Below are 54,630 nucleotides of genomic sequence, written 5' to 3'. Positions count from 1 at the left end.
ACGCTCTGGTTGTTGATGTGCACCGCCTGCACGGCAATATCCAGCAACAACACACCCACGATCAGTGCCGCCAGCGACACCGGCGCGAACGCCAGCAACAACCACGACAGCAACATCATCAGCAGGCCGCCAAGCGCCACCGCGCGGCCATGACCGCGATCGGTCAGTCTGCCGGCACTGCTGGCAGCCAATGCGCCGGCCGCGCCAATCAAACCAAACAAGCCGATCGTGGCAATCGAGTAGCCGTAAGCCGGACCAGACAACAGGAAGGCCAGCGGCGTCCAGAACACGCTGAAACCAGCAAACAACAAGCCGCCCAGCACGGAGCGCTGACGCAGTAGAGCCTCATCGCGCAGCAGGGCCAGCACCGAGCCGATAAGCCGCGGATAGGAGAGCGTTGCGCTGGGCTGATGCGCCGGCAGCAAGCGTGCCAGCACCACCGCAAGCACCAGCAAGGCAACGCAGGCCACCCAGTAGATCGTATGCCAGGAACCCAGCCCGGCCAGCACGCCGGAGGCGGTACGCGCCAACAGGATGCCCAGCAGCAGGCCGGCCATGATGGTGCCGACCACCCGCCCGCGATGTTCGGGCTCGGCCAGCCCTGCCGCATGCGCCACGATCACCTGCGCCGCCACCGCACTGAGGCCGGACAGCGCCGTGCCCGCCAGCAGCTGCACGAAGTGGGTGGCGGTGGCGCTGATCGCCAGACCTACCGCTGCCAGTACGAACAGGGCGACGATCAGGCGGCGGCGCTCCACGCGGTCGCCCAGCGGCACGATCAGCAGCAGGCCGGCGGCATAGGCCAGCTGCGCCACCGTCACCACCCAGCCCGCCTCATCGGCGCCGATCCGGAATGCCTCGGCCAGAATCTGCAGCAATGGCTGTGCGTAATAGTTGCCAGCCACGATCAGGCCAGTGGCCGTGGCCAGCAACAGGACCTGGGCCTGGCTCAAGGGGCGGTGGGATGGGGAAGCGGGGGTATTCATGGGGGAGACCACGGCGGGAACAGGGACAAGTCTGAGCCGCTGTCATCAATGACGCCAATGTATTGTTTTCATCCCATCCATCTGTTTCAGTGATGGCATGTTCACTCTGCGCCAGCTCGAATTTGCCGTCGCCGTGGCCGAGGAAGGCGGCTTCACCGCCGCGGCCACCCGCTGCCACACCGTGCAATCGGCGCTGAGTCACCAGATCGCGCGGCTGGAGGACGCTTTCGGCACGCGCTTGTTCGAGCGCAGCCACCGCCGGGTACGCCCCACCGCTGCTGGCGAGGTGTTCCTCCACAACGCCCGGCTGACCCTGCAGGCGGCAGCACGTCTGCAGGAGGAAATGGCGTTGACCCTGGGCACGGTGCGTGGCCGCATCAATATCGGCCAGATCACCTCGCTCAATGTGGTCGATGTGCCAGCACTGCTGTCGGCGTTCCGGGCCGCGCACCCTGCCGTCGAGGTACACCTGAAGGCCGGCATGAGCGATGTGCTGTTGGCCGAACTGGAGCAAGGCAGCCTGGACGTGGCGCTGGTCGGCGTAGGCCCGCAGATCAGTCTGCCGCCGCAGCACCGCCTGTTGCATGAGGAAGGTCTGTCGCTGGTGATGCCCATCGATCACCCGCTGGCCAACCACGCGGCTATCCCGCTGCAGGCGTTGCAAGGCCTGCCCTTGGCGGCGCTGGTCCCCGGCGCCGGGGTGCGGCGCATGCTCGATGACGCCCTGCGCGAACGCGGCATCCAGGCGCAGCTGCAATACGAGGTCACCCACAGCGAACTGCAGCAGCAGTTGGTGGCCGCTGGCCTGGCGGTGGCGGTGGTGCCTGACAGCATGGCCGCGCGCATGCAGCGCACGCTGGTGCGGCCACTGGCAGAGCTGTTCCGTTTCCGCACCTGCGCGGTCTGGCGTGCCGATCCGACCCCAGCGGCCCGTGCGCTGCTGGGCCTGTTACCCGCCAGCAACGCTTGAGAGGCGTCTGCAAGGCGCCCCCAGCTTGACCAATACGATCATGCGGTTCTGCTAATGTGCCGCGCAGCACCGAGGAGTCACGATGTCCGGCCACAACCAGTTCGCCCTGCTCACGCAGCGCCGCTTCCTCCCGTTCTTCATCGTCCAGGCGCTGGGCGCCTTCAACGACAACATCTACCGCCAGGCGATCATCGGCCTGCTGTTCTACCTGGGCGTCAGCAGCGAAGAACGCACGCTGTACACCAACCTGGCGCCGGCACTGTTCATCCTGCCCTATTTCCTGTTCTCGGCACTTGCCGGGCAGATCGCCGAGAAGCTGGAAAAGCAGAAGCTCATCGTCATCACCACCACCATGGAGATCGTGGTGATGTCACTGGCGGCGGTCGGCTTCCTTACCCAGAACATGCCGGTGCTGCTGGTTGCGCTGTTCTGCACCGGCCTGCAGTCCACCCTGTTCGGCCCGGTCAAATATTCGGTACTGCCCTCCATCCTCAAGCCTGAAGAACTGACCGGCGGCAACGGTCTGGTGGAAATGGGCACCTCCATTTCCATCCTCACCGGCATGATTGCCGGCGGCATGATCTTCGCGCTGGCCGGCGCCCATGGTCCGATCGTTGCTGCCGTGGCCATCATCGCACTGGCGATGATCGGCAACTTCACCGCACGCATGATTCCGCGGGTGGATGCCGGTGCGCCGGAGCTGAAGATCAACTGGAACCCGATCAGCGAATCGCTGGTGGTGCTGCGCCTGGCCAAGAAGCAGAAGGCGGTACGCAACGCCATCCTCGGCGTGTCCTGGTTCTGGTTCTTCGGCACCGTGCTTACCTCGCAATTGCCGACCTACGCGGTGGTGAACCTTGGCGGCGACGAGGTCCTGTACATCTTCGCGCTGGCGCTGTTCTCGTTGGGTACCGGCGTCGGCTCGCTGCTGTGCGAGAAGCTGTCCGGGCGCATCGTCGAAATCGGCCTGGTGCCGCTGGGCGCCTTCGGCATGAGCGCGTTCCTGCTGGATCTGTATTTCGCCCGCACCGGTGCGGTCGCCGTCGCCGTCGCCGGGCTGGACGTTGCCGGCTTCGTCCAGCAGCCGGGCAGCTGGCGCATCATCATCGACCTGCTCGGCATCGGCCTGTTCACCGGCTTCTTCGTGGTGCCGCTGTTCGCGCTGATCCAGAGCCGCACACCAAAGTCGGAAATGTCGCGTGTGTTCGCCGCGCTCAACATCCAGAACTCCGGCTTCATCGTGCTGGCCGCGGTGCTGGGCCTGCTCACCCAGAGCGCGCTCAAGTGGAGCATCCCGCAGCTGTTCCTGGCACTGGCCATCGCCAACATCGTGGTCGCGGTCTACATCTTCAGCATCGTGCCCGAGTTCCTGATGCGCTTCCTCAGCTGGCTGATGGTGCGCACCCTGTACCGGTTGCGGGTCAAAGGCGTTGAAGACAATGTGCCAGACGAAGGTGCCGCGCTGATCGTCTGCAACCACGTCAGTTACATGGACGCACTGATCCTGTCGGCGGTGATCCCGCGCCCGGCACGCTTCGTCATGTACTACCGGATCTTCAACGTGCCGGTGATGCGCTGGATCTTCAAGACCGCCAAGGCCATCCCGATCGCCAGCCCCAAGGAAGACGCCGCGCTGATGCAGCGCGCCTTCGACGAGGTGGATGCGGCGCTGGCCGAAGGCGAACTGGTCTGCATCTTCCCCGAGGGTGCCTTGACCAAGGACGGCGAGATTGCCGCCTTCAAGTCCGGGGTGGAGAAGATCCTGGCCCGGCGCGCGGTGCCGGTGGTGCCGATGGCGCTGAAGGGGATGTGGTCCAGCATGTGGAGCCGCCGCGATACCCGGCTGGGGCAGATGCGGGTGCCACGCCGCTTCCGCGCACACATCGAGGTTGTCGCCGGACCACCGGTGGATGGGGCCCATACCGATGCCCCACAGCTCGAAACCCTGGTCCGCAAGTTGCGCGGTGACGAAGCGTAGGTAGGGGAAACCACTTTCCAGAAATAGGACAAGTGGCTAGGCTACCCCCTATGTGTTTGCCGGGAACCGCAGCACAGCCAAGGAGCAAGGGGATAAATGGACAACGCCACGCCATCACTGCCAGCCGTACCACCTGCGCCGCCAAGCGCGCCGCAGCAGGTACACCACTACTACCATCCGCAGAAATCCGGCGGGATAGCAGCGTTGCTGGAGGTGTTGCCGGGGTTTTTCCAGGTTTTCGGTATTGGTCATCTGTACGCGGGCAACGTCGCCACCGGCCTGATCATCATGTTCGGCTACTGGGCGGTGTCCTTCGTCAACTTCCTGCTGTGCTTTGTTTTCATCGGTTTCATCACGTGGCCCCTATGCTGGATTGCCACAATGATCATCTCGCCGTTGACTGCGGCGAATGCCTGCAAGTCACGCTGATTTTTCAAAAAGGAGTTTTACGTGAATACAAGCAGTCCCGCCGTATCCAACAACCTCGTCTGGGCAATCCTGTCCACCCTGTTCTGCTGCCTGCCGCTGGGCATCGTCTCCATCGTCCACGCTGCCAAGGTCAATGGCCTGCTGGCTGCTGGCGACATCGCTGGCGCCCGTGACGCCGCCGACAAGGCCAAGAAGTGGGCCATCTGGTCGGTGCTGGGCTGGGTTGTGCTGGTGATCCTGTACGTGATCGTTTTCGTGGTGCTCGGTGTGGGCGGCGCGATGAGCGGCGCTTCCGGCTACTGATGAACCCGACAGGCCGGTCGGATCCGGCCGGCCTGTTGTCCTGACATGCAGTTCCCGCAACACCTGCTGCGCTATATGCCCCTGGCCGCGATTGCCAGCATTGGCGTGGGCGCGGCAGCGGTATTGAGCCGGATCGACCCGAATATTCCGGGCAATCCACTGCCATCCTGCCCGTTCTATGCCCTTACCGGCCTGTGGTGCCCGGGCTGTGGCAGCACCCGCTGCCTGCACGCACTGGTCCATCTGGACCTGCCACAGGCAATGGCGATGAATCCGCTATTGATCGTGTCCATCGTGCCGGTGCTGGTGATGGCATTGCATGGCGCCGGATTATGGCCGGCACGGCTGCAATGGCTGGTGCGACTGTTCGCACGGCCAATTCCATGGCTGGTGGTGATCGTCTCGTACTGGCTGCTGCGCAACCTGCCCTGGTACCCGTTCAACCTGTTGGCACCGGGCTGAAGGCCGTGCTCAAAAGCCACGCAATCACGTAGGCGCGGGCGAACACCGCGCACCCGGGACATTTGGCGGGCCGCCTGAAACATCAACAGATTCCTGCTTCCCGGCGACGCAGTGCTTACCCGGGCTACGGCCGCTCTTTGCTCAGCCCACCCAGCCAGCAATGACCAGCAGCGCCAGCAAGGCCATCCACAGCAGCAACATGCGCCAGACCAGGCTCATCGCATCGCGCAGTTCCGGGTAGCGTTCGTCTGCCGGCACCTGCCCGGCCAACCGCGCTTCTTCAGCCTCCTCAACCAGCTCGGCGCCAACGCTGGCGCGTGCGGCCTCGGCCAGAAAACCAAGCTGCAGCGTCCAGCGATTTCCAGCAGCGCGGCGCCACGCCGAAAACACCGTGTCGAAATTGCCGACCAAGGCCATCGACAGCGTCATCAGCTGCGCCACCGGCCATTCCAGCACCGCCAGCAACACATCACCGGCATGCCGCTCTTCGCTGGAAAGAGTTGTTGATTGCAGACCCTGCGAGGATTGCGCCAGCAGCCGGTACAGGACCGCGCCCAATGGCCCCAGCAACAGGAACCAGAACAGCGGTGCAAACCAGCGCCGCAGTGCATTGATCGCGGTCGCCTCGACCAGCCCCGGCGCGTCCTCACGCATGCTGCCGCCTGCGGCCTGCAGCCGGGATGCCGCCAGCGCTGCCGCGGCCTCGTCTTCGGCATCGATCACCGCCTCGACATCGCGATCCAGATCGCGCGGGCCCCAGCACAAGGCCAGTACCGCAATACCGAACAGCAACGCGGGCAGACCGAACAGACGCTCGGCCAAGGCCCATTGCAGCAAGCCGATCAACAACACGCAGGGCGCAATCAAAAGCAGCACGCTGTAGGGCGCGGCCGATTCGCCCAGCTGTGCACGCAGCCAGCCCAGGCAACGCCCGAACCAGCGCCAATCGCGCAACGTGGCCAGCAACGTGGGGGCCAGGTGGCCGAGCACCAGTGCGGCGATTACCGCTACCAAGGTTGTGAACATGCGATCCCTCCGGCCTTTGATTGTAGGCCCTGCCAGCGCCAAACAAGCCGGTGAACCGCTTGGCAGCTCACACTCACTGGCACTGACTCTGGTACCACTGCTCGATCAGGGTGCGCGCGATCGACAGCCGCGGCGGCAGCAGGATGCCCTGCCCGTCGTCATTGTTCTCACGCTGCAGCGCCGCGCCGACCTCCTCGACACTGAACCAGCGCGCGTCTTCCAGCTCGCCATCCACGGTCGGCACGTCATCGTGCGCGCTGGCACGGAACCCCACCATCAAGGCGCCCGGGAACGGCCACGGCTGGGTACCCTGGTACTGCGCGTGGATCACCCGCACCCGCGCCTCCTCGAATACTTCGCGGGCCACGGTCTGCTCGAAGGTTTCACCGGGCTCGACAAACCCGGCCAGCACTGAATAGCGCCGCGCGACCCAGCTGCTCTGCCTGCCCAGCAACAGGCGGCCATTGTTTTCGACCGCGACGATCACCGCCGGGTCCACGCGTGGGTAGTGCTCGGTGCGGCATTGGTCGCAATGGCCAATGAAACCGAAGCGACCAAATCGCACCGGCGAGCCACAAACGCCACAGAATCGATTGCGCGAATGCCAGTACGACATCCCGCGTGCATAACAGAACACGTCGGCCACCTCGGCCGGCCAGGTCACTGCGGCCTGGCGCAGGTCCATGCGCTGCGGTGCCTGCACGCTCAGCGTTGCCGCCTCGGCCACAAACCAGGCGCGGCCTTCACGCAGCCCAAGGAAGATCGCCGTGCCCGGGCCACCGCCCAGATCGGTGCCACTGAACAAGGCGGGCTGCCGGTCATCATCTGCAAACGCGGTGCCATCAACGTCCAGCACCAATACCTGCGCCGTCGGCCATAAGGCGGCCAATGCATCGGCATCAGCGCGCAGCGCATCGGCGCGGTCCAGGGGCGCGCCAACAAAGGCGTGCCCGACAAAACGGGATTCAGAATTCAGCATCCGTCAGAGCCTGACGACAAAGCGCCGCCATCGCAAGCGCAGCCAGCGGCAATGCGGCCGGATCTGTCTTAAACCGAGAAGCTGCTACCGCAGCCGCAGGTGGTGCGGGCGTTGGGGTTGCGGATCACGAACTGGGCACCGGTCAGGCTTTCGCTGTAATCCACCTCGGCGCCCATCAGATACTGCAGGCTCAGCGGATCGACCAGCAGGGTCACGCCTTCGGTGACCACCGCCAGATCGTCTTCGGCACGGTTTTCATCGAACTCGAAACCGTACTGGAAGCCGGAGCAGCCACCGCCCTGGATATAGACACGCAGGGCGAGCGCAGCGTTGCCCTCGTCCTGGATCAGCTCGCGCACCTTGGAGGCAGCCGCTGGCGTGAAGTTCAGCGGGCGGTCCAAGGACTGGTAATCAGGCGCCGGCTGCACGCCGGGCAAGGAAACTAAGGTGCTCATGGCGCTCAGGATGGGGGCGGCAAGCCCCTGTTTCAAGCCGCGGTTGCTTCAGCTTTCTTGGACTTCTCGGCGGTTTTGGCTTCAGGCGCCGGCAGCGCAGCCATCGCCGCGGTGTGCAGCAGGCGGCCGTTGAGCTGGGCACCGGCGCTCATTTCCACCACCGTGTAATGCACATTGCCGGTGACACGTGCGCTGGGGGTCAATTCGATGCGCTCGCTGGCATGCACATCGCCTTCCATGCTCCCGCTGAGCACCACCACGGCGGCGCGCACTTCACCCTCGATGCGGCCGTGCTCGGCCAGGGTCAGCATCGCCTTGGCGCCTTCCTCGGCAATCACCTTGCCGATGATGCGGCCCTCGACGTACAGGCTGCCGCTGAATACCACGTCGCCGCGGATTTCCACCTGGGAGCCGATCAAGGCGTCTACGGCCAGGTCGGTGTCGTGCTTGGACTTGCTTTTGAACATGTTTATTCCCCTCTGCCGTTGCCGGCGAGTTTCCAATCGAATGTCTGGTTGGAGCCCCCCCCGGATCCGGACAGGGAGACTCGCACACGTTGCGGTGTGAAATCCCGGGGCAGCATCACGCTACCGTCCAGTTGTTGGAAATAACGGAAGGAATAATCCTGCCCCGGCGCGCCTTTGCGCTGATGTAGGTCATCCCAGCTGACGGTCGTCAGCTTTCCGTCCTTCACACCCTCAACCGAGAACCGCATCTGGCCCTGGCTGATCGCACCGCGATTGAGATTCTGGGTCAACACCACGCTGTAATGCCAGGTGCCAGCCGCTTCCGGGGTGAACTCCACCGAATGGGTGTTCAGCCCCTTGCGCTGGCTGGTGGAACCGACCAGGCGTTCATAGAAGGCAACATCGGCACGCAGGCCGGCAATCTCTTCATCGCGCTCACCCAACGAGGTCTGCACTTCACTGTTGGCAGCTCGGCTGATCTTGTCCGATGCCTCCAGCGTGGCTTGGCGCTGGCGCAGTTCGTCCAGCTGGCCGCGCTGCTGGCCTACCAGGGCCTCGCTCTGGCGCAGCTTTTCGCGCATGCCGCCGGCATCAGGCGAGGCGTAGCGTGCCGCCAACCAGCCAACCAGCAGCAGCGACAGCAGCCAAGCGGCCGCCAGGACAGCGATCGGCACCCAGCCTGGACGCGGGGCCGCGCCACCACGGGGAGTGATCTGGAAACGTGAGGAAGGTCGGTTGGTCATGGCAGGTTCCAATGCTCCCGGAAGGGCGGCACCCGTGCTCGGTCTGAAACGACGGACCAGTGTAAACGACACGTATGTACATGCGCTTATGCGCTGGCGGCTGGCAATCACCGCAGGCATGCTCGATAGTTGCGATCCTGCTCACAGTATCCGGCCGAACCACTTCCCATGACAGAAGCCCACGTATTCGTCATCGGCATCCTGCTGGCCTGGCTGGCGGGCATACGCGTCTACCTGACCGTGTTCGGCGTTGGCATGGCCGGGCTGATGGGCTGGGTGGACCTGCCCCCCGCATTGCAGGCCACCGAATCCTGGTGGGTGCTGGGCACCTCCGGCGCCTTGGCCGTGGCCGAGTTCTTTGCCGACAAGATCCCCGGCGTGGATTCGATCTGGGATCTGCTGCAGACGCTGGCGCGGGTCCCGGCCGGCGCGTTCCTTGCCGCTGCCACGCTGTCATCCAATGGCGAACTGAGTACCGGCGTATTGGCCGCAGGCGCCGGCATCGCGCTCACCAGCCACGGCCTGAAAGCCGGCACCCGTGCCCTGCTCAATACTTCGCCGGAACCGGCCAGCAACTGGGTGGCCTCGTTTGCCGAAGACAGCGTGGTGATCGGCACCTTGGCGCTGGCATTGGCGCACCCGTGGCTGGCACTGATCTTCGTACTCAGCGCCAGCATCATTGGCGCGCTGACGGTATGGCTGGTGTGGCGCATGCTATGGCGCGGGCTCAAACGCATGTTCGCGAGCACCGACACGCCAGCTTCGGCACTATCCAAGCCAGGTGACCACTCACTGCCTCCCGCCCCGTGAGCACATACTCTCCATCGATGGCCAGCAACGACACTCTTACCACCGTTAACCGCCCGCTACGCGCGGAAACCCCACCAGCCGACTACTGGCAGCGCTGGAGCGTGCGCAATGCGCCGCCCACCGAAGCCGTACAAGCACAGCTCAAACCCAGCGCCGACGCAGCTACGAGCGCCATGGCCAGCGATGTCGGCGATGACACGCCCTACCGCGTGCTGATCGTCGAAGACAACCGCTCGCAGGCCCTGTTTGCACAAAGCGTGCTGCACGGCGCCGGCATGCAGGCCTTCGTGCAGATGGAAGTGGAAGGTGTGCAGCAGGCCATCAGTGAACATCGCCCGGACCTGATCCTGATGGATCTGCACATGCCCGGGCTCGACGGCATGCGTCTGACTGCGATGATCCGCCAGCAGCCACACCAGCAGCTGCTGCCGATTGTATTCCTGACCGGCGAAGCCGACCCTGACCGCCAGTTCGAAGTACTCGACTGCGGCGCCGACGATGTGCTGGTCAAACCGATCCGGCCGCGCCACTTGGTCGCCGCCGTCGCCAACCGCATCCGCCGCAACCGCATGCAGGCACCAGGCAAGGCCGACGCCGGCCCGCTGATGAACAACCCCGAGACCGGCCTGCCGACCCGCCACAATGTGATGCAGCAGCTGCAAACCGCCATCGCCGAGCAGCAAACGGCTGGCCTGATGTTCATCGAGATCGCCAGCGCGCTGGGCCTGCGCGAGCGCTATGGCTATGCCAGCTACGAGCGCTTGATGGTGCAGGCCGGGCAACGTCTGGCCGAGAACCTGCGCCCGCATCAACTGGCGCGTCTCAATGACAACAGCTTCCTGCTGCTTACCCGCGGCATCGAGGAAGCGGCTGTACCGGCGTTGGCGCAACAGGTCCGCGATGGGCTGTCCGCGCAGCCCTTTGCACCACGCGAGGACGAATCGGTGTTCCTGCGCTGCGTGGTCGGCCACGCCAACCTGTCGCAGGATCTGCACGATGCCGACGCCGCGCTCGAAGCGGTCGAGCGCACTGCCCTGCAGGCGCGCCTGAGCAGCACCGGCATTGCTGCCTACGAGAGCAACGACGTCACCATCAACAACGAACACCTGGCCCTGCTGGATGGCCAGATCGAACTGGCGTATCAGCCGATCGTCGCAGTCGCTGGCGGCGACACCGCGCAGTACCAGTTGCTGCTGCGCCTACGCCAAAGCAATGGCACCCTGCTGTCCGCCGGCCAGGTGATTCCCGCGGCCGAAGCCGCCGGGCGCATCGCCGACCTTGACCAGCAGGTCGTCGAACACGCGCTGGGCCTGCTGCACCTGTACCAGTTCGCGCAGCCGCCGATGCGCTTGTTCGTCTCGCAATCGCTGCGCTCGCTGTCACGCAGCGCCTATGCCGAATGGCTGCTCAATGCGCTGCAGGAACGACAGGTAGCCGGCAATGGGCTGGTCATTGATGTACGCCTGTCCGACGCATTGGTGCATGCGGTAAGCCTGCAGCAGTTCTGCGCGCAGCTGATGCCGGCTGGCGTGCAGTTCTGCCTGAGCCAGTTCGAACCCGGCGACGAGGCCAATGCCTTGCTGAGCCAGCTACCGCTGAGCTTTGTACGCATGGCCGCACGCTACGCCGAAAGCCACACCAACCAGAAGCTGCGTGACGAACTGCGCGGCACCATCGACCTTGCCCACCGCGCCAACCTGCAGATCATCGGCCAGCAGATCGAAGATCCGCAGGCCGCTGCCGCGATGTGGATGGGCGGCATCGACTTCATCCAGGGCAACGTGGTGCAACGCGCTGGCAGCGAGCTCGACTTCGACTTCCAGAACGCGGTGCTGTGAGCGCGGCTGCATCGGGCGCTGCGCGCGGTTGGGCACTGCTGGCAGCAGGCTGCGCTGCTGCTGCGTGCGCGGCCAACTTCATTCCCGCTGTCCCTGCCGTCGCCGTCGCTGGCAGTGCTGGCGTCGCCGTGGTCGCCGCACTGCTGGCGGCGATTGGCGCCAGCCGCCAACAGCAACAGGCACATGCCCTGCAACTGCAGCTCGAAGAACGGGCGCTTGAAAACACCCGCCTGCAGGTTGCCGCACAGAGCCAAAGCACGCTGCAGGAAGCACTGCTGCAAGCCAAACAGGCCGCCGAAGCCGCCACCCTGGCCAAGGGCGAGTTCCTGGCCACGATGAGCCATGAAATCCGCACGCCCTTGAACGGCATCCTGCCAATGTTGGAACTGGTGGCACAAGGCACGCTGAGCCTGGACCAGCGCAACATGCTTGATACCGCCACCGACAGTTCACGACAGCTGTTCCGCATCGTCGATGACATCCTCGACTACTCCAAGCTGGAAGCGAACCGGCTGGAGCTGGAAATAACCACGTTCAACCTGCGCGAAACCCTGGACGGCATGTTGCGTCTGATGCAACGCGCGGCCGAGCACAAAGGTCTGCGCCTGTCGCTGCACATCGACCCAGCGGTGCGCCTGTCGGTACGCGGCGACCCGGTGCGCCTGCGGCAGATACTGGGCAACCTGCTGGTCAACGCGATCAAGTTCACCGAACTTGGCGAAATCAGCATCCATGTAAAGCGCCTGGGCGAAACCGCGGCGCAGCACCGCCTGCGCTTTGAAGTACGCGACACCGGCATCGGCGTGGATGCAAGCCAGCAACAGCGGCTGTTCAACGCATTCACCCAGGCCGACGCGTCCACCACCCGCCTGTACGGCGGTACCGGGCTGGGGCTGGCCATCTGCAAGCGCATCGTCGACCTGATGCAAGGCAGCATCGGCGTGCAGTCCGAGCCCCTGCGTGGCTCCACGTTCTGGTTCGAAATTCCGCTGTTGAAAGTCATCGGCGACCTCCATCAGCCCGATCACCTGCGCAAAGTGCGCCAGGTGCTGCTGGTCACCCCCGAGCAGCGCCTGCGTCAACGGCTGCAACTGATACTGCCGAACTGGGGCTACCAACCGGTTGTCGCCAACAACCTGCAAGAAGCATTGGAACGCCTGCGCATGCCCGCCGTGTCCGGCATCTTCCACGCCGTGATCGGCGACCTGGAACCCATGCGCAACAGCGCCCAGGCCCTGCAACGCGCCATCGAGCGCATGGATCAGAGCCGTCCACGCCTGCTGTGGTTGTACGGCGATGCCGCGATCGCCGACGGGCTGCGCGATGGTGCCACCTTGTTGCCGCGCCAACTCCCCGATACGCAGCTGCGCAATGCGCTGGCCGAACCGTTGCAGCTTGCTGCCAGCCCACCTCCCTCACTCCTGCCAAGCAACGCTTTTGCGGCTGCGATAACACCTGTTGCGGCTACGTCCACTTCGACAGCGGCAACAATTGCACCTGCAGGCTTCCCGGCAGGCGAACCAAGCAAGTTGGTGGCAGCGCCAACCGCGGTCACCAGCAACGCCAGCGCAGGCGCTGATCTGGCCGGCATGCTGGTGTTGTTGGTCGAGGACAATTCGGTCAACCTGATGGTCGCGCAGAAACTGCTGAAGGTCCTCGGTGCCAGCACCGAAGCCGCTGAGAACGGCGCCATCGCCCTCGACAAGATGCACGCCAAACGCTACGACGCAGTACTGATGGACTGTCAGATGCCGGTACTGGACGGCTTTGCTGCCACCGGCCGCTGGCGCGAGCACGAAGCCAGCAGCGGCGCCAGCCAGCGGCTGCCGATCATCGCCATGACTGCCAACGCCATGGCTGGCGACCGCCAGCGCTGCCTGGACAGCGGCATGGACGAATACCTGTCCAAACCCATCTCCCGCGCACAACTCCTGAACTGCCTGCTGGCCTTCAAACCAGCATCCACCGCAACTGCCGATCCGGTTACCAGCATGCCCAGCCCCGACCTCTCCGCCAACGCATTGGCCGCCGCCTCCACCGCCCATACCGATGGCATCACCGCCTCGATACTGGAGCGCAGCGTGCTGGATGAACTGTTCGAGATTGCCGGTGACGAGATCAACGCCATCATCGACGTGTTCCTGGACGAGACCCCGCAGCTGGTGCGGCATCTGCAGGAAGCAGCAGTAATGCCCGAGCTGAAGCGACTGGGTGAGCTGGCGCACAGCCTGAAGTCTTCAAGTGCCAATGTCGGCGTACTGGCCCTGTCCGAAGCGGCGCGCCGGCTTGAGCACGGCGCGCGCAGCGGTACGCTGGAGCGGCCCACCGTGATGGTGGCGCTGATCGTGGCGGAGTTTTCGCGCGCGCGCATTGCGCTGGCTGGCTATCAGGCCGAACAGCGCGCGCAAGCGCAGGAGTGATCCCGCTGCAGCGGGATCAGTCTTCCAGCTTGGTGAGCAGGTAGTTCGGCTCGCCTATACGCTCGATCAGATCAAGCTGGGTTTCCAGCCAGTCGATGTGCTCTTCCTCGGAATCGAGGATCTTCACGAACAGCTCGCGGCTGACGTAATCACTGATCGATTCGGAATAGGCGACTGCATCGCGCAGCACCAGCGCCGCCTCATTCTCCAGCGCCAGATCGCACTTGAGGATTTCGGTGGGGTTTTCGCCGATGCGCAGCTTGCCCAGCGCCTGGAAGTTGGGCAGACCTTCGAGAAACAGAATGCGATCAGAGAGCACGTCGGCGTGCTTCATCTCGTCGATCGATTCTTTGTATTCGTGTTCGGCCAGCTCGTTCAAGCCCCAGTTCTTCAGCATCTTGGCGTGCAGGAAGTACTGGTTGATGGCGGTCAACTCGTTGTAGAGGACCTTGTTGAGAAATTCGATGACCTTGGCGTCGCCTTTCATGGCGCTGACTCCGACTAGAGGAACGAGCGCACTTTACCGGTTGCCGGCAGACAATGAAGGAACGCGAATCGTGATCATTAGCCACCGCCATTGGCGGTGGCGGCGAAGCCTGTTCAGGCCGCCCGCAGCAACGGCAAGGGCAGCTCGCGGGTGGCACGCGCCTGCTCCAGCAGGCCGGCCGCCATGTCCAGGCAGGAACCGCAGTTGGAGCCGCAACCGGTACGCATGGTCAGCTCAGACACCGTGTCGCAGCCAGCAAGCGCGGCTTCACGGATCTGGTGATCGGTAACTCCATTGCAGATGCAAACGTACACGGCTTGACGCCCCTGAACCCGGCACGTATCGGCCGTGTCAGCATTCAATCGCAAATGCGAATGGTTGTCAATTTCGGACGTTAATCATTATTAATCTTCTTGCCGCGCCAAACCCCTGGACGCCGCGGGCGCTTGCGCGGCCGCTCATGGCCAGCGCTGCTACCCGGCATCCAGGCTTCCTGTGCCGACGCAGGCATCGCCTGCACACCCTGGCCTGCGATACCACGCGCCAGCGGCGCGAGATGGCGCAACGCTCGCGCGTAAACCCCACGCTTGAAGATGACCACGTGCTCCACCGGATACCAGAAGTCGACCCAACGCCAGTGATCGAATTCCGGCGTATCGGTTTCATCCAGCCGCACATGCGCCTCGTCGCCGGTCAGGCGCAGCAGGAACCAGACCTGCTTCTGACCGATGCAGACCTGCTTCTCGGTGTGACGTATGGCCCGCGGAGGCAGCCGGTAGCGAAGCCAACCGGGGGTCGCCCCCAGGACTTCAACGTGTTCAGGCAGCAGGCCGGTTTCTTCCTGCAATTCGCGATACATGGCCTCAACCGGGGTTTCATCGGTATTCATGCCGCCTTGCGGGAACTGCCAGCCATCCCGGCGCACGCGTCGTGCCCAGAAAACCTGCCCGTCTTCCCGCATCAGCACTATGCCGACGTTCGGTCGATAGCCGTCCGGATCGATCACGATGCGGACTCCTAAAATTTCTACTGCCGGGGACTCTGCCATGGCTGCTGTCATGCCACAAGCATAGAAAAACCTGTTGACAAAACCTCACGACACCACCAGAATTACCGGCTCCCAAGGCTATGTAGCTCAGCCGGTTAGAGCACAGCACTCATAATGCTGGGGTCGGTGGTTCGAGTCCACCTATAGCCACCATGGGACGCAGGTTAGACCTGCACTACAGCCCCGTCGCCAAGCGGTAAGGCATCTGACTCTGACTCAGACATTCGGAGGTTCGAATCCTTCCGGGGCTGCCAAACATAAAAGGCCTGATCGAAAGATCAGGCTTTTTTTCTATTCCAGATCATCGCACCCAGACCACCCAACAGGCCGGGTATGCGATAATCGTCACGCACAATAGCCCCGTCGCCAAGCGGTAAGGCATCTGACTCTGACTCAGACATTCGGAGGTTCGAATCCTTCCGGGGCTGCCATTCATGAAAAGGCCAGATCGAAAGATCTGGTCTTTTTTTGTGGCTGAAGCCCCTAGATTGAGGATTGGAGGATTGGCAGGAGCAAAAGCTCAAGAGCCAAAGCACCCCTCCCCAACCCTCCCCTGCGCTGCGCGCAAGGGAGGGAGCGAGTGCGGCACTTCCCCCGCGCTGGATATGCATCGGAAGCGCCCCCTCCCTTGCGCATAGCGCAGGGGAGGGCTGGGGAGGGGTGCCCCAGCTCTGGCTCTGGCCCTAGCCCTAGCCCTGGCTCTGGCCCTGGCTTTGGCCCAGGCCCTGGCGAATCCCCCCCCCCTCCCAACTTCAACCCCATTCCCAACCCCAGAAACGACAAAAGCCCGGCCGAAGCCGGGCTTTTGCTTTCCCAGTGGGATTCCGAAGAACCCCACCCCGAAGCGATTAACGCTTGGAGAACTGGGTGGCGCGACGTGCCTTGTGCAGGCCGACCTTCTTACGCTCGACTTCACGGGCGTCACGGGTCATGAAGCCAGCCTTGCGCAGCTCGGACTTCAGGGTTTCGTCGTACTCGACCAGCGCACGGGCGATGCCCAGACGGATCGCACCGGCCTGGCCGGTGGTGCCGCCGCCGGCAGCAGTGACAAGAATGTCAAAGCTTTCGGTGTTCTGGGTCAGTTCCAGCGGCTGACGCACGATCATGCGTGCAGTCTCACGGCCAAAGAACTCGTCCAGCGGACGGCCATTGACGGTGATGTTGCCAGTGCCCTTGCGCAGGAACACGCGAGCGGTGGAGGACTTGCGGCGGCCAGTGCCGTAGTTTTGAGTGATAGCCATGATTAGATATCCAGAACCTGCGGCTGCTGTGCTGCGTGCGGATGCTCAGTGCCTGCATAGACCTTGAGCTTGCGGTACATCTGACGACCCAGCGGGCCCTTCGGCAGCATGCCCTTCACAGCGGTCTCGATGACGCGCTCCGGGTGACGCTCAAGCGCCTGCTCCAGGGACTCGGTCTTCAGGTTACCGATGTAACCGGTGAAGCGATGGTACTTCTTGTCCTTCAGCTTCTTGCCGGTGACAGTGATCTTGTCGGCATTGATGACGACCAGGTAATCACCGGTGTCAACGTGCGGGGTGTAAACCGGCTTGTGCTTGCCACGCAGGCGGCGAGCCAGCTCGGTGGAGAGACGGCCCAGCGTCTTGCCGGCGGCGTCAACGAGGTACCAGTCGCGCTGGACGGTCTCGTTCTTTGCAGTGAAAGTGCTCATAAAGAACTCAGGTAGGTCGGGCTGATTGCGGCGAGATGAACCACCGGAACTTTGCCACGCGTTGTGAAGGTGAAACAGAAGAGGCGGGATTGTACTGGCCACACGCCCCCGGCGCAACTCAGCGCCTGAACGGGCACCTCTTCCCGGCCTTGGCAGGCTGCGGGCCAGCGGCGAGAATCGGGCATACCCCACTGCACTGCCCCACCATGATCACCGCTCGCGTACATACGCCGCTGGACCACCTGCTGACCGAAGCACAACGCGCCCTGGACACGGTGTTCGGCAACCCACCGGCTGCCCGCCCCAACCCGGCCGGCGACACCCCGGAGGTAGTACTGCAACCAGCCGAGGCCCGCCACGCGGCTGGCCTGATGCGCATCAACCACGTCGGCGAGGTCTGCGCGCAAGGACTGTATTTCGGCCAGGCAGCGGTCGCCCGCGACCCGGCCACGCGCGCACACCTGCTGGAAGCGGCGCAGGAAGAGACCGACCACCTGAGCTGGTGCGCCGATCGCCTGCGCGAACTGGACAGCCGCCCCAGCCTGTTCAACCCGCTCTGGTACGCGGGCAGCTACACCATCGGCACCCTGGCCGGCCTGCGCGGTGACGGCTGGAACCTGGGCTTCGTGGTGGAAACCGAGCGCCAGGTGGAGGCCCACCTGGATGAGCACCTGCAGACCCTGCCGCCGGCCGATCAGCGCAGCCGCGAGATCCTCAAGGTGATGAAGATCGACGAAGCTCGCCACGCCGAGCACGCCGAACATGCAGGCGCGCGCAAGCTGCCGTTCCCGATCCCGTCGGTAATGGCACTGGCCTCCAAGGCAATGAAGGCAGTGGCCTACCGGATGTAGTGCCGAGCCATGCTCGGCTGGGGCCTTACCGGTAGAGCCCCTGCCGAGCAAGGCTCGGCACTACCTTGGCTACCTCAGCTGACCAGCTTCAGGCCGATCACGCCAGCCACGATCAGGCCAATACACAGCAGGCGCGGCCAGCTGGCGCTGTCGCCGAACAGGATCACCCCGGCAATCGCCACGCCCACGGCGCCAATGCCGGTCCAGATCGCATAACCGGTACCAACCGGGATGGTGCGCAGCGCCTGGGTCAGCAGCCACAGGCTGATGGCAGCAAATACCACGGTGAACAGGCTTGGCCAGAGCCGGGTAAAGCCTTCGCTGGACTTCAGGCCCAGTGCAAATCCAATCTCGAACAGGCCCGCAAGCAGCAGGTAGATCCAGGGCATCGCCAACTTCCTTTACAAAAAAAGACGGCGCCCCAGTGAGTTCACACCGAGCCGCCGTCGACAAACGTCTGCATCACTGCAGGGCGGGCCGTCCCGCCTGTTTTTGCGCAAAACCGGCATACCGGCCCTGCGCAGGTAGTGCTTATTCGGCCAGATTGCGACCGTGGAACAGCTCTTCGATCTCGCGGCGCAGCAGCGCTTCGATCTTCATGCGTTCCTTGAACGACAGGTTCTTGGCTTTCTCTTCGAACAGATACTTGTCCAAGTCAAAGTCCTGCAGGTGCATCTTCGTGTGGAAGATGTTTTCCTGATAGACATTGACGTCGAACATCTCGTAACGCGACTTGATGTTCTTGGCCAGGAAGTTCTGGATCGAGTTGATCTTGTGGTCGATGTAGTGCTTCTTGCCCTTGATGTCACGGGTGAAGCCACGCACGCGGTAGTCCATGATCACGATGTCTGATTCCAGACTCTCGATCAGGTAGTTCAGCGCCTTCAACGGCGAAATCACGCCGCAGGTTGCCACGTCGATATCGGCGCGGAAGGTTGCAATACCTTCCTGCGGGTGCGTTTCTGGATAGGTGTGCACAGTGATGTGCGACTTGTCCATGTGCGCGACCACGGCATCAGAGATCAACTCCTTGCCGGCCTGCTTCTTGTCGATCACCGGTTCCTCGGAAATGAGAATTGTGACCGAGGCACCCTGAGGGTCGTAATCCTGACGTGCAATGTTCAGGATGTTCGCACCGATGATTTCAGCCACATCGGTGAGGATCTGCGTGAGTCGATCGGCGTTGTATTCCTCGTCGATGTACTCGATATAACGCTGGCGCTCCTCTTCGGTACGCGCATAGCAGACGTCATAAATGTTGAAGCTCAAGGCCTTGGTGAGGTTGTTGAATCCTTGCAACCTCAGGCGAGGCAACGGCTTGACCACGGCGGTCGATCCTGTAGATGGTGGGAAAGGCGGAAGTATGGGGCAAAGTGGGTCGCTGTGATACTTGAACCTTTATGCCCGTTTGCCCCTTATGCTCAGCGTCGTTAAGCTTGCCCATTAAGCAAGTTCATCCAAACTGTGAACGCCATCATGAGCCCAGGTAACGCCACCACCGCGTCAAACGTGCGTCTTGCCTCCAGCCCGCTGGCGCTGGACATTGCCACCATCGACCGCTTTCTGGCCCATAGCCACCGCCGTCGCTACCCGGCGCGGACCGATGTGTTCCGCCCGGGTGACCCTGCCGGGACCATGTATTACGTGATCAGCGGCTCGGTCAGCATCATTGCCGAGGAAGACGATGACCGTGAACTGGTGCTGGGCTACTTCGGTGCCGGCGAGTTTGTCGGCGAAATGGGCCTGTTCATTGAGTCGGACAAGCGCGAAGTCATCCTGCGCACCCGCACCCCCTGCGAGCTGGCCGAGATCAGCTACGAGCGCCTGCACCAGCTGTTCCTGGGCCCGCTGTCAGTAGACGCGCCCAAGCTGCTGTACGCCATTGGCTCGCAGATCTCCCGGCGCCTGCTGCATACCAGCCGCAAAGCCAGCCGCCTGGCCTTCCTGGACGTAACCGACCGCATCATCCGCACCTTGCACGATCTGTCCAAGGAGCCGGAGTCGATGAGCCACCCCCAAGGCACCCAGCTGCGCGTTTCCCGTCAGGAAATCGCCCGACTGGTGGGCTGCTCACGTGAAATGGCTGGCCGCGTGCTGAAGAAGCTGCAGGTCGATGGTCTGCTGCATGCACGCGGCAAGACCGTGGTCCTTTACGGAACGCGGTAGCACCCGCGCTGATACGTATTCACGTATCAACCCCATGGTTTGCGGAACCATGGGCCCCGGCTCATCAGCTCCCAATTCCCCGCGCCTGTCGGCGCGCCCCCTTTACTAAAGGGGGCTATCTGGGCTGATTTACCTCGGGAAAGCCCTTTGCCTGCACCCTGGCAGCTCGGGAAGGCGGTGCGCCCGGGGCTCTTCGCGCGTTAGTGGCTACGCCTCAGGCGCCCGCCTATCGCTGCGATCTGTGTCGACTTCCGGGGGGCACTGCGCGTGCCGGGCGGCGGCATTGAAGTGTGATGTCTGTCGGCGTCAAAAATCTCATTTGCCATTGCGAACCCTTGGGCTCCGCAGTGCTGGACGCCACAGCAAACCCTCTTTGCCAATACCGCGGCGAATGACCACTTCGCCGACATAGCCGCGAGTTAGCGACCATTCGGCACTGATATCAGTCAGAAATCGACCCGAGCCATTACTTGCGGATGTAGCTTTCCTTGACCTGCCCTGCCGTGGCCCGCAGGCTTGGGGAATGGAATTTGGCAATGAATTTTACTGGTTCATCCTGATCGGCCTCGGCGCACAGCTGGTGGACGGAGCGCTGGGCATGGCGTTCGGGCTGATTTCGTCCTCGGTGCTGCTGAGCATGGGGCTGCCGCCTGCCGCGGTCAGCGCCAGCATTCATACCGCCGAGGTGTTCACCACCGGCGCCTCCGGGGTCTCGCATCTGGTTGCGGGCAATGTGGACAAGCGACTGTTCTTTCGGCTGGCGATACCTGGCGCTGTCGGCGGGGCCATCGGCGCCTATGTGCTGACCCAACTGCCCGGCGATCTCGTACGCCCGTTCATTTACCTCTACCTGCTCGTGTTGGCGATCTTCATTCTGGCCCGTGCGGCCGGCAAGTTCATGGCCAAGCAGGAAGTGAAGCGGGTGCCGGTACTGGGCTTCTTCGCCGGCCTGCTGGACGCCACAGGTGGCGGCGGCTGGGGGCCGGTGGCCACGTCCACCCTGCTGGCCCGTGGCGGCCAGGCCCGCACCACCATCGGCTCGGTCAACGCGGCCGAGTTCGTCGTCACCTTGTCGATCTCGGCCACCTTCCTGCTGACAATGGGCCTGCAGCACCTGTCCATCGTCGCCGGCCTGCTGGTCGGCGGGATGATGGCCGCGCCGGTGGCGGCCCTGTTGGTGAAGCGGGTCAAGGAGCGCTGGGTGCTGATCGCCGTCGGCGTGCTGGTACTGTCGATCAGCCTGTTCCAGATTGGAATGGCGGTGGTGAAGCTGCGCGGGGCTTGAGGCGCGTGAGGCGAAGCTGCTCTTAATAGCCCCTCTCCCGTTTACGGGAGAGGGGTTGGGGTGAGGGGAGCTTTTGCCTTAAAGCCCTAAAAGCCCCCTCATCCGCCCTTCGGGCACCTTCTCCCGTAAACGGGAGAAGGGATGTCGGCTTCGGCAGGCCTTGCTGGTGCGTCAAAAGCCCCCTCATCCGCCCTTAGGGGTAACTTCTGCCGCAAGCGGGAGAAGGGATGTCGGCAACGGCTGGATCGTTGCCCTCCGCTTTGGATTACCTGGGCAGCGGCTTGCCGCCGCGCCCCGGGCAGCCCCAGTTGAGGATCGGGGTGCCGGCTGGCAATACCTTGCCGAAGTACTCCACCCGCGAATGCTTGGGGTTCACCACTACCGGCGCCTTGGCGGCCTTGAGCAGCGGCAGGTCGGCGGTGCTGTCGGAATAGGCAATGGCGATGTCGCCGTAGCCGCGCTCGCGCAGCATGCGCATCTTTTCTTCGTTGTGGCAGTGGCGGGTGGCACCCATCGCGCCCAGCCGAGGGCCAACCTCGCTGCCGATCACCGGCACGCCCTGCTCGGCCACGAAGGCGAGGATGGCTCGGGCCAACTCCGGCGGTGCGCCGGTGGCCACGATCACCCGGTCGCCGGCACGGCGGTGCGCGGCGAATACCTGCAGGGCATGCGGCAGCAGGTGCTGGCGGATCTCGTCCTCGTGCTTGAGCACGTACTGGTCGATCACCTTGTTGAACTCACGTGCCTGGTGCAGGCCGAAGGTGGCAATCCAGACATAGCCGGAAATGCCAAATCGGCGCGTCGGCAGCATCGCCACCAACGGCCCCAGCAGCGGCGTCGCCAGGATGGCCACCAGCAGCCGCAGGGGATTGCGCTTGATCAGCCAGGCGAACAGGTGGCTGCCGGAATCGCCGTCGTACAGGGTGTGATCGAAGTCGAAGACGACCAGTTGCGCGTCATCACGCGGGTTCGGGTAGGGATCAGTCATGCAGGGAAGAATAGCTGACGCAGGCCCTCGCCCGGCTCTTCGACGCGCATGAAGGTCTCACCAACCAGGAAGGCGTTGACCCCGGCGTCGCGCATCAGCTTGACGTCGGCCGGGCCCATGATGCCGCTCTCGGTGACCAGCAGACGGTCGCGCGGCACTGCATTGCGCATCTCCAACGTGGTGTCCAGCGAGACTTCGAAGGTGCGCAGGTTGCGGTTGTTGATGCCGACCAGCGGCACCGGCACCTGGATGGCGCGCTCCAGCTCGTCGATGTCGTGCACTTCTACCAACACGTCCATGCCCAGCCGCATCGCCAGGTCGGACAGCTCGGCCAGCTGGCGGTCGTCCAACGCCGAGACAATAAGCAGGATGCAGTCAGCGCCGAGCACGCGCGCCTCGTAGACCTGGTATGGGTCGATGACGAAGTCCTTGCGCAGCACCGGCAGCGTGCAGGCCTCGCGGGCCTGACGCAGGTACAGGTCGGCGCCCTGGAAGAAGTCCACATCGGTCAGCACCGACAGGCAGCTGGCGCCGCCCAGTTCATAGCTCACCGCGATATCAGCCGGATGGAAATCCGGGCGGATCACGCCCTTGGAGGGGCTGGCCTTCTTGACCTCGGCAATCACCGCCGGGTCGCCGTTGGCGATGGCCGCGTTCAGCGCATTGGCAAAGCCGCGCACCGGCGAGGCATCGGCCAGGCGCGCCTTCAACTCGGCCAGCGGCACGTTGACGCTGCGCTCGGCTACCTCCTGCACTTTGCGGGCGAGGATGGTGTTGAGGATGTCGCTCATGGATCTGCTTCCTGGAAGACGGGCGCTGCTGACGCGGGTGATTGGTGGATTATCAGGGATTGCCGGCCAAGGCGCGGCTGGTGGCAACGTACTGCTGCATGCGCGCGCGGGCGCTGCCATCGGCAATCACCGCGCGGGCGCGGGCCAGGCCATCGGCGATGCTGTCGGCGACGCCTGCCACATACAACGCGGCACCAGCGTTGAGCGCGACGATATCGTTGGCCGGGCCCGGCTGGTTGTCCAGCACCGCGCGCAGCATGGCGATGGATTCTTCCGGGTTTTCCACCTTGAGGTTGCGGCTGGCCGACATGGCGATGCCGAAGTCTTCCGGATGAATCTCATACTCGCGCACCTTGCCGTCGCGCAGCTCCCCAACCAGAGTGCCAGCGCCCAGCGAGATCTCGTCCATGTTGTCGCGGCCCCACACCACCAGCGCACGCTCGGCGCCGAGCTCGCGCAGCACGCGCGCCTGGATGCCGACCAGGTCGGGATGGAACACGCCCATCAGGATATTGGTAGCGCCGACCGGATTGGTCAGCGGGCCGAGAATGTTGAAGATGGTGCGCACGCCCATTTCGCGGCGCACCGGTGCGACCACCTTCATTGCCGGGTGGTGCATCGGCGCGAACATGAAGCCGATGCCGGTCTGCTCGATGGCTTGTGCAACCTGCTCGGGCTGCAGCTCGATCACCGCGCCCAGCGCTTCCACCGCATCGGCGCTGCCGGACTTGGACGACACGCTGCGGTTGCCGTGCTTGGCGACCTTGGCGCCGGCAGCAGCGACCACGAACATCGAACAGGTGGAGATGTTGAAGGTATGCGAACCATCGCCACCGGTGCCGACAATGTCGACCAGATGGGTCTTGTTGGCGACCTGCACCGGGTGCGCGAACTCGCGCATCACCGTGGCCGCGCCAGCAATCTCGCCGACGGTTTCCTTTTTAACGCGCAAGCCAGTGAGGATGGCCGAGGTCATGGTCGGCGAGATTTCGCCACGCATGATCTGCCGCATCAGATCGACCATCTCGTCGAAGAAGATCTCGCGGTGTTCGATGGTGCGTTGCAGGGCTTCCTGCGCGGTGATGGTCATGACAACTCCAGAATCAGGAAATAACGATGTAGTCGCTTTGGCTATGGATGCCGGCGTGTGCGCCACGTAGCAACTGCACGTGCAGGCCACCGATCGGGCCGACCGGCAGGCAGCTGTCCACTTCCAGCAACGCGTCGCGGTGCGGCTTGATCCACTGCGCTTCGGCCTGCGCCAGCGCCTTGCGCTTGGCTTCGACTGCATCGGCAGCGACCACCAGCAGATAACGATGTGCTTCGCCGAACTCGCCTTCGACGTAGCCGCCGAGGTTGACGAAGAACAAGGTCGGCGCGTCGGCCGCAGGCGCGTCATCGCAGATGCGCACCTGCCAGTCGTCGACGCCGTCGACCGTCATCCATGAATCCAGATGCAGGCCTGCAGCCTCGCCGAACCATTGCTGACGCAGTTGTGGGTAGGTCTGCTCGATGCTGGGGCCAACGGCGAACACCACGTCATGCACCTCGGTATTGGCGCGCGCATGGCGGCCACCGAGCATCACCACGAACAGGCGGAAATCTTCCAGGCTCACGGCGTCGGCCTCGCGGTCAGTGCCAGGCGCAGGCCGAAGCCGATGAACAGCACGCCGGCCAGCTTGTCCAGCCACTGCATGCCACGCGCAGCCCAACGGCTGCTGCGCACGCGGTCGGCCGCCAACACGTAAGCCGCATTGATCGGCAGCGCATTGACCATGAAGATCAGACCCAGCAGCGCGAACGCCAACGGCTTGTTCTGCACCGACGGGGCGATGAACTGCGGCAGGAAGGCCAGGAAGAACAGCACCACCTTCGGGTTCAGCACATTGGTCAGGAAGCCACCGGCGAATACCTGCCACCACGAGCCAGCACTGCCGCTGCTGGCGGCGATGTCCGCCTGCAAGGTCGACTCACCGGTGTTGCGTAGCAGACGCACGCCCACCCACAGCAGATAGGCCGCACCGATCCACTTGATCACGGTGAACAAGGTGGCCGAGGTCGCCAGCAGCACGCCCAGACCCAGCGAGGCCAGCGCGACGTGCACCAGACAACCGGCACTGATGCCAGCGATCGCAGCGAAACCGGCGCGACGACCACCGCGCAGCGAGCGGCTGATGATGTACAGCACATCCGGGCCCGGCGTCAGATTCAACAACCAGCCCGCGAGCATGAACAACAGCAGCTGGCTGGGCTCGATCAACATGTGCGATCCAGGAAGTTCTTCATCAGCGCGTGACCGTGCTGGGTGAGGATGGATTCGGGATGGAACTGCACGCCTTCGACCGGATACTCACGGTGGCGCAGGCCCATGATCTCTTCCATCGAACCGTCCGGATTCTCGGTCCAGGCGGTGATTTCCAGCACCGCCGGCAAGGTGCTCTTGTCCACCACCAGCGAGTGGTAGCGGGTTGCCTCGTAGCGGTCCGGCAGGCCGGCGAACACGCCCTTGCCTTCATGGCGGATCGGCGAGACCTTGCCGTGCATGATGTTGCTGGCGCGGATCACATCACCGCCATAGATCTGGCCGATGGCCTGATGGCCCAGGCACACACCGAACAGCGGAATGCTCGGGCCGAGCTCGCGGATCACCTCCAGCGACACACCGGCTTCGTTCGGCGTCTTCGGGCCGGGCGATACCACGATATGCGAAGGCTTGAGCGCAGCGATCTCGGCGACGCTCATCGCGTCATTGCGCACCACCTTCACTTCGGCACCCAGCATCTGCAGGTATTGCACGAGGTTGAAGGTGAAGCTGTCGTAGTTGTCGATCATCAACAGCATGATTCAGTTTCCATCGCTAATCAGGAATATGGCGTAGACGTTTTCGGTGTAGGTGATTGGACCAGCTATCAGCTGCTCACCGGGGGGGCGTATCGCATAACCCACACTGCGGCTACCGGTAACCTGTACCCGGTCCAGCGAATCGCTTTCCCTATGGAAGGTGTCCGCTCTGTTTGCATTCGACCAGCTGCCAGCCTGTACACCGTAGGCAAAGCTGGGGGCAACATCTGAAATCGTGTAAAGGCCGATGATCTTCGCCCCATAGGCATCAGCGAGCCCCTTTGCCGACGCGCGCGTCTGCGCAGCCGCTTCGGCCTTGAGTTCGGCCCGCAGCCTCGCTTCACCCGAATACATGGGCTTTGCGGTGCTCACCTGTACTTCGCTGCTGGCATTCAGCTCAGCAAGAAACGCCTGCAACTGCTCTGGCTTTTCGAAGGAACCTTCCAGATCACGGCTGACGGCGGTGCCCACAAACACTTCTTCATCATCCTTGTAACGCGTAGATGGCTCGATGCTCAGGTTATCCATGCGTACCGTCTCGGCAATGGCGCCGTGCTTGGCGAACAGCGCCATGATTCGCTCCGCATTTGCCTGGACCTTGCGCCGCGCGATATCGGTCTGCATATCCACCGACTCCAGCGCGATCTTCACCACGAATCGATCCGGCATCACCTTGCGGCTGGCATCACCCTTCACCAACAGATGCGGTTGTGACGGAATGGAGTTGGCCTGCGCCCACGCCTGCGGAACAGCGGCAATCAGCAACGATGACCACAGCAACATGCGGGGCAACTTCATGCGGCACTCCTTGTCATGGTGAGAGAAACATCTGCTTTCGATAAAACCAACGTGCGAAACGCGGCCTACAAACCCTTCGCCGCCTGAGCAACCGCACGGAACAGCGCGCGGCCCTTGTTCATGGTTTCCTGCCATTCGGCATCGGGATCGGAGTCGTAGACCACGCCGCCGCCGGCCTGCACGTACAGGTAACCGTCCTGGATCACCGCGGTGCGGATGGCGATGGCGGTATCGGCATCGCCGTTCCAGCCGATGTAACCGACTGCGCCGGAATAGACATTGCGCTTGACCGGTTCCAGCTCGCGGATGATCTCCAGCGCGCGGATCTTCGGTGCACCGCTGACGGTGCCAGCCGGGAAGGTCGCGCGCATCACATCGCTATAGCTCAGCCCAGCCTTCAAGGTGCCGGTGACTTCGCTGACGATATGCATGACGTGGCTGTAGCGCTCGATCACGAACTGCTCGCCGACCTTGACAGTGCCCGGTTCGGCGACGCGGCCGACATCGTTGCGGCCCAGATCAATCAGCATCACATGCTCGGCGCGCTCCTTGGGATCGGCCAGCAGCTCGACTTCCAGCGCCTTGTCCAGCTCCGGCGTAGCGCCGCGCGGACGGGTGCCGGCGATCGGACGCACGGTGACGATGCCATCGCGCAGGCGCGCCAGGATTTCCGGCGAGGAGCCGACCACCTGGGTGCCACCCACATCGATGAAATACATGTACGGCGACGGATTCAACGCGCGCAGCGCGCGGTACACATCGATCGGCCGCGCGCGGAACGGCACGCGCAGGCGCTGGCTCGGAACCACCTGGAAGATATCGCCAGCACGCACGTATTCCTGTGCCTTGCGTACCACTGCGTGGTATTCCTCGCGGGTGAACGAAGACTGGAAATCCTGTTCGTCGATGGCGTCGGACACCTGCGACTGCGGGTAACCGGCACCGCCCTGACGCAGGCGGTGTGCCAGCTCATCAAGGCGACGGTTTGCACGCGCCCAGGCCTGCGGCTGCGCCGGGTCGGCATGCACGATCAGGTACAGGCGGCCCTTGAGGTTGTCGAATACCGCCAGCTCTTCGGACAGCATCAACAGGATGTCGGGCGTACCGAGTTCGTCGGGCTTGTCGCCCGCGCCCAGATGCGGCTCGATGTACTGGATGCACTCAAAACCGAACCAGCCCACCAGCCCGCCGGTGAAGCCCGGCAGGCCTTCCAGCTGCGGTACCGAGTACTGCTTGCGCAGCACTTCGACCTCGGCCAGCGGATCGGCTACTTCACGGCGCTCGACCACTTCGCCCAGCTCGCTGACTTCAAGCGTGTGGCCACGGAAGCTGTAAATGCGGCGCGCGGGCATGCCGATGATGGAATAGCGCCCGAAGCGTTCGCCGCCTTCGACCGATTCAAACAGGTAGGTATACGGGCCGTCGGCGAGCTTCAGGTAAACCGAGAGCGGCGTGTCCAGGTCGGACAGCACTTCGCGGACGACGGGTACGAAATTATGCGGGTGTGCGCTATGGCCTTCAGCGGCCAGCTGCTGGAACTGCTCTTGCGTGATCAAGACGGCTTTCCTTCCGGGAATCGACGGTGGCGGTACGGACGACGGCAACGGGCCACCATCGCCACCAGCGGCGAGCGGAAGAAAGGGAACGCTTGGTCGTCAGAATGGGCACCGGGCAACTTTACCGCAAGAACGGCGCCCGGTGTGCATCCGCAACATGATCAGATGCTTGCAGTGGCAACGATTCAGCCGACCAGCAGCGGTGTTTCCGCCGGCAGGTGCATGCGTACCCGCCCGGCCACGCACTGGATGTGGAAGCTCCGGGCCTGCAGCGGTTCGCCGTCCAGGTTCAGGGTCAGCGGCTGCTCGGCCTCGATCCACAGCTCGCGCAGACGCGTCCGTTCAGCCACCTGCTCCAGCGCGGCGTGCTTGCCTTCGCTGAACAAGGTGCCCAGGGTGGACATCAGCTCGCCGGACAGCTCCGGGACGATGGTCAGGTCCAGCAGGCCGTCATCGAGCACCGCCTCGGGGCATAGCTGCTGACCGCCGCCGGCCTGGCGGCCATTGCCGACGCCAAGTGCGATGAAACCGCCCTGCCACTCGAAATCCTCGCCCCGGATCAGCGCCTGAATCGGCTCGATCCGGCCCAGCTTGCCGATGCCGGTGATGACGTAGGCCAGGCCACCGAGCATCTTCTTCAGGCCTTCGTGGGTTTCCACCGTCACTTCGGTGCCAAAGCCGCCGCTGGCGAGGTTGGCGCACCAGTGCACCTTGCCGTCGCCTTCCACGCGCAGCAGATCGATGGGGCGCGCCAGTGAGTGTGCAGGCAACTGCAATGCCGGCAACGGTTCGAGCGGAATGCCGGCAGCGGTGGCGAAGTCGTTGGCGGTGCCGAGCGGCAGCAACGCCATAGCCGGCAATCGGGATGCATCCTGACCGGTGTGCGCCAGCGCCTCGGCAACTTCGCTCAAGGTGCCGTCACCGCCGCCAGCGATCAGCAACTGCGCCTGTGCAGCGATGGCTTCTCGCACATAACGCTCGGCGTCACCTGCTTCCCAGGTCACCCGCACCTTGAGGTCCTGGCCCTACTCGCGCAGCTGCGAAACCGCGTCACGCACGGCATCGTCGCCAGCGGATTTGCCGTTGAGGATCAGGTAGCAGGGCGCTGCTTGCATGCGGTTCTCCAGAGAAGGCGCGCAGCCTAGCAAGTGGATTGCTGCAGGCGGGTGAATGTCACTGTGTTGTCACAGCGCATGCGGAGAATGAAAGGCCATAGCAAGGACGACGGATGGAGGCAGGATCAGCCTCCGATGACTCCCCGGCCGCAACGGCAACGTTGCGGCTTTTTTTTGCTTCACCTGTAGAGCCGAGCCGTGCTCGGCTGGGGCATTACCGGTAGAGCCTCTGCCGAGCATGGCTCGGCACTACCGCTCCCTCCCTTTTGCGCTGCAAAGGGGAGGGTTGGGGAGGGGTAAGCTTTTGACTGCCTGATTTGCTACGTGCTTCGCGGCTTACGCCGCTCCTACAAACGCAGGTCATTCGCCTTTGGCGAATTTCTGCAACGCTTCACCCTGCAGGCGGTAGACCGTCCATTCGTCTTGCGCTACTGCACCGGCCGCCTTGTAGAAGTCGATGGCCGGCGTATTCCAATCCAACACCGACCATTCAAAACGACCGCAGCCCTGCTCCACCGCCAGCCTGGCGATGTGCTGCAGCAAGGCCTTGCCGGCACCGCTGCCACGCGCATCAGGGCTGACGTACAGGTCTTCCAAGTAGATGCCATTGCGGCCCAGCCAGGTCGAATAGTTGTAGAAGAACACGGCGTAACCAATCGCCTGACCATCGCGTTCGCAGATCAAGGCCTGCGCCTTGGCATCGGCGGAAAACAGGCTGGCACGGATGCCAGCCTCGTCGGTCTGCACCGAGGATTCGGCTTTCTCGTAGATAGCCAACTCGCGGATGAAGTGCAGGATCAGGCCTGCGTCATCAGCGATGGCCGGACGAATCTGCACTTCAGCCGCGATCATCACTCAGCCTCGTGCCGCGGCGACATTGCCGCGCATCTTGCTGATCATCTCGGCGTAGTTGGGCGCATTGAAAATGGCCGAACCGGCAACGAAGGCATCGGCACCGGCAGCAGCGATCTCACCGATGTTGTCGGCCTTGACGCCGCCGTCCACTTCCAGCATCACCGGCTTGCCGAGCTTGTCGATCATCGCCCGCACTGCACGCAGCTTGTCCAGGGTCGACGGGATGAAGGCCTGGCCACCGAAGCCCGGGTTGACCGACATCAGCAGCACCAGGTCCAGGTCTTCCAGCACCCAGTCCAGCACTTCGACCGGCGTTGCCGGGTTCAGCACCAGGCCGGCCTTGCAGCCGTGCGACTTGATCAGCTGGATGGTGCGGTGGACGTGGCGGCTGGCTTCCGGGTGGAAGCTGATGATGCTGGCACCGGCCTCGGCGAAGTCCGGCACGATCCGGTCTACCGGCTCGACCATCAGGTGCACGTCGATCGGCGCGGTGACGCCATGCTTGCGCAGCGCCTGGCAGACCATCGGGCCGATGGTCAGGTTGGGCACGTAGTGGTTGTCCATCACGTCGAAATGGACCCAGTCGGCGCCAGCAGCCAACACGTTGTCGACCTCCTCGCCGAGCTTGGCGAAATCGGCCGAGAGAATGGACGGGGCAATGATGCAGTTGGACATGGCAGGACCTTCAGCGTTTACGCAGGGATTTGATGCGGTCGTAGGCGGCGTTGATCTGCCGGGCCTTCTTCTCGGCCTGGGCGCGCAGCTCGGGGGCGGCGCCGGCCACTTTGTCGGGGTGGTACTGGGACATCAGGCGGCGGTAGGCCAGGTCGATCTCGGCGTCGGTGGCGTCGCGGGTGACCCCCAGTTCACGGTACGGCAGGTCCTTGCCCAGCTTGAACCAGTCGCTGTCGAAGGCATGCCCCAGCAATAGGCCGATTATCCCGCCAAACAAGGGGTTGGGCCTGAAAAGCAGGGCCCCGGCGATGAAGCCGAACAGTTTTCCGTACCAGCGCATGGGTGGGTGAATGGCCTGTGGACAATCAAGACGTGCATTTTATGCCACAGCGGCCCGATCCGGCCGTACACTAGGCCGCCCGCCGACCAGCCGCGGGCCCTGCGGGTCCTCCAGACCCGGGTCCTCCAAGCCGGCGGCATTCATTGCCAAGTCCCAGGAGTGCCCGTGCCGACCACGCTGTTGCAATCCGATCTTCCCGGCCTGCCCTTGCGCCATCGCGGCAAGGTGCGTGATGTGTTTGATATCCCGCGCGAACGTCTGCCAGCAGGAACACCCCCGGGCGAATACCTGTTGATGGTCGCCACCGATCGCCTGTCGGCGTTCGACGTGGTGCTGCCCGACCCGATCCCGGGCAAGGGCGAAATGCTGTGCCAGGTATCCAATTTCTGGTTCGCCAAGACCGCGCACCTGATGCCCAACCACCTGACCGGCATCGACGTGGCCAGCGTGCTGCCTGAGGGCGTGGACCCTGCGCTGTACGCCAAGCGTGCGGTGGTGACCAAGAAGCTCAAGCCGGTTCCGGTGGAAGCCATTGCCCGCGGCTACGTGATCGGCAGCGGCTGGAAGGACTACCAGCGCACCGGCAAGATCAGCGGCATCGCCCTGCCCGATGGCCTGCAGCAGGCTGAAAAGCTGCCCGAAGCCATCTTCACCCCGTCCACCAAGGCGGCGGTGGGTGACCACGACGAGAACATCGACTTCGACGCGATGGTCAAGGCAGTGGGCGCGGACATGGCCGAGAAGGTGCGCGATGCCACCCTGCGCATCTACCAGTTCGCCGCCGAGTACGCGGCCGAGCGCGGCATCCTGCTGGCCGATACCAAGTTCGAGTTCGGTACCGACGCCGATGGCCGTCTGTACATCATGGACGAGATGCTGACCCCGGATTCCTCGCGTTACTGGCCGGCCGACGAGTACCAGGTGGGCATCAGCCCGCCGAGCTACGACAAGCAGTTCGTGCGCGACTATCTGGAAACGCTGGACTGGGACAAGACCGCCCCGGGCCCGGCGCTGCCGGCCGAGGTGATCGAACGCACCCGCGCCAAGTACGCCGAAGCGCTGGACAAGCTGGCCGGCATCCGCATCGACTGATCCTGCAAGCTGGATCACGGATGCGCACGGCCACCGTGCGCATCCGTAGGGAAGCCGCGCTATGCTCTGCCGGTCAACCCGGGAGGGAGCTGGAATGAGTATTGCGCGTCCTGTGGATCGTTACTTCGCCAGCTACTCTGGCGATCACGTCAACCACACCAATCAGGCCATCCACGTGTTCGCGGTGCCGGCGATCCTGTGGTCGGTGATTGCCCTGCTGTGGTGCATCCCACCGCTGGTGCCGTGGTTCCAGCATGGCATCTGGGCGGCATTCGCCATGTTCGGCACCTGGGCCTATTACAACCGCCTGTCGCGCCCGCTGGGTATCGGCATGCTGATCATCTTCTTCGTGTTCGGCTGCATCTGCCGGCTGCTGGAAGACCGGCTCGGCATCCAGATGCTGCTGTACCTCGCCATCGGCGTGTTCGTGGTGGCGTGGATCGCGCAGTTCATCGGCCACAAGATCGAAGGCCGCCGGCCAAGCTTCCTCACCGACCTGACCTATCTGCTGATCGGCCCGATCTGGGTGCTGTCCAAGCTGTTCCGGCAGTTCGGCTGGCATTACTGATTCTCTGCGGGCCACATCCGGACTGGACAGGCCCGCTCAGCTCAGCTTCCGGCCAGGCCGTCCTCGCTGTCGTCGCTGTCGTCGCTGGCACCTGTAAACATCTCGGCTCGCACCGCGAAGGCACGCGGCGCGTAGCCAAAATCACGCTGTGCCGGTGCGATATCGAACGCAAGCGGGTCGCGCATACGCTCCAGTACCGCCTCGTTCATGCCCAGCAAACGTCCTTTGCCGTGTGCTTTGCGCAACGCCCATAGAAACAATGGCGTGGGCACGCGCAACAACAGTGGTCGTGGTCGCAAGGTTGCCAACACCCGTCGCACCATCAGGTTGTAGGGCAGCACTTCACCGCCTCCCAGTGCGTAGGCCTGCCCATGGCTGCTGGCTGCTGGCAACACCTGCAACACGGCCTTGGCCAGATCCTCGACATGCACCGGCTGACGCAGGCCCTTGGCGCAGGTCGGCAACACCAGGACACGGGTGCGCAGCGCGATGCGCGCGACCGAGGTCAGGGTCTTGTCGCGGCCAGCTCCGTAGATCAGGGTCGGTCGCAGCACAGTAGCTGCAACCGCGCGCTCGCTGGCAGTTGCGAACAGCAGTTGCTCGGCCTCCTGCAGACGGCGCGCGACATCACGCTCCGCGGGTTCGGCCGAATCCTGCTTGACCTCCGCACTGGTTGAGCTGAAGGCCACCACCCGAGGGCTGCGGATATCGGAACCGGCATACCAGCGTGCGAAATTGTCCAAAGGCCCACAGCTGAGCACGGCGTCGAATGCCTGCCCATCACGCCAGAATCCGTAGAGATCGGCCTGCACCCAATGGACACCCGGGGTATCGGCACGCGCTTGGCGGGACACCGCCGTCACTTCCCAACCTGCCGCCAGCAACTGCGCCAACAAGGGTTCGCCTATCTGGCCACTGCCACCAAACAGCAGTGCTCTGCGCTGGCCCGCCTTGTTACGAATTTCGTTCTCCATCCGCGCAAGGATAGGCCAAGCACGCCTGATTCCGCAGCCACCAGCAACACAGACCCCAGCCTGCAGCTCCGCCAAGCGCAGCGCGCCCGGAAGCAGAAGGGAGGAGTGTCGAATGAGAGCCCGGAGCCCCTACGCTTTCCAGCGCTTTCTTGTTTCCCGGCCGCAGCCATTGGCAGCACTGGCTCCGCCGATCCAACCCGAACGGATCATTCAGAAAAAGTCGCGGATCGAAAAAATCGCCTGTTAGACTGCAAAACCCCTTTCTGAACCGCGCCCCTACATGACGCCAGTCCTGTTGCTACTGCTTGCGCTGCCCTTTCTGCTGGCAGCGGCCATCGCTCTCAATGGCCGTTTGTCGCGCAGTGCAGCCGCATGGACAGCAGCAGCGGCACCGGTTCTAGGCCTGGCCCTGCTCGGCAGCGCCACCCCGGCCGTGCTCGATGGCGAGATCGTCCGCAACAGTTGGCAATGGCTGCCGCAGATCGGCTTGGATTTCAGCCTGCGCCTGGATGGCCTGGCCTGGATGTTCACCGGGCTGGTGCTGGGCATCGGTGCGCTGGTGGTGCTGTATGCGCACTACTACCTGTCGGCGCAGGACAGCGCGCGGCGTTTCTACAGCTACCTGCTGCTGTTCATGGGCGCGATGCTGGGCATGGTGCTGGCCGGCAACCTGTTGCTGTTGATGGTGTTCTGGGAGCTGACCAGCATCAGTTCGTTCCTGCTGATCGGCTTCTGGTCGCACCGCAAGGAGGCCCGCGAGGGCGCACGCATGGCCTTGATCGTCACCGGCGGCGGCGGTCTGGCCCTGCTGGCCGGTGTGCTGCTGATCGGCCGCATCGTCGGCAGTTTCGACCTGGACGTAGTGCTGGCCTCGGGTGACCTGATCCGCGCCAGCGCCTTGTATCCTTGGGCACTGCTGCTGGTGCTGGCCGGCATTTTCACCAAGAGCGCGCAGTTCCCGTTCCAGTTCTGGCTGCCGCATGCGATGGCCGCGCCCACGCCGGTGTCGGCCTACCTGCACTCGGCGACGATGGTGAAGGCCGGTGTGTTCCTGCTGGCGCGCCTGCACCCCGCATTGGCCGGTACCGAGCTGTTCTTCTACGTGGTCAGCGGCATCGGTGCCATCACCCTGCTGATCGGCGCCTGGAACGCGATCTTCCAGCATGATCTCAAGGGCCTGCTGGCCTATTCGACGATCTCGCACCTGGGCCTGATCACCCTGCTGTTCGGCCTGTCCACGCCGATGGCAGTGGTGGCCGGTGTGTTCCACATCCTCAACCACGCCACCTTCAAGGCCTCGCTGTTCATGGCCGCCGGCATCATCGACCACGAAACCGGCACCCGCGACATGCGCCGGCTCGGCGGCCTGCGCAAGCTGATGCCGATCACCAGCGCGCTGGCCATCGTCGCCTCGCTGGCGATGGCAGGCATCCCGCTGCTCAATGGCTTCCTGTCCAAGGAAATGCTGTTCGCCGAGGCATTGGCTACGCAGGGTCCGGACTGGATGCGCAGTGCGATGAGCGTTGCTGCATTGCTGGCCGGCATCCTCGGCGTGGCCTATAGCCTGCGCTTCGTCCACGACACCTTCTTCGGCAAGGGTCCGGTCGACATCGATGTGGTGCCGCATGAGCCGCCGCGCTGGATGAAAGTTCCGGTGGAAGTGCTGGTGGTGATCTGCCTGGCCGTCGGCATCGCTCCGGCGCTGACCATCGCGCCGGTACTGCAGACCGCCGCTGCCTCCATTCTCGGCACTTCAATGCCGGAATACAGCCTGTCGGTGTGGCACGGCTTCAACCTGCCACTGGCGATGAGCGCGATCGGCGTGGTCGGGGGTGTTGCGCTGTACTTCGGCCTGCGCCGTTTCACCGACCTGTACGCCGCGCGCAACCGCCCGACCGGCAAGCATCTGTTCCATCGCGGTCTGGATGTGCTGTTCGGCTTTGCTCATCGCGTCACCAACGCGCTGGCCAATGGCAGCCTGCAGCGCATGCTGTTTGCGCTGGTGCTGGTAGCGGTGATCGTTGCCGCTGCGCCTTACATCGCCAACCCGGTGATGCCGCTGTGGCCGGCACCGCAGACCATGCCCTTGCTGGGCTGGACGCTGTGGCTGGTGATGCTGGCCTGCGCGTTCGCCGGGCTGTTCCTGTACCAGCAGCGTCTGCTGGCGGTGATCGTGATGGGCGGCACCGGCCTGATGGTGGCGCTGACCTTCGTATTCCTGTCCGCCCCGGATCTGGCCCTGACCCAGCTGATGGTGGAGATGGTGACGCTGGCGCTGATGCTGCTGGGCATGAACTACCTCCCCGCACAGTCGCCGCCAGAGCACTCGCGCTGGCGTAAGCGCCGCGATGCGGTGCTCGCTATCGTTGCCGGCAGCGGCATCGCCGCGCTGGCCTATTCGCTGATGACACTGCCGCCCAATACCATGTCAGGCGAGATGCTGCTGCGTTCACTGCCCGAGGCCTATGGCCACAACGTGGTCAACGTGATCCTGGTCGACTTCCGTGGCTTCGATACCTTCGGCGAGATCACCGTGTTCGGCATCGCCGCGCTGGTGGTGCACGCGATGCTGCGCCGCACACGGATGGCACCGGAGCAGATCATGCCGGGCCCGCCGATCAAGCTGCCGGTGCCGGCCGATCTGGCCCAGATCATGTTCCCGCTGACGCTCACGGTGTCGATCTTCCTGTTCCTGCGCGGCCACAACGCGCCTGGTGGCGGTTTCGTCGCCGGCCTGGTGCTGGCGGTGCCGTTGCTGATCCAGTACGTGATCCAGGGCACCGTGTCGGTGGAGTCGCGCTTCGGCTTCGACTACATCCGCTGCATCGGCCTGGGCTTGTTGATCGCCCTGCTCAGCGGCGTGGCCTCGATGCTGTTCGGCGTGCCGTTCCTGACCAGCGGTCATCTGGACCTGGAGCTGCCCTTGATCGGCACGGTGCCGCTGGCCAGCGCGATTGGCTTTGATACCGGCGTCTATCTGGTGGTGTTTGGCGGGGTGATGCTGATCCTGTCGATGATGGGCACCATCAAACCCTCGCGCACCCGCAATGCCCGCAACGGCGAAATCGATATCCACCGCCGTTCGGCACGCACCGGGGAGATGCACTGATGGAACTGGCACTGGCAAGCGCCATCGGCGTACTGGCCGGCATCGGCATCTACCTGTTGCTGCGTGCGCGCAGCTTCGACGTGATCCTGGGCATGACCTTCCTGTCCTATGCCACCAACCTGCTGATCTTCAGCGCGGGGCGACCGGTCACCGGCAAGGCGCCGGTGCTCAAGGACGGCGTGGCCACCAGCCTGGTGCATTACACCGACCCGCTGCCGCAGGCGCTGGTACTGACCGCCATCGTGATTGCGTTTGCGATGACCGCGGTGAGCATCGTGCTGGCGATGCGCAGCCGCAGCGACAACCACAGCGACCACGTCGACGCGCATGAGCCCGAATTGCCAGCTGAGCAAGCGGCCAAGCCGGAGGCTGGCGCATGAATCATCTGGTCATCCTGCCAATCCTGATTCCGCTTCTGGGCGCCGCGCTGTCGCTGTTCATCGAACACCGCCGCTACGGCCCCAAGGTGCAACGCACGGTGGCCTGGGCCAGCATGGCCGCGCTGGCGGTGGCGGTGGCGCTGCTGTTCGCGCAGACCAGCCAGGGCCAGATCTCGGCCTACCTGCTCGGTGACTGGCCGGCACGCCTTGGCATCGCCCTCGTCGCCGATGGCCTGGCCGGCTGGATGCTGGCGACCACCCTGCTGCTGGCCATCGCCTGCCTGCTGTACGCCTGCACTGGCTGGGACCGGCGCGCGCCGCATTTCCATGCGCTGTTCCAGTTCCAGCTGGTCGGCCTCAACGGAGCCTTCCTGACCGGGGATATCTTCAATCTGTTTGTCTTCTTCGAGGTGATGCTGATCGCCTCCTACGGCCTGCTGCTGTCCGGCGGGCGCGGCCTGCGCATGCGCATCGGCCTGCATTACGTGGTGTTCAACGTCACTGCCTCGACCCTGTTCCTGATCGCGCTGGGCATGCTCTACGCCACCCTGGGTTCCTTGAACATGGCCGAGATCGGCCAGCGCATCGCCGAGCTGCCACCCTCGCACCTGAAGCTGGCCAAGGCGGCGCTGGGCCTGTTGCTGTTGGTGTTCTGTTCCAAGGCCGCGCTGCTACCGATGTACCTGTGGCTGCCCGAGTCCTATGCGCGTGCACCTGCCGCGGTGGCCGCGCTGTTTGTGATCATGACCAAGGTTGGCCTGTACTCGGTGCTGCGGGTGACCTCGCTGTGGTTCGACGCCGATGCTGGCGCGATGAGTGGTTACGGCGGCGATTGGCTGCTGTGGGCCGGCATCGCGACCCTGGTAGTCGGCGCACTGGGCGCACTGGCGGCCACCCGCATGAGCGTGCTGGTGGCCTACCTGGTGGTGGTGTCGGCGGCGACCTTGTTCATCGCCTTCGCGCTGGGCAGCACCGGCACGATCTCCGCTGGCCTGTATTACCTGCCGCACAGCACCTTCGCCGCCGCCGCGCTGTTCCTGATCGCCGACCTGATGCGGCGCCGTCGCCAGCAGGCCGACCGCCGCCGCGAGCATGAGCTCACCGTACTGCCGGGCAAGACCGTGCCGGGCCTGTTGTTCCTGGTCGGTGCGGTGGCCGTTGCCGGCCTGCCGCCGCTGGCCGGCTTCCTGGCCAAGGCGGCGCTACTCTCGGCCGTCCCGGAAGCACATACCGCCGTGGTCTGGAGCGCCGTACTGGGCAGCAGCCTGCTGGTGATCATGGGCCTGGCACGCACCGGCATCCGCCTGTTCTGGCACGTCCCCGGCGACGATGACAGCCCACCTGCGCCAGAACCGGTCGAAGCCCCGGCACGGCCATACGAAACCGCCGCTACCTGCCTGCTGTTGGGCTATGTCGTCCTGATGACCATCTTCGCAGCGCCGCTGGTGCGCCAGACCGATGCCATCGCTACACAGCTGCTGGCACCGGATCAGTACCTGCATGACGTACGCGGCACCACGCCGCAGGTGAGGCAGCCATGAGCGAACGTCGCCCCCTGCTGCGCCGGGTCTTCCCGTCGCCCGCTCTGTCGATCACCGTGGTCGCCTTCTGGCTGCTGATGTCCGACAGCTTCGACCTTGGCCAGTTGCTGCTGGGCATGCTGCTGGGCGTGGTGATCCCCTTGTTCGCCGCGCGCCTGGACCGTGAGTTCGCCCGCCTGGGCAGCTTGCGGCCGGTACCCAAGCTGCTGGCCGTGGTGCTGTGGGACATCCTGGTGTCCAACCTGCGCGTGGCCGCCCAGGTGCTTGGGCCGGAGAAGAAGCTCAAGCCCGGCTTCATCTGGGTACCGCTGGACATCGCCAACATCCACGGCATTGCCGCGTTGACCAGTTTCATCACCCTGACCCCGGGCACAGTATCGGCGGCCATGTCCGAGGACCGCCGCCATCTGCTGGTGCATGTGCTGCACCTTGAGGATGCCAACGCCCTGATCAACGAGATCAAGAGCCGCTACGAAGCGCCGCTGATGGAGATCTTCCCGTGAACGGTTACCAGATATTCGAAACCACCCTGATCGTGTGCATGCACGTGGTCGGCATCGCCATGCTGCTGTCGTTGTGGCGTCTGCTGCGTGGGCCGACCGTGCCGGACCGCATCCTGGCGCTGGATACCTTGTCTGTAACCGCCATCGCCGAACTGATGCTGTTCGGCATGTACCTGGACTCGGCCATCTACTTCGAGGCCGCACTGATCATCGCCATGCTTGGCTTCTGCAGCACGGTGGTGCTGAGCAAGTTCGTGCTGCGCAGGGATATCGTCGAATGATCACCTTTCTGCAAATCGCGTTGTCGGCATTGCTGGCCTTCGGCTGCATCTTCATCCTGATAGGTGCACTCGGCTTGGTGCGTTTCTCCGATTTCTTCAAGCGCCTGCACGCACCGACCAAGGCCAGCACACTGGGCGTTGGCTGCGTATTGGTGTGCTCGGTGGCGTACCACATTTTCCTTGGCCAGGACCCGCAGCCACGCGAGCTGCTGATCACCGTGTTCCTGTTCATCACCGCACCGATCAGCGCCCACCTGATGGCCAAGGCCGCACTGTCGCTGATGATGGAAAGCCGCCCGGAGCCGCCGAAAGAGTAATACCGAGCACAAGCTCCACCTGTAGTGCCGAGCCATGCTCGGCATGAAGCCTGCCAGGTAACGCCCCTGCCGAGCATGGCTCGGCACTACAGGCCCACTTCAGCGCAGCCGTAGCTGCGTGGCGTCATCCACTCGCACGTGCGTCTGGTAGTAATACTTGTCGCTGACGCGTCTGCCATCAGCAACGAACCCTATACGCACCATCCGCGCCGTACCCCGCACCAGGATCGCGCGTCCCTTCAAGGCTGCTCCGGGATCCGACCCGTATTGAGCCACCATCTCCTGAAGCGCATCGGGCCCGATGCTGATGCTCAGATTGCGCGGATCGCGATAATCCGATTGGGAGTTCAGGTACAACCTGCCATCGGCATTGCCACTTGCACGCACCGTCAGCGCAAACACCCCATCTACCCCGCGCTGCGGCCCAGCCGCAGCCGCCAACTGCACCGCCATGGAGGGATCCACCCATGTGCTGCTACGGCCGACATGCGCACATCCCGCCAAGCCCATGCACGCCACAGCCATCAACAAAAACCTACGCATGCTCGACTCCATGTCAGCTCAGGACCGCTGATTCAAGCCTAGTAGTGCCAATGAAAGCAAGAGACAGCGCCCCCGCTCCTACAAGGTGAACAGCGCCAGCTCCAGGCCGATCCATGCAAGGAAGGCGATGAACAACACCGCGCCTTCGCCGCGACTGATCTTCAGGTCGCCGCGCAGCATCGGGTACAGCATCAGCACGAACACGATCGCTGCCGGCAACTCCAGCCGCACGAACGAGGCCGGCAACGGCATCGGCCGCAGCGCCGCCATGCCACCAATCACCACCAGCACGTTGAACAGGCTGGAGCCGATCACGTGGCCCACCACCATGTCACCCTGGCCGCGCCGTGCAGCGGCAATGGCTGCAGCGACTTCCGGCAACGCGGTGCCTATGGCGACGGGCAACAAACCCGCCAGCAATGGCGACATACCCCAGCCAGCGCCGATCACCGGTGCTGCCTGCACCACGAAACGCGCGCCGTAGTACAGCACCACCGCAGCGATGACGAGACGAATGATGTTGAGCCCAAGCAGCGTGCGGGTGGTGGCGTAGTCAGCGATGTTTTCCTGCAATGCCACAGGTTCATGCCCTGCACGCTTCAGCAGGAAGGCCAACACGCCGACGAAGCCCAGCAGCAACACGATGCCTTCGATGCGACTGATCGCACCATCCAGGCCAAACACGATCAAGGCCAGCGTCGCCACCGCCAACAGCACCAGCAGCGGCGACAACAGGCGCGTGCGCACCACCAGCGGGAACGCCAGCGCAGCCAGGCCCAGGGTCAGGCCGACATTGACGATATTGCTGCCGACTGCATTACCCAGCGCCAGCTCCTGTGCACCGACGGCTAAGGCGCGGGCATTGACCACCAGCTCCGGCAACGAGGTGCCGAAGGCCACCAGCAACAAACCGGCGACGAACGGCGAGGCACCGAAGCGCTGGGCCAGGCCCGAGGCGGCCTTGACGATGGAATCACCGCCCAGAGCCAGCAACACCAGCCCCAGGACAAACCATGCGATAGCTTCGAACATTGCGCCTCCCTCCCCTGCAGTGATGACGGCGGTGCCGGGAGCATACCCGCGCTACTGCCTATGGCCGCAGCAGGGTATCAGCCACAGCCTTCCACGTAATCCACCTGCGGCGGCAGGCCTACGCGCCAGAGCGTGGCCTTGCCGTCGGCGCCCAATTCGAACACCAGCACGCTCTGGCTGCCGTCCGTTGCCGGCACGCGCAGCACCTTGCCGCCTTCCTCGTATTTGTGCGGCTGCAGCGGCTCGGCCTGCGGGTAAAGCGCCTGCAGCTGGGCAAGATCCATACCGATCTTGCCGCCACCCGGCGCGGCAGTATTGCCACCGCGCACGTCGTAGCGGACGAACTTGCCACTCTCCAGCATGAAGAACGGCCCACCCTCACTGTGCGCGGCCGGCGACAGGTAATAGCAGCCACCATCGGCCGCGGCATCACCCTGCAGTTCGCCCGTCCATACCGTACGCAACTGCTCGGCATCGATGCCCAGTTGGGCGGCGCCGTAGCCCTGCCAATCGGCGTCGCTGCTTGCCACTTGCGTGGAACTGCCCGGGCTTGGCGCTGGCACCGGAGCTGCAGCAGGTTCCGCAGCTACCGGCTCGGCCTGCGGAGTGCGCTGGCAGGCCACCAGCAGGACGGCGAACAGGGACATCGGCAGGGCAATACGCTTCATGCAGCAGCTCCGGGCGGGTTTGCGGCCGAGTCTAGCGACAACGGTGTCCGGCCAGCGCGAAGACAGACTTGTCATCGTGGTTTCACCTGATGGCGACAGGCTGGACGCCTACGTCGTCCGTGCCCAACGCCCATGCAACCGCACAAGACCGAACTTGGCCACACCGTGCTGCAGACGCACCGCGCCGCGCTGGACCTGCGCCAGCGACGGGCATTGATCCTGTGCGATGGCAAGCGCAACCTGGCCGAATTGAGTGGCATGCTCGGCAACGATGTGCCCGAGCTGATCGCGCAGCTGCAGCGCGACGGCTATCTGCAGGTTGATGTCGCGGCTGCGTCTGCCGCAGCCGCGCCCCCTCCGGCCACACCGGCTCCGCTGCCGATTGCGGCAGCAGCCACGCCTGCCTCGGCCCCAACGCAGGCGCCCGTTGAACGGCGCCGCTCACTGGTCGCTGCACGCATCTACGTGCTGGATATCCTCGCCCTGCAGCGCAACCCCACTGCAGCGCAGCTGCACAAGCTGCTGCAGGCAGCGCGCGAGGAAGGCGATAGCGTGCAGGCACTGAAGCTGGCACTCAGCCATCTGCCGGCAATGACCTCCGACGGCTACGCCCAGCGTGTGCGTGGACGCCTGCAGGAAGTGCTGCCGGAAACCCATCTGGCAGCGGTGCTGGAACCAGCACCGCTGCCGGCGTGAATCAGCCCTTGGGCGGCGTGAAGTTGTTGCGCAGCCCGCTCCAGCAGGCCTGGTAACCGCGCTGGCGGTGCGCGGCGTCCATTGCCTGCTCGGTCGGGCAGATCACGCCACGGGTTTCGAACATGAAGGCCATGGTGTCGGTGATCACGTCAGGCTTGGACAGGTCCGCCTGCGAGGCCTTGTCGAAGGTGGCCGCATCCGGACCGTGGCCTGTCATGCAGTTGTGCATGGACGCACCGCCCGGCACGAAGCCTTCGGCCTTGGCATCGTAGGCACCGTGGATCAGGCCCATGAACTCGCTGGCGATATTGCGGTGGAACCACGGCGGACGGAAGGTGTTCTGCGCCACCAGCCAACGCGGAGGGAAGATCACGAAATCCAGGTTGCTGGTGCCCGCGGTATCGCTGGCCGAATGCAGCACCAGGAAGATCGACGGATCCGGATGGTCGTAGCTGATCGAGCCGATGGTGTTGAAGTGGCGCAGGTCGTAACGGTACGGCGCGTAGTTGCCGTGCCAGCCAACCACATCCAGCGGCGAATGGCCGATGTCGGCACGCCACAGGCGGCCCTGGAACTTGGCGACCAGTTCGAATTGGCCGTCGAGGTTTTCATAGGCGGCGACTGGCGTTTCGAAGTCACGCGGGTTGGCCAGGCCATTGCTGCCGATCGGGCCGAGGTCGGGCAGCTTCAACAGCGCGCCGAAGTTCTCGCAGACATAGCCGCGTGCCTGCCCGTCCGGCAGCTCGACCGCGAAGCGCACGCCGCGCGGGATCACCGCGATCTGCTGCGGTTCAATCTCGATCACGCCCATCTCGGTGCGCAGGCGCAGCCGGCCCAGCTGCGGCACGATCAGCAACTCGCCGTCGGCGTTGTAGAAATAGCGGCCGCGCATGTCAGCGTTGGCGGCGTACAGATGGATGCCGGCGCCGGTGTGCGCTTCAGCCGAGCCGTTGCCGCCCATCGTGTACAGGCCATCGATGAAGTCGGTGGGCTCCGTGGGCAGCGGCAGCGGGTCCCAGCGCAGTTGGTTGGGTGATGCCGCCGACTTGCTGAAATCACTGTGCAGGCGCGGCTGCTCGAACGGAGTGAACTCACCGTGCATCGCCGCCGGGCGGATGCGGTACAGCCAGCTGCGGCGGTTGCTGCCGCGCGGCGCGGTGAAGGCGGTGCCGGTCAGCTGCTCGGCATACAGCCCGTGCGCCACCTGCTGCGGCGAATTGCGACCCACCGGCAAGGTGCCGGGCACAGCCTCGGTGGCGAACTCATTGCCGAAGCCGGATTGATAAGCGTTGCTGACCATGGTGACGGCCTATGTTTTGCGATTGAGCCCCTCTCCCGCTTGCGGGGTGAGGGGTTGGGGTGAGGGGAAGCTTTTGACTTGATCCTAAGGCAACTGGCGACCTGGGTGGCTGCGGAAATCAACAGCAACTGCAAGAGCTTGCCCTCACCCCAACCCCTCTCCCGCAAGCGGGAGAGGGGCTTTGAGCAAAGGCTTTGAGCAAAGGCTTCAAGCAAAGGCTTCAAGCAAAGGCCTCAAGCAAAGGCCTCAAGCAAAGGCCCCAAGCAAAGCTTTTACAGCACGCCACGATCCATCTGGTCGCGCTCGATGCTTTCAAACAAGGCCTGGAAGTTGCCTTCGCCGAACCCTTCATTACCCTTGCGCTGGATGATCTCGAAGAAGATCGGGCCGATGCAGTTCTTGGTGAAGATCTGCAGCAGCTTGCGCTGCTTGGTTTCCGGGTCGGCGTCGATCAGGATCTTGTTCTTGCGCAGGCGCTCGACGTCTTCGCCATTGTTCGGGATGCGCAGGTCGACCACGTCGAAGTAGGTGTCCGGCGTATCCAGGAAATCAATACCCTGCGCACGCATCGCTTCGACGGTGTCATAGATGTTGTCGGTGAAGCAGGCGATGTGCTGGATGCCCTCGCCCTTGTAGGCGTCGAGGTATTCGTTGATCTGGCTCTTCGGGTCGGAGGACTCGTTGAGCGGGATGCGCACGACGCCGTCCGGCGCGGTCATCGCCTTCGACACCAGGCCGGTCTTTGCGCCCTTGATGTCGAAGTAGCGGATCTCGCGGAAGTTGAACAGACGCTCGTAATAGTCCGACCACTGCTGCATGTTGCCCAGGTACAGATTGTGGGTCAGGTGGTCGATGAAGGTCAGGCCGAAGCCGACCGGGTTCTGGTCGGCGCCTTCGATCGGCTCGTAGTCGGCGTCGTAAATGCTGCCGGCACCGCCGTAACGATCCACCAGGTACAGCATGCAATCGCCGATGCCCTTGATCACCGGCGCCGGCACGGCGCGGGTCTCGGCCAGCAGGTCCACTTCCTCGGCACCGTTGCCCAGGGCCATGGCAAGCACTTCGTCAGCCGGCTTCTGGAAGCGGATGGCAAAGCCGCAGGCGCTCGGGCCGTGCTTGGCGGCGAAGTCGGCAGCGAACGAATTCGGCTCCTCGTTCACAAGAAAGTTGACGCCGCCTTGACGGTAGACGGTAATAGCACGCTGCCGGTGGCGGAGGACGGCCGTGAACCCCATGTTCTTGAAGTAAGCGTGCAGCTGGGCAGCCTGCCCCGCCGGTGCGCCGAATTCGACGAACTCAAAACCATCGATGCCCATCGGGTTTTCAAAGGTGGTGACCTGCATGCCCAGGTTGGGCGCGTTGGATGCAGTAGGGGTGTTCATGGGTTGCCTCCGGAAGCATGGCGGTCGCCGGGGTACCGGCGATGAAAACAGGAAGATCCGCCGCAAAAAGCGGGTCTGGACCGAAGGTTATAGTTTCACATGAAACCACCATCAAGGTGCACTGCAGCATGAGCTCTTCCGATTACAGCAAGTCCACCAGCATCCGCGCCTCGCACGTGTTGCTGGATCTTGAGCAGTTCCTGCCTTACCGCATCAGCGTCTTGTCCAACCGGGTCAGCGGCAACATCGCCCGGCTGTACGGCGAGCGCTATGGCCTGGCCATTCCCGAGTGGCGGGTGATCACCATCCTGGCGCTGTACCCGGGCTCCTCGGCCAGCGAAGTGTCCGAGCGCACGGCGATGGACAAGGTGGCGGTCAGCCGCGCCGTGGCGCGTCTGCTGGAGCGCGGTTTCATCAAACGCGAGACCCATGGCGATGACCGTCGCCGCTCGGTGCTGGCGCTTTCTGCCGCAGGCTTCGAGGTCTACGAGACCATCGCGCCAATGGTGATCGAGATGGAGCGGCGGCTGATGTCAGCGCTCAGCGAGGAAGAAGAACAGGTACTCGAACGCCTGATCACGCGCTTGGCCGATGCCGGTCTGCAGCGCATGAACGAGGGTTGATCGTCAGCGACGATCAACTCAGGTGCTTGCGCCGCGCATAGATCCACGGCGCGGCAAGGGCCGCGATCGCACCACCTGCAAAACCCAATGCCGCCGCCACCGCCGCCGCTTCCACGCGGCCGGGCAAAGCCAATGCTGCAAGCAGCAACAGGCCGGCCGGCAGACCGATGAACGAGGTCAGGAAGAACCGCCAGCGCGGCACCCAGGTGTGCAGCTGCATCAGGCTGGCGCCGGTCCAGGCATCGTTGGCCTGGTCACGTCTGATTTTGTCCACAAGCTTGACCAGATCGACTTCGGCAGTGCCTTTGCCCATGCGCGCCAACGCCAGCTCCGCGCCAACTTCGGCCGGTGCCGGCCAGTTGGATGGCCATGCTTCTGGCGCAGCAACGCCGTAGGCGGTCAACAACGGCAGCGACAGCGCAGGCACCGGCAGCGCGCGCAGTCGGCGCTTGTCCATCACGCACCAGAATTGGGTCAGGCCGTCGTTGTTGACCTGGTAGAACGCCAGCTGTTCCGGCGCCGGGTACGGCAAGGCGGTCACCCGTGCTGCCATCGATTCAACGCCCATCGCGCGCAGAAAGCCGACGCGACTGCGACCGGAGTGCGCCCAGCCCAGGCCCAGCGGCGACAGCAGCATGACCTCGGCGTGATCGCTGACGCCGCTGTTGGCGCGCTCATCGCTGGCCAGAAAGGCCGACAAGGAATTGGGTTCGGCCACATCGGGTTTGCCCCAGCGCTGCGAATGGCCAAGCAGGAACTTCAACGGCACCCGCGCGGCGACGGTCTCGCCGCGCACGCTGTCGGAGGCGAACGGCACCACACTGGCAACGAAGGCACGCAGCTCGTTGCCGGGCGATGCACTCCATTCGGGCGGCAGCAGGCCGGCCAGCAAACCGTTGCGGGCAATCTGGTCGATCTGTTCTTTCTGCTCGACCAGCCGGGTGACGGCCGACTGCAACATGATGTTGGGCGGTACCGAAGCCTGCGGTAGCCGGTAGCGCGGCGGCGGTGCGGGTTCTTCCGACGCGGCGCTTTCGTCCAGCAGTTCGTCCACCGTAGGCAGGCTGGTGCCGGACAGGTCCTGTTCGGCGGTCGCGACGGCGTTGGAATCAGAGCTGGCAGCTGGCTGCATGATGTGTGAGGGCAAGGAGCCGGATGCAGAGGGATTGATTCGTTAGCGGCCGCGGGCGAACAAAATGAAGATGCTGCTTCGCCCCCTCCCTTGCGCGCAGCGCAGGGGAGGGTTGGGGAGGGGTGCTTTGGCTTTGGCTTTGGCTTTGGCTTTGCTGCCAGCAAACAGCTGACAGCTAATTCAAATGCACCCCTCCCCAGCCCTCCCCTTGGCCTTTGGCCAAAGGGAGGGGGTAACGAAAACGGCGCCTTTCGGCGCCGTTTTCGTTCAAGCACATCGCAGGCTTACTTCGCCGGCGGCGCCCACTCTTTCAAGAAGGCATCGAACTTGGCGCGATCGTAACCCTTGCCCTTCTCCAGATCGCCAGTGAACTGCGAATGCAGCAGCTGGCCTTCGGCATCCAACACGAACAGGTGCGGATAGCCCTTGATCTCCGGGAAGCGCGCAAGGAACTCGGCGTTCTCGTTCTCTTCGCTGTAGTTGACCTTCATCCACACGTAGTTGCCATCACGGAAACGGCGCAGCTCCGAATCCCCTTCCATGAAGGCGTCCAGCAGATGGCACCAGGAGCACCACTCGCCACCCACGTCCAGGATGATCCGCTTGCCCCCGCGCTGGGCCTCGACCTTGGCCGTTTCCAGGTCTGCGACCGGATCGCGGGCCGGGTCGAACTGCGCGTTGAGCCCAGCCACCGCAGCGATATCCGCTGCGGTGGGGGTATTGCCCGATGCCACCGGCTGGCTGGTATCAGCCACCGGTGCCTTCTGTTCGGACGTATCCAGCGGCTGCACCTTTTCAGGCTTGGCAGCAGGCGGTTGATTGCAGCCAGCCAGCGCCACGCTGAGCAACAAGGGAACCATTCCGAACAGCAGTTTCATCGCCTGACTCCTTACTTCACACCGTGCATGAGCTTGTTGATCAACGGGGCGACCAGGAACAGCACCACGCCCGAACCCACCAGGGCCCAGAAGCCGAAGGTGTAACCGGACTGCGCCGATGCCACGGTCATGCCGCCTTCGCCGCTGACCTTGCCCGCAAAGATACCGGCCAGGTTGTTACCAATGGCAATCGACAGGAACCAGCAACCCATTGCCATGCCGGCCAGACGGGTCGGTGCCAGCTTGGTGGTCATCGACAGACCGATCGGCGACAGGCACAGCTCACCGATGGACTGGATCACATAGACCGCGAACAGGGTCCAGAACGGGATCTTGCCGGCGTCGTTGACCATGCTCGACAGCGCCACCATCAGCAGCAGGAAAGCCAGACCATTGAACACCAGACCCAGGCCGAACTTGCGCGGGATGGACGGATTGGACTTGCCCATCTTGACCCACATCCAGGCCATGATCGGTGCACAGACAATGATGGCGACCGAGTTCACCGACTGGAACCACTCCAGCGGGAAGGTCCAGCTGCCGAATTCGCGGTTGACGATCTTGTCGGCAAGGAAGGTGAACGAGCTGCCGGCCTGTTCGAAGAACATCCAGAACAGCACGTTGAACACGAAGATCACCAACATGGCGATCACCTTGTCACGCGCGACCGAACCACTGCGGATGCCTTCCACCAGCAGCATCACTGCTGGCACGATGAACAGCGCCATCAGGATCGCCTGCAGCACATTGGCATCAATGGTCAGCAGGAAATAGAACACCGGAATGCCAACCAGCAAGCCCAGCGCGGCAACCAGCGCCACCCGGCTCAGACTCTGCTGACCTTCTTCCGGCAGGCCAATACCCTTGAGCTGGCTGCGGCCGAACCAGAACCAGATCAGGCTGATCACCATGCCGATACCCGAGGCGATGAACACCCACTGGTAGTGCGGGTCTTCCTCGGTACCGAACACCATCTTGGCCAGCGCACCGGTGATGACCGGTGCCAGCAGCGCACCGATGTTGATGCCCATGTAGAAAATGGTGAAACCGGCATCGCGGCGGGCGTCGCCCTGCACGTACAGCTTGCCCACCATGGTGGAAATGATCGGCTTGAACAGGCCGTTGCCGACGATGATCGTGGCCAGACCCAGCTTGAAGATCATTTCGCTGGGCGAGACCAGCATGAACAGGCCGATGGCCATGAACAGCGCGCCAAGCAGGATCGAGCGCTGGAAGCCGACCAGCTTGTCAGCGACGTAGCCACCGAAGATGGCACCGGCATAGACCAGCGCCAGGTAGGCACCGTACAGCTCGGCTGCAGGCTTTTCGCCCGAGGCCAGGCCGCCCTGGAACTGCGCGACGATGTACAACACCATGGCCCAGCGAATGCCGTAGAACGCAAAGCGTTCCCAGAATTCGGCCATGAACAGCATCCACAAAGGCTTGGGATGACCAAGCAGCGTCTTGAACTCCGGCACGGGCGCCGGGGTTGGTGCGGAATTCGGCGCGGCAGCGCTCATGCGGTGTCCCCTGATGATTCGTTGGGTAAATAATGCAAACAAGTCGGCCGGAACCGGCGCGACGGGCGAGGATCACAGAAGCGTCGGCTTCACGTCAAATACATACTGCTGCAACCAAGTCCTGCGCCAAGCCTGGACCGTGTTCTCCGAGCCCAGCCCATGCTGCAGCGCAAACCGCTGAATAGGCTGGGTTTTCAGCCCTGACAAGAGCTCAGGCGTCGCCGCGGATGGTGGTACGCACTTCGAACAGTTCGGGGAAGAAGGTCAGCTCCAGGGCCTGTCGCAGGAAGCCCACGCCGCTGGAACCGCCAGTGCCGCGCTTGAAACCGATCACCCGCATCACCGTGCGCATGTGGCGGAAGCGCCACAGCTGGAACTGGGTCTCCAGGTCCACCAGGTCCTCGCACAGCGAATACTCACGCCAGTAGCGGTCGGTGTCCTGGTAGATGTTCTCGAAGACCTGGCGCAGGGCCGGGTCGCTGATATGCGATTGGGTCCAGTCGTGGCCTTCGTAGGCCGCCGGGATGGCATGGCCGAAGCGCGCCAGGTAGGCCAGGAACTCCTCATACAGGCTGGGTGCTTCCAGCACCTCACGCAGCTGCGCCTGCCCTTCCGGGTCGTGGGCAAACACGTTGAGCATGTCGGCGTTCTTGTTGCCGAGCAGGAATTCGATATAGCGGTACTGCAGCGACTGGAAGCCCGACGACGGACCCAGCACGTCGCGGAAACCCATGTACTCGGAGGGCGTCAGGGTCTCCAGCACCGCCCACTGCTCGGTCAGCAGGCGCAGCACCTGCTTGGCCCGGGCCAGCACCTTGCGGCACTGCCAGACCTCGTCGCGCTGCATATGTCCGCGGGCAGCGCGCAGCTCATGGCCGAGCAGCTTGAGCCACAGCTCCGAGGTCTGGTGCTGGATGATGAACAGCATTTCGTCGTGGTGCGGCGGGTTGGACAGCGGCTGCTGGGCCGTCAGCAACTGATCCAGGCGCAGATAGCCGCCGTAGGTGAGCCGGCCCTGCAGGTCGGTATGGATACCTGCTTCGAGCTCACGCTGGTTCTTTTCTACGGTCATCGGCCTGGCCATCGTATGGGGCGGCAAGGGTAACGCAGGGTTGCACTTCCTGTAGTGCCGACCCATGGTCGGCAGAGGCATTACCGGTGAAACCCTGCCGACCATGGGTCGGCACTACCCGGGCAATCCGCCGACCATGGGTCGGCACTACGCCTCCCTTTGCCGAAGGCAAGGGGAGGGTTGCGGAGGGGTGCCCTGGCTCTGGCTCCTGCGCAAACGGAATCGAAACACGCGCAAACCCCAGCGGCGCGACAATGTGCCGTTCCTGTTGTTACAGACTGAATACGTTGTAATTGCTCACCCGAATCGCGCCCTGCGGAACAAAACCGATCTGTACCCGGTCAGTCTTGTTGCGGCGCAGGACGGCTTTTTCGGACTGAGTCCTTACCATGCGTAATTCCTATCATTTGAAACCATCTGTCCAAGGTGTTGCTGCAATGACGGTTTCCGCCCAGTTCCAAATCGATTACCTGCAGTACCTGGATGCCGACGGCAACCTGGTACGTGACGATCTCCCCGCCTCGCTGCGTGACCCACGCTCGCTGCTGCCGATGTTCAAGCAGATGCTGGCCACGCGGGTGTTCGACACCAAGTCCGTGGCGCTGCAGCGCACCGGCAAGCTCGGCACCTTTGCCTCCTGCCTGGGCCATGAAGCGGCCCACGTCGGCATCGGCGCGGCCATGAAGAGCGGCGACGTGTTCGCCCCCAGCTACCGCGAGTACGGCGCCATGTTCATGCGCGGCGTGCGCCCGCGTGACGTTCTGATGTACTGGGGCGGCGACGAGCGCGGCAGCGACTACGACCGCGAAAGCGATGCGGTCCGCGACTTCCCGATCTGCGTGCCGATCTCGACCCAGTGCTTGCATGCAGCCGGCTCGGCGCTGTCGTTCAAACTGCGCAACATGCCGCAGGTTGCAGTCACCGTCTGCGGTGATGGCGGCAGCTCCAAGACCGACTTCTACGCTGCGGTGAACTCGGCCGGCGCCTACAAGCTGCCGCTGATCCTGTGCGTGGTGAACAACGGCTGGGCCATCTCGGTGCCGCGCTCGGCCCAGACCGGCGCCGAAACCCTGGCCCAGAAGGGTCTGGCCGGCGGCCTGTTTTGCCTGCAGGTGGACGGCAACGACCTGATCGCCGTGATGGCGGCGATGGAACAGGCACGCGAGCGTGCGCTGTCCGGCCAGGGCGGCACGGTGCTGGAATTCCTCACCTATCGCCTGTCTGATCACACCACAGCCGACGACGCCCGCCGGTACCGCGACGACGCCGAAGTGAAATCGGCCTGGCTGAAGGAACCGCTGATCCGCCTGCGCAAGTACCTCACCGCGCATGGCGTATGGAGCGAAGAAGAAGAAAAGAACTGGATCGCCGAATGCGGCACCCGCGTCGATGAGGAGGTCAACGCCTACCTCAACTGCCCGGTGCAGCCGGTCGAGGCCATGTTCGACTATCTGTATGCCGATCCGCCGCCGGACCTGCTGGCGCAGCGTGCTGCTGCCATCGCTCTGGAGCAGCGTCATGGATGACATCAAGCGCAATGCGCCTGTCACCTCGGCCAGCCACGATCACGGCGTCGCGCACAGCGCGGCGAGCAACAGCGGAGACACCCCGATGACAGCTACCCCGATCACCCTCATCGAAGCCGTCACCCAAGCCTTGGCCTGGGAAATGGAACACGACCCCTCGGTGCTGGTGCTGGGCGAAGACGTCGGCGTCAATGGCGGCGTATTCCGCGCCACCGCCGGCCTGCAGCAGCGCTTCGGCTCGCAGCGCGTGCTCGATACCCCACTGGATGAAACCACCATCGCCGGCCTCACCGTCGGCCTGGCCGCACAGGGCATGAAGCCGGTGGCCGAAGCGCAGTTCGACGGGTTCGTCTACCCGATGGTCGATCACCTGATCTGCCACGCCGCGCGCCTGCGCAACCGCACCCGTGGCCGCCTGCACTGCCCGATGGTGCTGCGCGTGCCGTGGGGTGGTGGCATCCGCGCGCCGGAACACCACAGCGAAGCCAACGAGGCCATCTTCACCAATGTGCCGGGCATGCGCGTGGTGCTGCCGTCCAGCCCGCAGCGCGCCTACGGCCTGCTGCTGGCCGCGATCCGCGAGCCGGATCCGGTGATCTACATGGAACCCAAGCGCATCTACCGCCAGTACAAGGAAGTGGTCGTCGATGATGGCGAGGCACTGCCGCTGGACGTGTGCTTCGTGCTGCGTGACGGCACCGACGTGACGCTGGTTACCTGGGGCGCACAGGTCAAGGAAGCATTGGAAGCGGCCGACAAGCTGGCCGGCGAAGGCATCAGTGCCGAAGTCATTGACGTGGCCACGCTGCGTCCACTGGACTTCGCCACCATCGCCGAGTCGGTGGCCAAGACCGGCCGTTGCGTGATCGTGCAGGAAGCGCCGAAGACTGCGGGCTTTGGTGCCGAAATCGCTGCACGTCTGGCCGAGGAATCGATCTACGACCTGCTGGCACCGGTCGAGCGCGTTGCCGGTTATGACACCCACATCCCGCTGTTCCGCCTGGAAATGAAATATCTGCCCAGCGTTGAGCGGATTGTGACCGCCGCCAAGCGCGCGGTCGCGGCGGGCTGACATGCTGGCACGCTTGATTGGCAGCTACCGCAGCCAATACCGCAACCCCCTGCAGTTCCGCACCGGGCAGATTGTCGAGCTCGGTGTACGCGACGAAGAATGGCCGGCCTTCGCCTGGGTGAAAACCAGCGAAGGCAGCGCCGGCTGGGCGCCGGTGGCCTGGCTGCAGGTATTGGACAATGGCTGTGCCGAAGCGCTGCGTGACTACAGCGCACGCGAGCTGGACGTTGACCGCGGGGAGCAGGTAAGGCTGCATCACGAACATGGTGGCTGGTGGTGGTCCGAGCGCGCCGATGGCGCGCAGGGCTGGCTGCCGGCACGCGAACTTGAATTGCTGGAAGAGAAACTCACATGAGCCAGACCAAGAATTTCAACCTGCCCGATCTGGGCGAAGGCCTGCCGGACGCGACCATCGTTGAGTGGTTCGTCAAGGAAGGCGACGTGATCAAGCTCGACGAGCCGCTGGTGGCAATGGAAACCGCCAAGGCGGTGGTCGAAGTGCCCTCACCGTACTCCGGCAAGGTACTGAAGCTTGCCGGCCCCGCCGGTGACATCGTGGTGACCGGCCACGTGCTGGCCAGTTTCGAGCTCGACCCGAACCTGCCGCAGCGTGCCGAAGGCCAGGACACCGGCCACCACCACGGCGCCCCGGCCGAAGCCGCGCCCGCGCCAGTTGCCGCTCCGGCACCGGTGGCTGCCGCTGCCGCCGAACGTGCCGACGAAGGCACCGTAGTCGGCGCGATGGTCAGCTCCAATGCCGTGCACACCGAACAGGCCGTGGCCGTCGGTGGCGTCAAGGCAGTGCCGGCCGTGCGTGCGATGGCTCGCAAGCTCGGCGTCGACCTGGCCCGCGTACGCGCCACCGGCGCCGATGGCGCAGTGACGATGAATGATGTGAAGCAGGCGGCGGCGAACCCGTCCGCCCTGCTCCCCTCTCCCTCCGGGAGAGGGGCCGGGGGTGAGGGTCCGACCTCCACCGCAGCTGCCGCGGGGCACCCCCCCCCCCCAACCCCCCCGGGGGGGGGGGGGGATGGGCGCCCGCCCCCGGGGGGCCCGCGCCCGGCGCCGGCGAGCCGACACCCGCGGG

The 54,630-nt window shown here is 64.0% G+C and carries 58 protein-coding genes, 3 tRNA genes and 2 pseudogenes (1 of these 63 only partly in view); 28 read left to right on the top strand and 35 right to left on the bottom strand.

Annotation, left to right across the window (positions count from 1 at the left end; translation table 11 throughout):
* Nucleotides 1-986 carry the 5' portion of an MFS transporter gene (locus ACVOK8_RS06095; RefSeq protein ID WP_481566043.1) on the bottom strand. Its footprint begins 223 nt before the window's first position, so only the first 986 of its 1,209 coding nucleotides appear in the window; its start codon is at nucleotides 984-986; its stop codon lies off the left edge, out of view.
* A gap of 97 nt (nucleotides 987-1,083) precedes the next feature.
* Here ACVOK8_RS06095 and ACVOK8_RS06090 point away from each other — a divergent pair, with 97 nt between their 5' ends.
* The 5 genes from ACVOK8_RS06090 to ACVOK8_RS06070 all read left to right on the top strand — a co-directional run bounded on the left by ACVOK8_RS06090 (nucleotide 1,084) and on the right by ACVOK8_RS06070 (nucleotide 5,128).
* Entirely contained in the window at nucleotides 1,084-1,956 is an 873-nt protein-coding gene (locus ACVOK8_RS06090) for a LysR family transcriptional regulator (RefSeq protein WP_481566042.1), read from the top strand.
* A gap of 82 nt (nucleotides 1,957-2,038) precedes the next feature.
* Entirely contained in the window at nucleotides 2,039-3,934 is a 1,896-nt protein-coding gene (locus ACVOK8_RS06085) for an MFS transporter (protein ID WP_481566041.1), read from the top strand.
* A gap of 96 nt (nucleotides 3,935-4,030) precedes the next feature.
* Nucleotides 4,031-4,363, top strand: a complete 333-nt coding sequence (locus ACVOK8_RS06080) for a hypothetical protein (protein WP_481566040.1) — start codon at nucleotides 4,031-4,033, stop codon at nucleotides 4,361-4,363.
* Between the two features lie 21 nt (nucleotides 4,364-4,384).
* Nucleotides 4,385-4,666 (top strand): CD225/dispanin family protein, encoded by a 282-nt coding sequence (locus tag ACVOK8_RS06075; protein WP_282270645.1) that lies wholly within the window; start codon nucleotides 4,385-4,387, stop codon nucleotides 4,664-4,666.
* A 45-nt stretch (nucleotides 4,667-4,711) separates the two neighbouring features.
* A complete protein-coding gene (locus tag ACVOK8_RS06070; RefSeq protein ID WP_481566039.1) occupies nucleotides 4,712-5,128 on the top strand; it encodes a DUF2752 domain-containing protein in 417 nt (138 codons plus the stop codon).
* Nucleotides 5,129-5,269: 141 nt separating this feature from the next.
* Here the strand turns inward: ACVOK8_RS06070 and ampE are convergent, their stop codons facing one another.
* The 5 genes from ampE to ACVOK8_RS06045 all read right to left on the bottom strand — a co-directional run bounded on the left by ampE (nucleotide 5,270) and on the right by ACVOK8_RS06045 (nucleotide 8,798).
* Nucleotides 5,270-6,154, bottom strand: a complete 885-nt coding sequence (gene ampE, locus ACVOK8_RS06065) for a regulatory signaling modulator protein AmpE (RefSeq protein ID WP_481566038.1) — start codon at nucleotides 6,152-6,154, stop codon at nucleotides 5,270-5,272.
* A 73-nt stretch (nucleotides 6,155-6,227) separates the two neighbouring features.
* A complete protein-coding gene (gene nudC / locus ACVOK8_RS06060) occupies nucleotides 6,228-7,133 on the bottom strand; it encodes an NAD(+) diphosphatase (RefSeq protein WP_481566037.1) in 906 nt (301 codons plus the stop codon).
* A 68-nt stretch (nucleotides 7,134-7,201) separates the two neighbouring features.
* Nucleotides 7,202-7,588 (bottom strand): iron-sulfur cluster insertion protein ErpA, encoded by a 387-nt coding sequence (gene erpA, locus ACVOK8_RS06055; protein ID WP_282270651.1) that lies wholly within the window; start codon nucleotides 7,586-7,588, stop codon nucleotides 7,202-7,204.
* A gap of 32 nt (nucleotides 7,589-7,620) precedes the next feature.
* Nucleotides 7,621-8,055 carry a bactofilin family protein gene (locus ACVOK8_RS06050; protein ID WP_481566036.1) on the bottom strand — a complete coding sequence of 145 codons (435 nt, stop codon included), beginning with the start codon at nucleotides 8,053-8,055 and terminating at the stop codon, nucleotides 7,621-7,623.
* Nucleotides 8,056-8,057: 2 nt separating this feature from the next.
* Complete coding sequence (locus ACVOK8_RS06045; RefSeq protein WP_481566035.1) at nucleotides 8,058-8,798, bottom strand: DUF6776 family protein; 741 nt, start codon at nucleotides 8,796-8,798, stop codon at nucleotides 8,058-8,060.
* Between the two features lie 168 nt (nucleotides 8,799-8,966).
* On the opposite strand from ACVOK8_RS06045, the gene ACVOK8_RS06040 reads away from it, so the two are divergent.
* The 3 genes from ACVOK8_RS06040 to ACVOK8_RS06030 are packed head-to-tail and all read left to right on the top strand — an operon-like array spanning nucleotide 8,967 to nucleotide 13,866.
* Nucleotides 8,967-9,608 (top strand): DUF4126 domain-containing protein, encoded by a 642-nt coding sequence (locus ACVOK8_RS06040; RefSeq protein ID WP_481566034.1) that lies wholly within the window; start codon nucleotides 8,967-8,969, stop codon nucleotides 9,606-9,608.
* Nucleotides 9,609-9,625: 17 nt separating this feature from the next.
* Complete coding sequence (locus tag ACVOK8_RS06035) at nucleotides 9,626-11,446, top strand: EAL domain-containing protein (RefSeq protein ID WP_481566033.1); 1,821 nt, start codon at nucleotides 9,626-9,628, stop codon at nucleotides 11,444-11,446.
* A complete protein-coding gene (locus tag ACVOK8_RS06030) occupies nucleotides 11,443-13,866 on the top strand; it encodes an ATP-binding protein (protein ID WP_481566032.1) in 2,424 nt (807 codons plus the stop codon). Before ACVOK8_RS06035 ends, ACVOK8_RS06030 begins: the two co-directional genes overlap by 4 nt.
* Before the next feature lie 16 nt (nucleotides 13,867-13,882).
* Here the strand turns inward: ACVOK8_RS06030 and bfr are convergent, their stop codons facing one another.
* The 3 genes from bfr to ACVOK8_RS06015 all read right to left on the bottom strand — a co-directional run bounded on the left by bfr (nucleotide 13,883) and on the right by ACVOK8_RS06015 (nucleotide 15,359).
* On the bottom strand, nucleotides 13,883-14,353 hold the full coding sequence (gene bfr, locus ACVOK8_RS06025; RefSeq protein ID WP_481566031.1) for a bacterioferritin: 471 nt from the start codon (nucleotides 14,351-14,353) through the stop codon (nucleotides 13,883-13,885).
* A 113-nt stretch (nucleotides 14,354-14,466) separates the two neighbouring features.
* Nucleotides 14,467-14,667 (bottom strand): (2Fe-2S)-binding protein, encoded by a 201-nt coding sequence (locus ACVOK8_RS06020; RefSeq protein WP_296249808.1) that lies wholly within the window; start codon nucleotides 14,665-14,667, stop codon nucleotides 14,467-14,469.
* 80 nt (nucleotides 14,668-14,747) lie between these two features.
* On the bottom strand, nucleotides 14,748-15,359 hold the full coding sequence (locus ACVOK8_RS06015) for an RNA pyrophosphohydrolase (RefSeq protein WP_481512344.1): 612 nt from the start codon (nucleotides 15,357-15,359) through the stop codon (nucleotides 14,748-14,750).
* A gap of 118 nt (nucleotides 15,360-15,477) precedes the next feature.
* Between ACVOK8_RS06015 and ACVOK8_RS06010 the strand changes: the two genes are divergently transcribed.
* The 3 genes from ACVOK8_RS06010 to ACVOK8_RS06000 all read left to right on the top strand — a co-directional run bounded on the left by ACVOK8_RS06010 (nucleotide 15,478) and on the right by ACVOK8_RS06000 (nucleotide 15,832).
* Nucleotides 15,478-15,554: transfer RNA gene (locus ACVOK8_RS06010), tRNA-Met, on the top strand.
* 26 nt (nucleotides 15,555-15,580) lie between these two features.
* Nucleotides 15,581-15,655: transfer RNA gene (locus ACVOK8_RS06005), tRNA-Gln, on the top strand.
* Nucleotides 15,656-15,757: 102 nt separating this feature from the next.
* Nucleotides 15,758-15,832: transfer RNA gene (locus ACVOK8_RS06000), tRNA-Gln, on the top strand.
* A gap of 417 nt (nucleotides 15,833-16,249) precedes the next feature.
* Here the strand turns inward: ACVOK8_RS06000 and rpsI are convergent.
* Together rpsI and rplM are read right to left on the bottom strand one after the other, a co-directional pair.
* Nucleotides 16,250-16,642 carry a 30S ribosomal protein S9 gene (rpsI, locus tag ACVOK8_RS05995; RefSeq protein ID WP_057626426.1) on the bottom strand — a complete coding sequence of 131 codons (393 nt, stop codon included), beginning with the start codon at nucleotides 16,640-16,642 and terminating at the stop codon, nucleotides 16,250-16,252.
* A gap of 2 nt (nucleotides 16,643-16,644) precedes the next feature.
* Complete coding sequence (gene rplM, locus ACVOK8_RS05990; protein WP_481516541.1) at nucleotides 16,645-17,073, bottom strand: 50S ribosomal protein L13; 429 nt, start codon at nucleotides 17,071-17,073, stop codon at nucleotides 16,645-16,647.
* Nucleotides 17,074-17,279: 206 nt separating this feature from the next.
* On the opposite strand from rplM, the gene coq7 reads away from it, so the two are divergent.
* Nucleotides 17,280-17,924: a 2-polyprenyl-3-methyl-6-methoxy-1,4-benzoquinone monooxygenase gene (coq7, locus tag ACVOK8_RS05985; protein WP_481566030.1), complete on the top strand. Its 645-nt coding sequence runs from the start codon at nucleotides 17,280-17,282 to the stop codon at nucleotides 17,922-17,924.
* A gap of 74 nt (nucleotides 17,925-17,998) precedes the next feature.
* Here coq7 and ACVOK8_RS05980 read toward each other — a convergent pair whose 3' ends face one another.
* A complete protein-coding gene (locus ACVOK8_RS05980; RefSeq protein ID WP_481537607.1) occupies nucleotides 17,999-18,313 on the bottom strand; it encodes a DMT family transporter in 315 nt (104 codons plus the stop codon).
* 142 nt (nucleotides 18,314-18,455) lie between these two features.
* Entirely contained in the window at nucleotides 18,456-19,250 is a 795-nt protein-coding gene (gene speD / locus ACVOK8_RS05975) for an adenosylmethionine decarboxylase (RefSeq protein ID WP_481514339.1), read from the bottom strand.
* A gap of 150 nt (nucleotides 19,251-19,400) precedes the next feature.
* Between speD and crp the strand changes: the two genes are divergently transcribed.
* A complete protein-coding gene (gene crp / locus ACVOK8_RS05970) occupies nucleotides 19,401-20,090 on the top strand; it encodes a cAMP-activated global transcriptional regulator CRP (protein ID WP_481514338.1) in 690 nt (229 codons plus the stop codon).
* A 523-nt stretch (nucleotides 20,091-20,613) separates the two neighbouring features.
* Nucleotides 20,614-21,375, top strand: coding sequence for a sulfite exporter TauE/SafE family protein (locus tag ACVOK8_RS05965; protein ID WP_481566029.1), 762 nt, complete (start codon nucleotides 20,614-20,616; stop codon nucleotides 21,373-21,375).
* 265 nt (nucleotides 21,376-21,640) lie between these two features.
* On the opposite strand, the gene ACVOK8_RS05960 is transcribed toward ACVOK8_RS05965, so the two are convergent.
* The 12 genes and pseudogenes from ACVOK8_RS05960 to ACVOK8_RS05905 form a co-directional block, all read right to left on the bottom strand.
* Nucleotides 21,641-22,363, bottom strand: coding sequence for a haloacid dehalogenase-like hydrolase (locus tag ACVOK8_RS05960; protein WP_481566028.1), 723 nt, complete (start codon nucleotides 22,361-22,363; stop codon nucleotides 21,641-21,643).
* Nucleotides 22,360-23,154, bottom strand: a complete 795-nt coding sequence (gene trpC, locus ACVOK8_RS05955) for an indole-3-glycerol phosphate synthase TrpC (RefSeq protein ID WP_481566027.1) — start codon at nucleotides 23,152-23,154, stop codon at nucleotides 22,360-22,362. The genes ACVOK8_RS05960 and trpC overlap by 4 nt, the downstream gene beginning before the upstream one ends.
* A gap of 52 nt (nucleotides 23,155-23,206) precedes the next feature.
* Nucleotides 23,207-24,244, bottom strand: a complete 1,038-nt coding sequence (gene trpD, locus ACVOK8_RS05950; protein ID WP_481566026.1) for an anthranilate phosphoribosyltransferase — start codon at nucleotides 24,242-24,244, stop codon at nucleotides 23,207-23,209.
* A 13-nt stretch (nucleotides 24,245-24,257) separates the two neighbouring features.
* On the bottom strand, nucleotides 24,258-24,770 hold the full coding sequence (locus ACVOK8_RS05945) for a DUF1543 domain-containing protein (protein ID WP_481566025.1): 513 nt from the start codon (nucleotides 24,768-24,770) through the stop codon (nucleotides 24,258-24,260).
* Nucleotides 24,767-25,417: a LysE family translocator gene (locus ACVOK8_RS05940; protein ID WP_313170884.1), complete on the bottom strand. Its 651-nt coding sequence runs from the start codon at nucleotides 25,415-25,417 to the stop codon at nucleotides 24,767-24,769. The genes ACVOK8_RS05945 and ACVOK8_RS05940 overlap by 4 nt, the downstream gene beginning before the upstream one ends.
* Nucleotides 25,411-25,995, bottom strand: a complete 585-nt coding sequence (locus tag ACVOK8_RS05935) for an anthranilate synthase component II (RefSeq protein WP_481566024.1) — start codon at nucleotides 25,993-25,995, stop codon at nucleotides 25,411-25,413. Before ACVOK8_RS05935 ends, ACVOK8_RS05940 begins: the two co-directional genes overlap by 7 nt.
* Nucleotides 25,996-25,998: 3 nt before the next feature.
* Nucleotides 25,999-26,760 carry an SIMPL domain-containing protein gene (locus tag ACVOK8_RS05930; RefSeq protein ID WP_481566023.1) on the bottom strand — a complete coding sequence of 254 codons (762 nt, stop codon included), beginning with the start codon at nucleotides 26,758-26,760 and terminating at the stop codon, nucleotides 25,999-26,001.
* Between the two features lie 98 nt (nucleotides 26,761-26,858).
* Complete coding sequence (gene trpE / locus ACVOK8_RS05925; protein ID WP_481566022.1) at nucleotides 26,859-28,349, bottom strand: anthranilate synthase component I; 1,491 nt, start codon at nucleotides 28,347-28,349, stop codon at nucleotides 26,859-26,861.
* A 185-nt stretch (nucleotides 28,350-28,534) separates the two neighbouring features.
* Nucleotides 28,535-29,464, bottom strand: a pseudogene (yegS, locus tag ACVOK8_RS05920) (lipid kinase YegS).
* A 360-nt stretch (nucleotides 29,465-29,824) separates the two neighbouring features.
* A complete protein-coding gene (locus tag ACVOK8_RS05915; protein ID WP_481566021.1) occupies nucleotides 29,825-30,316 on the bottom strand; it encodes an N-acetyltransferase family protein in 492 nt (163 codons plus the stop codon).
* A gap of 3 nt (nucleotides 30,317-30,319) precedes the next feature.
* Nucleotides 30,320-30,994, bottom strand: coding sequence for a ribulose-phosphate 3-epimerase (gene rpe, locus ACVOK8_RS05910; RefSeq protein WP_481566020.1), 675 nt, complete (start codon nucleotides 30,992-30,994; stop codon nucleotides 30,320-30,322).
* A 10-nt stretch (nucleotides 30,995-31,004) separates the two neighbouring features.
* Entirely contained in the window at nucleotides 31,005-31,334 is a 330-nt protein-coding gene (locus tag ACVOK8_RS05905; RefSeq protein WP_481566019.1) for a J domain-containing protein, read from the bottom strand.
* 165 nt (nucleotides 31,335-31,499) lie between these two features.
* Between ACVOK8_RS05905 and ACVOK8_RS05900 the strand changes: the two genes are divergently transcribed.
* Both ACVOK8_RS05900 and ACVOK8_RS05895 read left to right on the top strand, forming a co-directional pair.
* Complete coding sequence (locus ACVOK8_RS05900; RefSeq protein WP_481566018.1) at nucleotides 31,500-32,426, top strand: phosphoribosylaminoimidazolesuccinocarboxamide synthase; 927 nt, start codon at nucleotides 31,500-31,502, stop codon at nucleotides 32,424-32,426.
* A gap of 94 nt (nucleotides 32,427-32,520) precedes the next feature.
* On the top strand, nucleotides 32,521-32,994 hold the full coding sequence (locus tag ACVOK8_RS05895) for an Mpo1 family 2-hydroxy fatty acid dioxygenase (RefSeq protein ID WP_481566017.1): 474 nt from the start codon (nucleotides 32,521-32,523) through the stop codon (nucleotides 32,992-32,994).
* Between the two features lie 41 nt (nucleotides 32,995-33,035).
* Here the strand turns inward: ACVOK8_RS05895 and ACVOK8_RS05890 are convergent, their stop codons facing one another.
* Nucleotides 33,036-33,968 carry an NAD-dependent epimerase/dehydratase family protein gene (locus tag ACVOK8_RS05890; protein WP_481566016.1) on the bottom strand — a complete coding sequence of 311 codons (933 nt, stop codon included), beginning with the start codon at nucleotides 33,966-33,968 and terminating at the stop codon, nucleotides 33,036-33,038.
* A gap of 280 nt (nucleotides 33,969-34,248) precedes the next feature.
* Here ACVOK8_RS05890 and ACVOK8_RS05885 point away from each other — a divergent pair, with 280 nt between their 5' ends.
* The 6 genes and pseudogenes from ACVOK8_RS05885 to ACVOK8_RS05860 form a co-directional block, all read left to right on the top strand.
* Nucleotides 34,249-37,077, top strand: coding sequence for a monovalent cation/H+ antiporter subunit A (locus ACVOK8_RS05885; RefSeq protein WP_481566015.1), 2,829 nt, complete (start codon nucleotides 34,249-34,251; stop codon nucleotides 37,075-37,077).
* Entirely contained in the window at nucleotides 37,077-37,457 is a 381-nt protein-coding gene (locus ACVOK8_RS05880) for a Na+/H+ antiporter subunit C (RefSeq protein ID WP_481566014.1), read from the top strand. The genes ACVOK8_RS05885 and ACVOK8_RS05880 overlap by 1 nt, the downstream gene beginning before the upstream one ends.
* On the top strand, nucleotides 37,454-38,998 hold the full coding sequence (locus ACVOK8_RS05875; protein WP_481566013.1) for a monovalent cation/H+ antiporter subunit D: 1,545 nt from the start codon (nucleotides 37,454-37,456) through the stop codon (nucleotides 38,996-38,998). The genes ACVOK8_RS05880 and ACVOK8_RS05875 overlap by 4 nt, the downstream gene beginning before the upstream one ends.
* Nucleotides 38,995-39,501: a Na+/H+ antiporter subunit E gene (locus ACVOK8_RS05870; protein ID WP_481566012.1), complete on the top strand. Its 507-nt coding sequence runs from the start codon at nucleotides 38,995-38,997 to the stop codon at nucleotides 39,499-39,501. Before ACVOK8_RS05875 ends, ACVOK8_RS05870 begins: the two co-directional genes overlap by 4 nt.
* A 38-nt stretch (nucleotides 39,502-39,539) precedes the next feature.
* A complete protein-coding gene (locus ACVOK8_RS05865; protein ID WP_481510128.1) occupies nucleotides 39,540-39,782 on the top strand; it encodes a K+/H+ antiporter subunit F in 243 nt (80 codons plus the stop codon).
* Nucleotides 39,779-40,090, top strand: a pseudogene (locus ACVOK8_RS05860) (Na+/H+ antiporter subunit G); the annotation flags it as partial. The gene ACVOK8_RS05865 and the pseudogene ACVOK8_RS05860, both read left to right, overlap by 4 nt.
* 108 nt (nucleotides 40,091-40,198) lie before the next feature.
* Here the strand turns inward: ACVOK8_RS05860 and ACVOK8_RS05855 are convergent.
* The 3 genes from ACVOK8_RS05855 to ACVOK8_RS05845 all read right to left on the bottom strand — a co-directional run bounded on the left by ACVOK8_RS05855 (nucleotide 40,199) and on the right by ACVOK8_RS05845 (nucleotide 42,321).
* Nucleotides 40,199-40,552: a hypothetical protein gene (locus ACVOK8_RS05855; protein WP_481566011.1), complete on the bottom strand. Its 354-nt coding sequence runs from the start codon at nucleotides 40,550-40,552 to the stop codon at nucleotides 40,199-40,201.
* A gap of 168 nt (nucleotides 40,553-40,720) precedes the next feature.
* Entirely contained in the window at nucleotides 40,721-41,674 is a 954-nt protein-coding gene (locus tag ACVOK8_RS05850; protein ID WP_481566010.1) for a calcium/sodium antiporter, read from the bottom strand.
* Between the two features lie 77 nt (nucleotides 41,675-41,751).
* Nucleotides 41,752-42,321 carry a lectin gene (locus ACVOK8_RS05845; RefSeq protein ID WP_481566060.1) on the bottom strand — a complete coding sequence of 190 codons (570 nt, stop codon included), beginning with the start codon at nucleotides 42,319-42,321 and terminating at the stop codon, nucleotides 41,752-41,754.
* Between the two features lie 153 nt (nucleotides 42,322-42,474).
* Between ACVOK8_RS05845 and ACVOK8_RS05840 the strand changes: the two genes are divergently transcribed.
* Nucleotides 42,475-43,038, top strand: coding sequence for a hypothetical protein (locus tag ACVOK8_RS05840; RefSeq protein ID WP_481566009.1), 564 nt, complete (start codon nucleotides 42,475-42,477; stop codon nucleotides 43,036-43,038).
* A gap of 1 nt (nucleotide 43,039) precedes the next feature.
* On the opposite strand, the gene hmgA is transcribed toward ACVOK8_RS05840, so the two are convergent.
* Complete coding sequence (gene hmgA, locus ACVOK8_RS05835) at nucleotides 43,040-44,338, bottom strand: homogentisate 1,2-dioxygenase (protein ID WP_481566008.1); 1,299 nt, start codon at nucleotides 44,336-44,338, stop codon at nucleotides 43,040-43,042.
* 272 nt (nucleotides 44,339-44,610) lie between these two features.
* Nucleotides 44,611-45,720 carry a 4-hydroxyphenylpyruvate dioxygenase gene (gene hppD / locus ACVOK8_RS05830; protein ID WP_481566007.1) on the bottom strand — a complete coding sequence of 370 codons (1,110 nt, stop codon included), beginning with the start codon at nucleotides 45,718-45,720 and terminating at the stop codon, nucleotides 44,611-44,613.
* 128 nt (nucleotides 45,721-45,848) lie between these two features.
* Here hppD and ACVOK8_RS05825 point away from each other — a divergent pair, with 128 nt between their 5' ends.
* A complete protein-coding gene (locus tag ACVOK8_RS05825; protein WP_313398808.1) occupies nucleotides 45,849-46,343 on the top strand; it encodes a MarR family winged helix-turn-helix transcriptional regulator in 495 nt (164 codons plus the stop codon).
* Nucleotides 46,344-46,356: 13 nt separating this feature from the next.
* Here the strand turns inward: ACVOK8_RS05825 and ACVOK8_RS05820 are convergent, their stop codons facing one another.
* From ACVOK8_RS05820 to ACVOK8_RS05805, 4 genes are all read right to left on the bottom strand, one after another.
* Nucleotides 46,357-47,490 carry a hypothetical protein gene (locus ACVOK8_RS05820; RefSeq protein WP_481566006.1) on the bottom strand — a complete coding sequence of 378 codons (1,134 nt, stop codon included), beginning with the start codon at nucleotides 47,488-47,490 and terminating at the stop codon, nucleotides 46,357-46,359.
* Nucleotides 47,491-47,759: 269 nt separating this feature from the next.
* On the bottom strand, nucleotides 47,760-48,353 hold the full coding sequence (locus tag ACVOK8_RS05815) for a thioredoxin family protein (RefSeq protein ID WP_481566005.1): 594 nt from the start codon (nucleotides 48,351-48,353) through the stop codon (nucleotides 47,760-47,762).
* Between the two features lie 11 nt (nucleotides 48,354-48,364).
* On the bottom strand, nucleotides 48,365-49,873 hold the full coding sequence (locus tag ACVOK8_RS05810; RefSeq protein ID WP_481566004.1) for a peptide MFS transporter: 1,509 nt from the start codon (nucleotides 49,871-49,873) through the stop codon (nucleotides 48,365-48,367).
* 211 nt (nucleotides 49,874-50,084) lie between these two features.
* Nucleotides 50,085-50,945: a tryptophan 2,3-dioxygenase gene (locus ACVOK8_RS05805; protein ID WP_481513363.1), complete on the bottom strand. Its 861-nt coding sequence runs from the start codon at nucleotides 50,943-50,945 to the stop codon at nucleotides 50,085-50,087.
* Between the two features lie 437 nt (nucleotides 50,946-51,382).
* On the opposite strand from ACVOK8_RS05805, the gene pdhA reads away from it, so the two are divergent.
* The 4 genes from pdhA to ACVOK8_RS05785 all read left to right on the top strand — a co-directional run.
* Entirely contained in the window at nucleotides 51,383-52,471 is a 1,089-nt protein-coding gene (pdhA, locus tag ACVOK8_RS05800; RefSeq protein WP_481566003.1) for a pyruvate dehydrogenase (acetyl-transferring) E1 component subunit alpha, read from the top strand.
* Nucleotides 52,464-53,543, top strand: a complete 1,080-nt coding sequence (locus ACVOK8_RS05795; RefSeq protein WP_481566002.1) for an alpha-ketoacid dehydrogenase subunit beta — start codon at nucleotides 52,464-52,466, stop codon at nucleotides 53,541-53,543. The genes pdhA and ACVOK8_RS05795 overlap by 8 nt, the downstream gene beginning before the upstream one ends.
* Nucleotide 53,544: 1 nt before the next feature.
* Nucleotides 53,545-53,898, top strand: a complete 354-nt coding sequence (locus tag ACVOK8_RS05790) for an SH3 domain-containing protein (RefSeq protein ID WP_481536731.1) — start codon at nucleotides 53,545-53,547, stop codon at nucleotides 53,896-53,898.
* Nucleotides 53,895-54,630 (top strand): biotin/lipoyl-containing protein (locus tag ACVOK8_RS05785; protein ID WP_481566001.1); only part of this gene is annotated, 736 nt, incomplete at its 3' end. The genes ACVOK8_RS05790 and ACVOK8_RS05785, both read left to right, overlap by 4 nt.

The sequence above is a fragment of the Stenotrophomonas sp. STEN083 genome, assembly GCF_056759195.1.
This window is presented reverse-complemented; position numbering and strand designations above follow the sequence as displayed.

Coding starts and splice junctions, on each gene's coding strand:
- ACVOK8_RS06090 (WP_481566042.1), top strand. CDS start 1,084: ATGTTCACTCTGCGCCAGCTCGAATTTGCCGTCGCCGTGGCCGAGGAA.
- ACVOK8_RS06085 (WP_481566041.1), top strand. CDS start 2,039: ATGTCCGGCCACAACCAGTTCGCCCTGCTCACGCAGCGCCGCTTCCTC.
- ACVOK8_RS06080 (WP_481566040.1), top strand. CDS start 4,031: ATGGACAACGCCACGCCATCACTGCCAGCCGTACCACCTGCGCCGCCA.
- ACVOK8_RS06070 (WP_481566039.1), top strand. CDS start 4,712: ATGCAGTTCCCGCAACACCTGCTGCGCTATATGCCCCTGGCCGCGATT.
- ampE (WP_481566038.1), bottom strand. CDS start 6,154: ATGTTCACAACCTTGGTAGCGGTAATCGCCGCACTGGTGCTCGGCCAC.
- nudC (WP_481566037.1), bottom strand. CDS start 7,133: ATGCTGAATTCTGAATCCCGTTTTGTCGGGCACGCCTTTGTTGGCGCG.
- erpA (WP_282270651.1), bottom strand. CDS start 7,588: ATGAGCACCTTAGTTTCCTTGCCCGGCGTGCAGCCGGCGCCTGATTAC.
- ACVOK8_RS06050 (WP_481566036.1), bottom strand. CDS start 8,055: ATGTTCAAAAGCAAGTCCAAGCACGACACCGACCTGGCCGTAGACGCC.
- ACVOK8_RS06045 (WP_481566035.1), bottom strand. CDS start 8,798: ATGACCAACCGACCTTCCTCACGTTTCCAGATCACTCCCCGTGGTGGC.
- ACVOK8_RS06040 (WP_481566034.1), top strand. CDS start 8,967: ATGACAGAAGCCCACGTATTCGTCATCGGCATCCTGCTGGCCTGGCTG.
- ACVOK8_RS06035 (WP_481566033.1), top strand. CDS start 9,626: ATGGCCAGCAACGACACTCTTACCACCGTTAACCGCCCGCTACGCGCG.
- bfr (WP_481566031.1), bottom strand. CDS start 14,353: ATGAAAGGCGACGCCAAGGTCATCGAATTTCTCAACAAGGTCCTCTAC.
- rpsI (WP_057626426.1), bottom strand. CDS start 16,642: ATGGCTATCACTCAAAACTACGGCACTGGCCGCCGCAAGTCCTCCACC.
- rplM (WP_481516541.1), bottom strand. CDS start 17,073: ATGAGCACTTTCACTGCAAAGAACGAGACCGTCCAGCGCGACTGGTAC.
- coq7 (WP_481566030.1), top strand. CDS start 17,280: ATGATCACCGCTCGCGTACATACGCCGCTGGACCACCTGCTGACCGAA.
- ACVOK8_RS05980 (WP_481537607.1), bottom strand. CDS start 18,313: ATGCCCTGGATCTACCTGCTGCTTGCGGGCCTGTTCGAGATTGGATTT.
- crp (WP_481514338.1), top strand. CDS start 19,401: ATGAGCCCAGGTAACGCCACCACCGCGTCAAACGTGCGTCTTGCCTCC.
- ACVOK8_RS05965 (WP_481566029.1), top strand. CDS start 20,614: ATGGAATTTGGCAATGAATTTTACTGGTTCATCCTGATCGGCCTCGGC.
- ACVOK8_RS05960 (WP_481566028.1), bottom strand. CDS start 22,363: ATGACTGATCCCTACCCGAACCCGCGTGATGACGCGCAACTGGTCGTC.
- trpC (WP_481566027.1), bottom strand. CDS start 23,154: ATGAGCGACATCCTCAACACCATCCTCGCCCGCAAAGTGCAGGAGGTA.
- trpD (WP_481566026.1), bottom strand. CDS start 24,244: ATGACCATCACCGCGCAGGAAGCCCTGCAACGCACCATCGAACACCGC.
- ACVOK8_RS05940 (WP_313170884.1), bottom strand. CDS start 25,417: ATGTTGATCGAGCCCAGCCAGCTGCTGTTGTTCATGCTCGCGGGCTGG.
- ACVOK8_RS05935 (WP_481566024.1), bottom strand. CDS start 25,995: ATGCTGTTGATGATCGACAACTACGACAGCTTCACCTTCAACCTCGTG.
- ACVOK8_RS05915 (WP_481566021.1), bottom strand. CDS start 30,316: ATGATCGCGGCTGAAGTGCAGATTCGTCCGGCCATCGCTGATGACGCA.
- rpe (WP_481566020.1), bottom strand. CDS start 30,994: ATGTCCAACTGCATCATTGCCCCGTCCATTCTCTCGGCCGATTTCGCC.
- ACVOK8_RS05905 (WP_481566019.1), bottom strand. CDS start 31,334: ATGCGCTGGTACGGAAAACTGTTCGGCTTCATCGCCGGGGCCCTGCTT.
- ACVOK8_RS05895 (WP_481566017.1), top strand. CDS start 32,521: ATGAGTATTGCGCGTCCTGTGGATCGTTACTTCGCCAGCTACTCTGGC.
- ACVOK8_RS05890 (WP_481566016.1), bottom strand. CDS start 33,968: ATGGAGAACGAAATTCGTAACAAGGCGGGCCAGCGCAGAGCACTGCTG.
- ACVOK8_RS05885 (WP_481566015.1), top strand. CDS start 34,249: ATGACGCCAGTCCTGTTGCTACTGCTTGCGCTGCCCTTTCTGCTGGCA.
- ACVOK8_RS05880 (WP_481566014.1), top strand. CDS start 37,077: ATGGAACTGGCACTGGCAAGCGCCATCGGCGTACTGGCCGGCATCGGC.
- ACVOK8_RS05875 (WP_481566013.1), top strand. CDS start 37,454: ATGAATCATCTGGTCATCCTGCCAATCCTGATTCCGCTTCTGGGCGCC.
- ACVOK8_RS05870 (WP_481566012.1), top strand. CDS start 38,995: ATGAGCGAACGTCGCCCCCTGCTGCGCCGGGTCTTCCCGTCGCCCGCT.
- ACVOK8_RS05865 (WP_481510128.1), top strand. CDS start 39,540: ATGCACGTGGTCGGCATCGCCATGCTGCTGTCGTTGTGGCGTCTGCTG.
- ACVOK8_RS05855 (WP_481566011.1), bottom strand. CDS start 40,552: ATGGCGGTGCAGTTGGCGGCTGCGGCTGGGCCGCAGCGCGGGGTAGAT.
- ACVOK8_RS05850 (WP_481566010.1), bottom strand. CDS start 41,674: ATGTTCGAAGCTATCGCATGGTTTGTCCTGGGGCTGGTGTTGCTGGCT.
- ACVOK8_RS05845 (WP_481566060.1), bottom strand. CDS start 42,321: ATGTCCCTGTTCGCCGTCCTGCTGGTGGCCTGCCAGCGCACTCCGCAG.
- ACVOK8_RS05840 (WP_481566009.1), top strand. CDS start 42,475: ATGCAACCGCACAAGACCGAACTTGGCCACACCGTGCTGCAGACGCAC.
- hmgA (WP_481566008.1), bottom strand. CDS start 44,338: ATGGTCAGCAACGCTTATCAATCCGGCTTCGGCAATGAGTTCGCCACC.
- hppD (WP_481566007.1), bottom strand. CDS start 45,720: ATGAACACCCCTACTGCATCCAACGCGCCCAACCTGGGCATGCAGGTC.
- ACVOK8_RS05825 (WP_313398808.1), top strand. CDS start 45,849: ATGAGCTCTTCCGATTACAGCAAGTCCACCAGCATCCGCGCCTCGCAC.
- ACVOK8_RS05815 (WP_481566005.1), bottom strand. CDS start 48,353: ATGAAACTGCTGTTCGGAATGGTTCCCTTGTTGCTCAGCGTGGCGCTG.
- ACVOK8_RS05810 (WP_481566004.1), bottom strand. CDS start 49,873: ATGAGCGCTGCCGCGCCGAATTCCGCACCAACCCCGGCGCCCGTGCCG.
- ACVOK8_RS05805 (WP_481513363.1), bottom strand. CDS start 50,945: ATGACCGTAGAAAAGAACCAGCGTGAGCTCGAAGCAGGTATCCATACC.
- pdhA (WP_481566003.1), top strand. CDS start 51,383: ATGACGGTTTCCGCCCAGTTCCAAATCGATTACCTGCAGTACCTGGAT.
- ACVOK8_RS05795 (WP_481566002.1), top strand. CDS start 52,464: ATGGATGACATCAAGCGCAATGCGCCTGTCACCTCGGCCAGCCACGAT.
- ACVOK8_RS05790 (WP_481536731.1), top strand. CDS start 53,545: ATGCTGGCACGCTTGATTGGCAGCTACCGCAGCCAATACCGCAACCCC.